This window comes from Streptomyces sp. NPDC004658, from assembly GCF_040609555.1.
Lineage (GTDB): Bacteria > Actinomycetota > Actinomycetes > Streptomycetales > Streptomycetaceae > Streptomyces.
Window position 1 is genome coordinate 1 of the sequence record NZ_JBEXKG010000049.1, and the last position, 50,410, is coordinate 50,410.

At 71.5% G+C, this 50,410-nt stretch carries 35 protein-coding genes; 16 read left to right on the forward strand and 19 right to left on the reverse strand.

The features are described from left to right. Positions 1 to 809, reverse strand: an 809-nt coding sequence (gene hemG / locus ABZV94_RS18915; protein WP_356341505.1) for a protoporphyrinogen oxidase, incomplete at its 3' end; no start/stop codon positions are given. A gap of 158 nt (positions 810 to 967) precedes the next feature. On the opposite strand from hemG, the gene ABZV94_RS18920 reads away from it, so the two are divergent. Next, complete coding sequence (locus ABZV94_RS18920; RefSeq protein WP_356341507.1) at positions 968 to 1,939, forward strand: DUF4349 domain-containing protein; 972 nt, start codon at positions 968 to 970, stop codon at positions 1,937 to 1,939. Positions 1,940 to 1,999: 60 nt separating this feature from the next. Beyond that, positions 2,000 to 3,400, forward strand: a complete 1,401-nt coding sequence (locus tag ABZV94_RS18925) for an FAD-dependent oxidoreductase (protein ID WP_356341508.1) — start codon at positions 2,000 to 2,002, stop codon at positions 3,398 to 3,400. A 71-nt stretch (positions 3,401 to 3,471) separates the two neighbouring features. Here ABZV94_RS18925 and ABZV94_RS18930 read toward each other — a convergent pair whose 3' ends face one another. Next, a complete protein-coding gene (locus ABZV94_RS18930) occupies positions 3,472 to 3,741 on the reverse strand; it encodes a hypothetical protein (protein WP_356341509.1) in 270 nt (89 codons plus the stop codon). A 92-nt stretch (positions 3,742 to 3,833) separates the two neighbouring features. Here ABZV94_RS18930 and ABZV94_RS18935 point away from each other — a divergent pair, with 92 nt between their 5' ends. Next, positions 3,834 to 4,658: a rhomboid family intramembrane serine protease gene (locus tag ABZV94_RS18935; protein ID WP_356341510.1), complete on the forward strand. Its 825-nt coding sequence runs from the start codon at positions 3,834 to 3,836 to the stop codon at positions 4,656 to 4,658. Between the two features lie 13 nt (positions 4,659 to 4,671). Here the strand turns inward: ABZV94_RS18935 and hemE are convergent, their stop codons facing one another. After that, entirely contained in the window at positions 4,672 to 5,730 is a 1,059-nt protein-coding gene (gene hemE / locus ABZV94_RS18940) for a uroporphyrinogen decarboxylase (RefSeq protein ID WP_356341512.1), read from the reverse strand. 125 nt (positions 5,731 to 5,855) lie between these two features. Here hemE and ABZV94_RS18945 point away from each other — a divergent pair, with 125 nt between their 5' ends. From ABZV94_RS18945 to ABZV94_RS18965, 5 genes are all read left to right on the forward strand, one after another. Next, the gene (locus ABZV94_RS18945) at positions 5,856 to 6,533 is read left to right on the forward strand and encodes a DUF3000 domain-containing protein (RefSeq protein ID WP_356341514.1); all 678 of its coding nucleotides are present in this window, start codon (positions 5,856 to 5,858) and stop codon (positions 6,531 to 6,533) included. 284 nt (positions 6,534 to 6,817) lie between these two features. Then, the gene (locus ABZV94_RS18950) at positions 6,818 to 7,477 is read left to right on the forward strand and encodes a response regulator transcription factor (RefSeq protein WP_014675646.1); all 660 of its coding nucleotides are present in this window, start codon (positions 6,818 to 6,820) and stop codon (positions 7,475 to 7,477) included. 146 nt (positions 7,478 to 7,623) lie between these two features. Continuing rightward, positions 7,624 to 8,913, forward strand: a complete 1,290-nt coding sequence (locus ABZV94_RS18955; protein ID WP_356341516.1) for a ribonuclease D — start codon at positions 7,624 to 7,626, stop codon at positions 8,911 to 8,913. Positions 8,914 to 9,412: 499 nt separating this feature from the next. After that, positions 9,413 to 10,630, forward strand: a complete 1,218-nt coding sequence (locus tag ABZV94_RS18960) for an acetyl-CoA C-acyltransferase (protein WP_356341517.1) — start codon at positions 9,413 to 9,415, stop codon at positions 10,628 to 10,630. Next, the gene (locus tag ABZV94_RS18965; RefSeq protein WP_356341518.1) at positions 10,627 to 12,756 is read left to right on the forward strand and encodes a 3-hydroxyacyl-CoA dehydrogenase NAD-binding domain-containing protein; all 2,130 of its coding nucleotides are present in this window, start codon (positions 10,627 to 10,629) and stop codon (positions 12,754 to 12,756) included. The genes ABZV94_RS18960 and ABZV94_RS18965 overlap by 4 nt, the downstream gene beginning before the upstream one ends. 80 nt (positions 12,757 to 12,836) lie before the next feature. Here the strand turns inward: ABZV94_RS18965 and ABZV94_RS18970 are convergent, their stop codons facing one another. Both ABZV94_RS18970 and ABZV94_RS18975 read right to left on the reverse strand, forming a co-directional pair. After that, the gene (locus ABZV94_RS18970) at positions 12,837 to 13,229 is read right to left on the reverse strand and encodes a hypothetical protein (RefSeq protein WP_356341547.1); all 393 of its coding nucleotides are present in this window, start codon (positions 13,227 to 13,229) and stop codon (positions 12,837 to 12,839) included. A gap of 10 nt (positions 13,230 to 13,239) precedes the next feature. Beyond that, a complete protein-coding gene (locus tag ABZV94_RS18975) occupies positions 13,240 to 14,256 on the reverse strand; it encodes a hypothetical protein (protein ID WP_356341519.1) in 1,017 nt (338 codons plus the stop codon). A 109-nt stretch (positions 14,257 to 14,365) separates the two neighbouring features. On the opposite strand from ABZV94_RS18975, the gene ABZV94_RS18980 reads away from it, so the two are divergent. Beyond that, positions 14,366 to 14,761 (forward strand): NTP pyrophosphohydrolase, encoded by a 396-nt coding sequence (locus tag ABZV94_RS18980; RefSeq protein ID WP_356341521.1) that lies wholly within the window; start codon positions 14,366 to 14,368, stop codon positions 14,759 to 14,761. Between the two features lie 110 nt (positions 14,762 to 14,871). On the opposite strand, the gene ABZV94_RS18985 is transcribed toward ABZV94_RS18980, so the two are convergent. The 10 genes from ABZV94_RS18985 to ngcE form a co-directional block, all read right to left on the reverse strand. Continuing rightward, the gene (locus ABZV94_RS18985) at positions 14,872 to 16,326 is read right to left on the reverse strand and encodes a glycosyltransferase family 39 protein (protein WP_356341522.1); all 1,455 of its coding nucleotides are present in this window, start codon (positions 16,324 to 16,326) and stop codon (positions 14,872 to 14,874) included. A 72-nt stretch (positions 16,327 to 16,398) separates the two neighbouring features. Then, positions 16,399 to 17,919 (reverse strand): amino acid permease, encoded by a 1,521-nt coding sequence (locus ABZV94_RS18990; RefSeq protein WP_356341524.1) that lies wholly within the window; start codon positions 17,917 to 17,919, stop codon positions 16,399 to 16,401. A gap of 138 nt (positions 17,920 to 18,057) precedes the next feature. Continuing rightward, on the reverse strand, positions 18,058 to 19,986 hold the full coding sequence (dxs, locus tag ABZV94_RS18995) for a 1-deoxy-D-xylulose-5-phosphate synthase (protein ID WP_356341525.1): 1,929 nt from the start codon (positions 19,984 to 19,986) through the stop codon (positions 18,058 to 18,060). A gap of 192 nt (positions 19,987 to 20,178) precedes the next feature. Further along, on the reverse strand, positions 20,179 to 21,459 hold the full coding sequence (locus tag ABZV94_RS19000; protein WP_356341526.1) for a sugar ABC transporter permease: 1,281 nt from the start codon (positions 21,457 to 21,459) through the stop codon (positions 20,179 to 20,181). Further along, entirely contained in the window at positions 21,456 to 22,247 is a 792-nt protein-coding gene (locus ABZV94_RS19005) for an ATP-binding cassette domain-containing protein (protein ID WP_171151880.1), read from the reverse strand. The genes ABZV94_RS19000 and ABZV94_RS19005 overlap by 4 nt, the downstream gene beginning before the upstream one ends. Before the next feature lie 198 nt (positions 22,248 to 22,445). Then, a complete protein-coding gene (locus tag ABZV94_RS19010) occupies positions 22,446 to 23,519 on the reverse strand; it encodes a sugar ABC transporter substrate-binding protein (RefSeq protein WP_356341528.1) in 1,074 nt (357 codons plus the stop codon). 169 nt (positions 23,520 to 23,688) lie between these two features. Further along, positions 23,689 to 24,888: an ROK family transcriptional regulator gene (locus ABZV94_RS19015; protein WP_356341530.1), complete on the reverse strand. Its 1,200-nt coding sequence runs from the start codon at positions 24,886 to 24,888 to the stop codon at positions 23,689 to 23,691. Between the two features lie 229 nt (positions 24,889 to 25,117). Then, on the reverse strand, positions 25,118 to 26,044 hold the full coding sequence (locus ABZV94_RS19020) for a carbohydrate ABC transporter permease (RefSeq protein ID WP_356341531.1): 927 nt from the start codon (positions 26,042 to 26,044) through the stop codon (positions 25,118 to 25,120). A 4-nt stretch (positions 26,045 to 26,048) separates the two neighbouring features. Further along, positions 26,049 to 26,975 carry a sugar ABC transporter permease gene (locus ABZV94_RS19025; RefSeq protein ID WP_356341533.1) on the reverse strand — a complete coding sequence of 309 codons (927 nt, stop codon included), beginning with the start codon at positions 26,973 to 26,975 and terminating at the stop codon, positions 26,049 to 26,051. 29 nt (positions 26,976 to 27,004) lie between these two features. Further along, on the reverse strand, positions 27,005 to 28,450 hold the full coding sequence (gene ngcE / locus ABZV94_RS19030) for an N-acetylglucosamine/diacetylchitobiose ABC transporter substrate-binding protein (protein ID WP_356341534.1): 1,446 nt from the start codon (positions 28,448 to 28,450) through the stop codon (positions 27,005 to 27,007). A gap of 342 nt (positions 28,451 to 28,792) precedes the next feature. On the opposite strand from ngcE, the gene ABZV94_RS19035 reads away from it, so the two are divergent. Beyond that, positions 28,793 to 32,596, forward strand: a complete 3,804-nt coding sequence (locus ABZV94_RS19035; protein ID WP_356341535.1) for a GH92 family glycosyl hydrolase — start codon at positions 28,793 to 28,795, stop codon at positions 32,594 to 32,596. Positions 32,597 to 32,668: 72 nt separating this feature from the next. On the opposite strand, the gene ABZV94_RS19040 is transcribed toward ABZV94_RS19035, so the two are convergent. Next, complete coding sequence (locus ABZV94_RS19040; RefSeq protein WP_356341536.1) at positions 32,669 to 35,938, reverse strand: GH92 family glycosyl hydrolase; 3,270 nt, start codon at positions 35,936 to 35,938, stop codon at positions 32,669 to 32,671. 615 nt (positions 35,939 to 36,553) lie between these two features. On the opposite strand from ABZV94_RS19040, the gene ABZV94_RS19045 reads away from it, so the two are divergent. The 5 genes from ABZV94_RS19045 to ABZV94_RS19065 all read left to right on the forward strand — a co-directional run bounded on the left by ABZV94_RS19045 (position 36,554) and on the right by ABZV94_RS19065 (position 43,151). Continuing rightward, complete coding sequence (locus ABZV94_RS19045) at positions 36,554 to 36,949, forward strand: hypothetical protein (protein WP_356341537.1); 396 nt, start codon at positions 36,554 to 36,556, stop codon at positions 36,947 to 36,949. A 108-nt stretch (positions 36,950 to 37,057) separates the two neighbouring features. Continuing rightward, positions 37,058 to 37,429, forward strand: coding sequence for a J domain-containing protein (locus ABZV94_RS19050; protein ID WP_356341538.1), 372 nt, complete (start codon positions 37,058 to 37,060; stop codon positions 37,427 to 37,429). Between the two features lie 35 nt (positions 37,430 to 37,464). Continuing rightward, positions 37,465 to 39,348 carry a molecular chaperone DnaK gene (gene dnaK / locus ABZV94_RS19055; protein WP_356341540.1) on the forward strand — a complete coding sequence of 628 codons (1,884 nt, stop codon included), beginning with the start codon at positions 37,465 to 37,467 and terminating at the stop codon, positions 39,346 to 39,348. 35 nt (positions 39,349 to 39,383) lie between these two features. Further along, positions 39,384 to 39,800 carry a nucleotide exchange factor GrpE gene (gene grpE / locus ABZV94_RS19060; protein WP_356341541.1) on the forward strand — a complete coding sequence of 139 codons (417 nt, stop codon included), beginning with the start codon at positions 39,384 to 39,386 and terminating at the stop codon, positions 39,798 to 39,800. Positions 39,801 to 40,403: 603 nt separating this feature from the next. Continuing rightward, a complete protein-coding gene (locus tag ABZV94_RS19065; RefSeq protein WP_356341542.1) occupies positions 40,404 to 43,151 on the forward strand; it encodes a SpoIIE family protein phosphatase in 2,748 nt (915 codons plus the stop codon). 128 nt (positions 43,152 to 43,279) lie between these two features. Here ABZV94_RS19065 and acnA read toward each other — a convergent pair whose 3' ends face one another. Beyond that, complete coding sequence (gene acnA, locus ABZV94_RS19070; RefSeq protein ID WP_356341544.1) at positions 43,280 to 45,997, reverse strand: aconitate hydratase AcnA; 2,718 nt, start codon at positions 45,995 to 45,997, stop codon at positions 43,280 to 43,282. Between the two features lie 1,296 nt (positions 45,998 to 47,293). On the opposite strand from acnA, the gene ABZV94_RS19075 reads away from it, so the two are divergent. Next, positions 47,294 to 48,823 (forward strand): UDP-N-acetylglucosamine 1-carboxyvinyltransferase, encoded by a 1,530-nt coding sequence (locus ABZV94_RS19075; protein WP_356341545.1) that lies wholly within the window; start codon positions 47,294 to 47,296, stop codon positions 48,821 to 48,823. A gap of 142 nt (positions 48,824 to 48,965) precedes the next feature. Here ABZV94_RS19075 and ABZV94_RS19080 read toward each other — a convergent pair whose 3' ends face one another. After that, entirely contained in the window at positions 48,966 to 49,907 is a 942-nt protein-coding gene (locus ABZV94_RS19080) for a carbohydrate kinase family protein (protein ID WP_356341549.1), read from the reverse strand. 95 nt (positions 49,908 to 50,002) lie between these two features. Continuing rightward, positions 50,003 to 50,410 (reverse strand): methionine adenosyltransferase domain-containing protein (locus ABZV94_RS19085; protein ID WP_356341546.1); only part of this gene is annotated, 408 nt, incomplete at its 5' end.

Sequence of the window (50,410 nt, forward strand, 5' to 3'; positions counted from 1 at the left end):
GCGGTGATCCGCCAGCCGCCGGCCGCCTCCCGACGCAGTGCGCGCGCGGGCGTGCCGGTCAGGATCTCGCCGCCCCGGGCGCGCACCGAGTCGGCGACGGCGAGCGGCAGCCGCCCGATCCCGCCGGCGATGCCCATGAAGACCGGCCCGGTCTGCCGCTGTGCGGCGGCCTTGGCCTGGATCTCGCGGACGCCCTCCGTGAGGGAGGCGTGGGTGCGGGCGGCCTGGAAGAGCTGGGGGACGGCGGAGCGCATGGAGATGCGGTAGGCGTCGCCCGCGTACACCCCGCCGAGCAGGGGTTCTACGAGCCGGTCGACGACCTCGCGGCCGAGCCGGGCCGCCACGTACTCCCCCACGGCCACGTCGTCGCCGATCTCGGTCGGGGGCAGGTCGGCGTCGCGCTCGATACGGGCCAGGCCCTCGTCGGAGAGGACGCCGGACAGGGCGGCGGCGGTGCCGGGCACGCCCATCACATGGCCCTTGGGCATGGGCCGCAGGGCGCCCCGGGTCCAGATCGAGGCGGTGGCGGTGGCGGGCGGCTGGAGCAGCTCGCCCAGCCCCGCCTCGCGCGCGAGGGTCACCGCTTCCGGGCGGCGGGCGAGCATGGACTCGGCACCCAGGTCGACCCGCACGCCGGCGATCTCGCCGGGCAGCAGCTTGCCGCCGACCCGGTCCCCGGCCTCCAGCACGGTCACCCGCGCTCCGCGCCCCAGCAGCCGGTGCGCGGCGGCCAGCCCGGCGATGCCGGCCCCGATGACGACGACGTGTCCCGGGCCCACGCCCGGCGCGCTGTTACCCGTGGTGCTCATGCCCCCACTCTCTCAGACCCCGCCGGCACTCCCGCCGGGAGGCGGTGGCCGGGACGAGTCCGGACCGTGACCGCATCGGAACCGCCGCCGCCGAACGTTCCCGGCCGGCCCGCCGTCGAAGGACCGTCACAGCCCACAGCCCTCGGGGGGTACCGCTCATGCGCACACCACACACCGCACGCCGCCGGGTCCTGGCCGGGGTCCTGCTCGCCGCCTCCCTCGCGCTCGCCGGGTGTGGCGGCGCCGACGACATGGGGGGCTCCTCGAAGGCCGCCTCGGACAGCCGGGCCGAGGCGGCCGGCGCCCCCGGCGGCACGGCGGAGAACGGCAAGGCCGGCGACGGCACGGCCGCGCGCGGGACGCCGAAGCTCACCCCGGACGCGATCATCCGCACCGCGTCCCTCACCGTCGAGGTCAAGGACGTGCCGAGGGCCCTGGCGGCGGCCCGGACGACCGTGGAGGACGCGGGCGGTTACGTGGGCGCCGAGACGACGAGCCGGGACACCGACGGGCACGAGCGGACCCGGGTCGTGCTGCGCGTGCCCTCCGAGAAGTACGACGAGGTCCTCACCGGCCTCCAGGGCGCGGGCCGGGTGGTCGACCGCACGGCCAAGGCGGTCGACGTCACCGACCAGGTCGTGGACGTCGACAGCCGGGTGGCGTCGCAGCGGGCCAGCGTGGCCAGGATCCGCGCGCTGATGGGCCGGGCGACCAAGCTGAGCGATGTCGTCGCCCTGGAGGGCGAGCTGAGCAGCCGTCAGGCCGATCTGGAGGCGCTGCTGGCCCGGCAGGCCTCGCTGAAGGACCGGACGAGCCTGGCCACCGTCACCCTGTCGCTGTCCGAGACCCCGGTGCGGAAGGCGGACGGCTCACCGGGCTTCACGGACGCGCTGGCGGGCGGCTGGCACGCGTGCGTCGACGTGCTGCGCTGGATCGCGCTGGCGCTCGGCGCGGCCCTGCCGTTCGTGGCCCTCGCCGCGCTGCCGGCGCTGCTGTGGCTGCGGGTCGTACGGCCCCGGCTGCCGCGCCGCGCGGAGCCCGCGCCCGCGACGACCGCGCCCGGCCCGCTGCCCTCGGCCCGCCCCTCCCCGGACGCGGCCGAGGCGGCCGGGCAGGGCGACCGGGACTGAGCCGGACGGGGTCGGGAGGGCGGCCGGGACGGAAGCGACCGCGCCCCGTAGCGTGTTCCCATGAGCATGAGCGGCGGGCGGGGCAGTGGCGGCAGGGAACGGCTGGTCGTGATCGGCGGCGATGCCGCGGGCATGTCCGCGGCGTCGCAGGCGCGGCGGCTGAAGGGCCCCGGGGAGCTGGAGATCGTGGCCTTCGAGCGCGGCCACTTCACCTCCTTCTCCGCGTGCGGCATCCCGTACTGGGTGGGCGGCGAGGTCCCCGAGCGGGACCGGCTCATCGCCCGGACGCCCGAGGAGCACCGGGCGCGCGGGATCGATCTGCGCCTGCGCACCGAGGTCACGGAGATCGACGTGCCGGGACAGCGGGTACGCGCGCGTGACGTCGATTCCGGCGCGGAGTCCTGGACGCCGTACGACCGGCTCGTCATCGCCACCGGAGCCCGCCCCGTCCGCCCTGACCTGCCCGGCGTGGACGCTCCCGGTGTGCACGGCGTGCAGACCCTGGACGACGGCCAGGCGCTGCTGGACACGCTGGCCCGCACGCCCGGCCGCAGGGCGGTGGTCGTCGGGGCCGGCTACATCGGTGTCGAGATGGCCGAGGCCCTGATCAACCGGGGCTTCGAGGTGACGGTCGTCAACCGCGGCAGGGAACCGATGTCGACGCTCGACCCGGACATGGGCCGGATGGTGCACCGGGCCATGCAGGGCCTCGGCATCACCATGGTGAACAACGCGGAGGTCACCAAGATCCTCACCGGGGAGGACGGCCGGGCGCGCGCGGTGGCCACCGAGCACGCCGAGTACCCGGCCGATCTGGTGATCCTGGGGATCGGCGTCCGCCCGGAGACCGCCCTCGCCCGGGCGGCCGGCCTCCCGACCGGCGCCCACGGCGGCCTGCTCACCGACCTCGCGATGCGGGTGCGCGGGCACGAGAACATCTGGGCGGGCGGTGACTGCGTGGAGGTGCTGAACCTGGTCTCCGGGCAGGAGCAGTACGTCCCGCTCGGCACCCACGCCAACAAGCACGGCCAGGTCATCGGCACCAACGCCGGCGGCGGCTACGCCACGTTCCCCGGTGTCGTCGGGACGGCGGTCAGCAAGGTCTGCGACCTGGAGATCGCTCGGACCGGCCTGCGGGAGAAGGACGCCCGCCGGGTGGGCCTGCGCTTCGAGACGGTCACCATCGAGTCGACCAGCCGCGCCGGCTACTACCCCGGTGCCGCCCCCATGACGGTGAAGATGCTCGCCGAGTCCCGCACGGGCCGGTTGCTGGGCGTGCAGATCGTCGGCAGGGAGGGGGCGGCGAAGCGGGTCGACATCGCGGCGGTGGCGCTGACCGCGCAGATGACGGTGGAACAGATGACGGCCCTGGACCTGGGCTACGCCCCGCCGTTCTCACCGGTGTGGGACCCGGTCCTGGTGGCGGCGAGAAAGGCCGTCGCGAAGGTGCGGGCGAGCTGACCGGCCCGAGGGGCGCGGGGAACCGGGCCGTCCCGACGGCGCCGCACCCGCGCCGCACCCCCGCGGCGCGCCTACGCCGTGCCGCTGATCCGCGGCAGGGCCGAGACCGCCGCCGGCTGCTCCCCGGAGGGCTTGGCGTGCGACGCCGGCGGCCGGGTGGACCGCAGCCGGTAGCTCACCGCCTCGTCCAGCGTCACGGGCCGCTGCATCTGCGAGGCGAGCCGGCCCGCCTCCTGGCCGAGCCGTGCGACGTCCTCCCAGGGGAGCCGTACGACCAGAGAGATCTCCGCCTCCCCGTCGGGCAGAGCGTGCATCGCCGAAACCTGCGGAGCGTTCGTCATCGCCTGTTCCTCACGTCGGTTGAGGAGGGATACGCACGCGCACCCGGCCGTGTTCACCGATTCGTACGCCCGATCGCGGGCACTACTCCTGTGTGGTCATCCCCGTCCATGACGTGAACCCGGTACGCCGCACCCCCTGGGTGACGTACGCCCTCATCGCCGCCAATGTGCTGGTGTTCGTCACGACGCCCGGCATAGCCGGTTCCGTGGCCGGCAGCAGCGAACTGGCGCAGCTGTGCCACCTCCAGGCCTTCATGGACCAGTACGCGGCGGTCCCCCGTGAGCTGATCCACCATCAGATGCCCCGGCTGGTCCCGACCGGGGCCGTCGGCGTGGGCCCGGGCGGCCCCGGCTGCGTCGTCGGGCCGCCCGCCTACGACAAGTCCCCGCCGCTGTCGGTCTTCACGGCGATGTTCCTGCACGGCGGCTGGCTGCACCTGCTGGGCAACATGCTCTTCCTGCTGATCTTCGGCAACAACGTCGAGGACCGGATGGGCCACATCCGCTACTTCCTCTTCTACGTCGTGTGCGGCTACGCGGCCGGCTACGGCTTCGCGCTGCTCAACGACACCTCCTCCGACCCCCTGATCGGCGCGTCCGGCGCGATCGCCGGCGTGCTCGGCGCCTATCTGGTGCTGTACCCGAGGGCCAGGGTGTGGGTCCTGGTGCCGTTCCTGGTCTTCCTGCCGCTCAGGCTGCCCGCCTGGCTGGTGCTGGGCTTCTGGTTCGGGCTCCAGGCGGTGTACTCGTCCGGGCACGGGGTGTCCGGCGCCGGGACGGTGGCGTACGCGGCGCACGTGGTCGGCTTCGTGGCGGGCATGCTGCTGGCCTGGCCGCTCAAGCCCGGCACGCCGTCCCCGCCGGAGCCGCCCGGCCTGCTGTTCGGCAGGCGGGCGCGGCCCCACTACACCTGGTGAGCCGGCCGGCGGCTCAGCGCGCGGTGGCGGTGTGGACGTACTCCACGAGCCGGGTCAGCGCGTCCGGGTCGGTGTTCGGCATGACGCCGTGGCCGAGGTTGAAGACGTGGCCCTCCAGGCCGGCGGCGGCGTCGAGGACCTCGCGGGCCTTGGCCGCGACGGTGTCCTTGTCGGTGAACAGCACGGTCGGGTCCAGGTTGCCCTGGAGCGCCTTGCCGGGGCCGACGCGGCGGGCGGCCTCGTCCAGCGGGACGCGCCAGTCGACGCCGACGACGTCCGCGCCGGCCTCGCCCATCAGCTTCAGCAGCTCACCGGTGCCGACGCCGAAGTGGATGCGCGGCACGCCGTACCCGGCGACCGCGTCGAAGACCTTCGCGGAGGCCGGCATGACCGACGTCCGGTAGTCGGCGGGGGCGAGGGCGCCGGCCCAGGAGTCGAAGAGCTGGACGGCGCTCGCGCCCGCCTCGATCTGGACCTTCAGGAAGGCGGCCGTGATGTCGGCGAGCCGGTCCAGCAGGTCGGCCCACAGCCCGGGGTCGCCGTACATCATCGCCTTGGCGTTCTCGTACGTGCGCGAGGGGCCGCCCTCGACCAGGTAGCTCGCGAGGGTGAAAGGCGCGCCCGCGAATCCGATCAGCGGGGTGGCGCCCAGCTCGCGGGTGAGCATGCCGATGGCCTCGGTGACGTAGGGGACGTCCTCCGGGGTGAGGTCGCGCAGCCGGGCCAGGTCGGCGCGGGTGCGGATCGGCTGTGCGACGACCGGGCCGACGCCCGGCTTGATGTCGAGGTCGAGGCCGATGGCCTTGAGCGGGACGACGATGTCGCTGAAGAAGATCGCCGCGTCCACGTCGTGCCGGCGCACGGGCTGGAGCGTGATCTCGGTGACCAGCTCGGGCCGCATGCAGGACTCCAGCATGGGAACACCCTCGCGCACCTTGCGGTACTCCGGCAGGGAGCGGCCGGCCTGGCGCATGAACCACACCGGGGTGTGCGGCACGGGTTCGCGCCTGCACGCCTTGAGGAAGGCGCTGTCGTACGTCGCTGTCGGCTGCGGGGTGTCATTGGCGGTCACGAGGCAAGTTTCGCATGCCGTCGGACAGCCGCCCGGCCGGTGCCCCGCCTGCCGGGCGCAGCCGCGTGGGCCGCAGGGGGTGTCTTGCCCTGCACGACGCCCCGGTTCCCCTTACTCTTCCCCGCATGGCTGCGGCTCACGGACGAATGTCGGACAGCGCTGACGGAACGGGCGACGTGAAGGACACCGAGGAGGCGGACGGGCACCCCGGTGCCTCGGGTCCGCCGGCTTTCCGCACCGCGGTCGAGGCCCTGCGCGGCAGCCGGCTGCGGCCGCAGGTCGAGGTGGAGCCGACGCCCGCCCCGCAGCGGCTCGCCCCCTACGCGTACGCGCTGGAGGCGGTGGTGGTCGACGGCGAGCAGGAGCTGGCCGACGGGCGGCTGGTGCTGCTGCACGACCCGGCCGGGCACGACGCCTGGCGGGGCACGTTCCGGCTGGTGACGCTGGTGCGCGCGGAGCTGGAGCCGGAGATGGCGGCCGATCCGCTGCTGCCGGAGGTGTGCTGGTCGTGGCTGACCGGGGCGCTGGCGGCGCGCGGACTGGGCTACGGCGAGCCGAGCGGCACGATCACCCGTGCCAGCTCGCACTACTTCGGCGGGCTGGCCGAGCGGCCGGCCGCCTCTCAGATCGAGATCCGTGCCTCCTGGACGCCCCGCGAGGGCCTGGGCGGTGTGCCGGACACCGCCGCCCACCTGTCCTCCTGGTGCGATCTGCTGGCGCAGGTCGCGGGCCTGCCGCCGGCCGGGCCGGGCGACGCGTCGGTGGTGACCCTGCCGCAGCGCAGGGGGCCGCAGTCCAGGTGACCGCGCCCGGCTGACGCGGTCACGCCGGTCGCCGCATGACCCCTCGTTGACCGTCTCTTTGTCGATACGGCCATTTTCCGTACTCGAATCGTCTCCGCTCGAACCGACTTGATCTTCGGATGATCGATCGCGTGTCCGAATTGCACAGATTGTTACTCACTAGATCGTGATCATTCTCTAAAGGCGGACGAGTTTGCTGCCGAAGACGACTGTGACCTTGAAAGCACGGTTCGTCCCGGCTTCATCCCCACAAGCCGGCCCCGTCCCCCCACCCAGGAGGCCTGGTGTCCGTTCTCCTCGAGCAACCCGCAAGCCTGGTCGCCTACCGCCCGAACAAGCCGACCGCCATGGTGGTCGTGGCCGACCCCCGCGTCCGCTCCACCGTCACCCGCCACCTGTGGGCGCTCGGCGTGCGCGATGTCATCGAGGCCTCGTCCATCGCGGAGGCTCGTCCCCGCATCGGCAACCCCCGCGACATCTGCGTCGCCGACGTCCACCTTCCCGACGGCTCCGGCCTGACCCTGCTGTCCGAGACCCGCGCCGCGGGCTGGCCCAACGGACTCGCGCTCTCCGCCGCCGACGACATCGGCGCGGTCCGCAACGCGCTGGCCGGCGGGGTCAAGGGCTACGTCGTCACCGGCACGCGCACCAACATCGGGCTCCCCGCCCGGCCCGGCGCCGCTCCCCTCGGCGCCGCCGCCCGTATGCACCGCCGCCCCCCGGGCGCCCCGAGCCACCCGGGCGGCTACCGGGAGCTGTCCGGACGCGAGGTCGAGGTGCTCCGGCTGGTCGCGGAGGGCCAGTCGAACAAGGCGATCGGCGTCTCCATGGGCCTGTCCGCCCTCACCGTGAAGAGCCACCTGGCCCGCATCGCGCGCAAGCTGGGGACGGGCGACCGGGCCGGCATGGTGGCCGTGGCCCTGCGCACCGGAATCATCCACTGAGCCCGCCGGACGCCCCCTTCGGCGGATCCGGCATTCACTCATGTGAACCAGCCCTTGCCCCGAGCTGACTGGTTTACGCCCCTCTCGCGCCCGTCGACGGAACGTTCCGTCGACGGGCGCGGTCCACACACGGATACCCTTGACAGGTGACCGACGCCCAAGACACCGCAGCAGACAGTTCCCTGCGCTCCACCGGAGGCACCCCTCCGGACGACGCAGGTTCTTCTGTGATGGGGGCGCCGACTCCTTTGCTCGAACCGCGCGAGGGCATTCCGCCCGTGATCGCCGACGAGGCGGCCCTCGACCGGGTGATCGCCGCCTTCGCCGCCGGCACCGGCCCGGTCGCCGTGGACGCCGAGCGCGCCTCCGGCTACCGCTACGGGCAGCGCGCCTACCTGGTGCAGCTGCGCCGGCAGGGCGCCGGGACCGCGCTGATCGACCCCGTCGCCTGCCCCGACCTGTCCGGCCTCGGCGAGGCCCTGTCCGGCGTCGAGTGGGTGCTGCACGCGGCCACGCAGGACCTGCCCTGCCTGCGCGAGATAGGCATGGTCCCGACCAGCCTGTTCGACACCGAGCTGGCCGGCCGGCTCGCGGGCTTCCCCCGGGTCGGTCTCGGCGCCATGGTGGAGGGCGTCCTCGGCTACGTCCTGGAGAAGGGCCACTCCGCCGTCGACTGGTCGACCCGCCCGCTGCCCGAGCCGTGGCTGCGGTACGCGGCGCTCGACGTCGAACTGCTCGTCGACCTGCGGGACGCCCTGGAGAAGGAGCTGGACCGGCAGGGCAAGCTGGAGTGGGCACTCCAGGAGTTCGACGCGATCGCGTCCGCGCCGCCGGCCGAGCCCAGGAAGGACCCCTGGCGCCGCACCTCCGGGATGCACAAGGTGCGCCGGCGCCGGCAGCTCGCGGTCGTGCGCGAGCTGTGGCAGACGCGGGACCGGATCGCGCAGCGCCGGGACGTGTCACCGGGGAAGGTGCTGAGCGACACGGCCATCGTCGAGGCGGCGCTGGCGCTGCCGGGCAACGTACACGTCCTCGCCGGGCTGAACGGGTTCGGGCACCGGATGGGGCGGCGGCAGCTGGAGCAGTGGCAGGCCGCCGTGGACCGGGCCAAGGCCCTTCCCGACAGTGCGCTGCCGCAGCCGGGGCAGCCGGTGACGGGGCCTCCGCCGCCGCGCGCCTGGGCCGACAAGGATCCGGCCGCCGCGGCCCGGCTGTCCGCCGCCCGGGCCGGGGTGACCGCGCTGGCCGAGCGGCTGAACATGCCGCAGGAGAACGTGATCTCTCCGGACACGGTGCGGCGGATCTGCTGGGAGCCGCCGGCGTCTCCCGACGAGGAGTCCGTGGGCGCCGCGCTGGCCGGGTACGGCGCGCGCCCCTGGCAGATCGAGCTGGTCACGCCGGTGCTGGTGGACGCGCTGTCGGCCAAGGGTGCGTGAGACGTCGCCCCGGCGCCCGGTCACCAGGACCGTGCCCGCGGAGATGATCTCCCCGTCGGCGTCCCCGGGACCGCGGAAGCGGGAAAGGGACGTCGAGATCACGCCAAGATCCTGAGGTCCGGCGGCGGGGCGGGCCCATCCACGGCTCGCTCCCGGCCGACCCGCGCGCCGGCGGCCCCCGGGCGCCGGCCGGGGCGTGGCAGGCGGCGACCGGTTTGCCCTTCGGACGCGGAGGCGCGGGCTACGGGGTAGCGCGCCCTGGCTGCGCCGCCCGACTCGCATCCGGCACCCACGCACGCTCGACGTGCCCGGGCGGTGAAGCCGCGCATCGGCACACCCCCGCGCACCCCTTCGCGGACGCTTCGGCGCCGGTGTCTCGTGTGACCTTCGCCGCTCGCGCCTCCGGGACTGTGCAGCTACGTTACTCATAAGTAGCATGGGTCTGAGCGCGCGCTCAGCGCAACGCAGCAGTGCCATCCCGCACAGGAGGAGAGCCATCGTGCCTCGTACCGTCAGGGACGTCGTCTTCGTCGACGGCGTCCGTACCCCGTTCGGCAAGGCGGGCCCGAAGGGCATCTACCACGAGACCCGCGCCGACGACCTCGTCGTGAAGGCGATCCGGGAGCTGCTGCGCCGCAACCCCGGTCTGGACCCGAAGAAGATCGACGAGGTCGCCATCGCGGCGACCACCCAGATCGGCGACCAGGGGCTGACCCTGGGCCGTACCGCCGGCATCCTCGCGGGTCTGCCGCAGTCCGTGCCCGGTTACTCCATCGACCGCATGTGCGCCGGCGCCCTGACCGCGGTGACGACGACCGCCGGTTCGATCGCCTTCGGCGCCTACGACGCCGTCATCGCCGGTGGCGTCGAGCACATGGGCCGCCACCCCATGGGCGAGGGCGTCGACCCGAACCCGCGGTTCGTGAGCGAGAAGCTGGTGGACGAGTCGGCCCTGTTCATGGGCATGACCGCGGAGAACCTGCACGACCGCTACCCGCAGATCACCAAGCTGCGCGCCGACGAGTACGCGGTGCGCTCGCAGGAGAAGGCCGCCAAGGCGTACGCCAACGGCAAGATCCAGCAGGACCTGGTGCCGATCTCGGTGCGCCGGACCAACCCCGAGGGCGGCGAGACGGGCTGGGGCCTGGTCACCGCCGACGAGCCGATGCGCCCGGGGACCACCCTGGAGAGCCTGGCGAACCTCAAGACGCCGTTCCGCGTGCACGGCCGGGTCACCGCCGGCAACGCGGCCGGTCTGAACGACGGCGCCACCGCGTCGATCATCGCGAGCGAGGACTTCGCCCGCGAGAACGGCCTGCCGGTCAAGATGCGCCTGGTGTCGTACGCCTTCGCGGGCGTCGAGCCGGAGGTCATGGGCTACGGCCCGATCCCGGCCACGGAGAAGGCCCTCGCCAAGGCGGGCCTGTCCATCTCCGACATCGGCCTGTTCGAGATCAACGAGGCCTTCGCCGTGCAGGTGCTGGCCTTCCTCGACCACTACGGCATCGCGGACGACGACGAGCGCGTCAACCAGTACGGCGGCGCCATCGCCTTCGGCCACCCGCTGGCCTCCTCCGGCGTCCGTCTGATGACGCAGCTGGCCCGCCAGTTCGAGGAGCAGCCGCAGGTCCGCTACGGCCTGACCACCATGTGCGTCGGCTTCGGCATGGGCGCGACGGTCATCTGGGAGAACCCGCACTTCGAGGGGGACAAGTGAGCACCACCGCCGAGCTTCTGAAGCAGGCCTCGGACCTGTTCCCCGACGAGGTCGTCACCAGTGCGCACGTACGCCACTTCGATCTCCCCTTCGGCGCGGGCCGCTTCGCGCTGATCACGCTGGACAACGGCCTGGACCACACCAAGCCGACCACCTTCGGCCCCGCCTCGCTCGCGAACCTCAACACCGCGATCGACCAGGTCGAGAAGGAGGCGGCCGAGGGCGGGATCGTCGGTGTCGGCATCACCGGCAAGCCGTTCATCTTCGCCGTCGGCGCCGACCTCAAGGGCGTCGAGCTGCTCAAGGAGCACGAGCACGCGCTCGCCATCGGCAAGGGCGGCCACGAGGTCTTCAAGCGCCTGTCCAAGCTGGCCGTTCCCACCTTCGCCTACTACAACGGCGCGGCGATGGGCGGCGGTGTCGAGGTCGGTCTGCACTGCACCTACCGCACCGTCTCCAAGGCGATCCCGGCGTTCTCGCTGCCCGAGGTCTTCCTCGGCCTGGTCCCCGGCTGGGGCGGCTGCACGCTGCTGCCGAACCTGATCGGCGCCGAGAAGGCCGTCTCGGTCATCATCGAGAACTCGCTCAACCAGAACAAGCAGCTCAAGGGCCGGCAGGTCTTCGACCTCGGGATCGCCGACGCGCTCTTCGAGGGCGCCGACTTCCTGGAGCAGTCGCTGATCTGGACGGCGCAGGTCCTCAAGGGCGACGTCACGGTCGAGCGCCCGGTGATCGACCGCGGCGAGGCCTGGGACCAGGCCGTCGCCAAGGGCCGGTTCATCGCGGACTCCAAGGTGCACGGCGCGGCCCCGGCCGCCTACCGCGCCCTCGACATCATCGCCGCCGCGAAGAACGAGGACCTCCAGCAGGGCTTCGACGCCGAGGACCAGGCCCTCGCCGACCTGATCATGGGCGGTGAACTGCGCGCCGGCATCTACGCCTTCAACCTGGTGCAGAAGCGCGGCAAGCGTCCCGCCGGCGCCCCGGACAAGAACCTGGCGCGCCCGGTCACGAAGGTGGGCGTGGTCGGCGCGGGCCTCATGGCCTCGCAGCTGGCGCTCCTCTTCCTGCGCCGCCTGGAGGTGCCGGTCGTGCTGACCGACATCGACCAGGAGCGGGTCGACAAGGGGGTGGGCTACGTCCACGCCGAGATCGACAAGCTGCTCGGCAAGGGCCGGATCAACCAGGACAAGGCCAACCGCCTCAAGGCACTGGTGACCGGTGTCCTGGACAAGGCCGAGGGCTTCTCCGACGCGGACTTCGTCATCGAGGCCGTGTTCGAGGAGATCGGTGTCAAGCAGCAGGTGTTCGCGGAGGTCGAGGCGGTCGCCCCGGCGCACGCGATCCTCGCCACCAACACCTCGTCGCTGTCGGTGACGGAGATGGCCTCGAAGCTCAAGCACCCCGAGCGGGTCGTGGGCTTCCACTTCTTCAACCCGGTGGCCGTCCTCCCGCTGCTGGAGATCGTCCGCGGCGAGAAGACCGACGACGCGTCCCTCGCGACCGCGTTCGCCGTCGCCAAGAAGCTGAAGAAGACCGCGGTGCTGGTCAAGGACGCCCCGGCGTTCGTCGTGAACCGCATCCTGACCCGCTTCATGGGCGAGATCCAGAACGTCATCGACGAGGGCACCCCGGTCGAGGTCGCCGAGAAGGCCGTCGAGCCGCTCGGCCTGCCGATGTCCCCGCTGGTGCTGCTGGAGCTGGTCGGCCCCGCGATCGGTCTGCACGTCTCCGAGACGCTGCACGGCGCGTTCCCGGACCGCTTCACGGTCTCCCCGAACCTCAAGGCGGTCGTGGAGGCGGGCAAGCGCGGCTTCTACGTCTACGACAGCGGCAAGCCGGAGCTGGACCCGGAGGTCGCCGCGCTGCTCAAGCAGGGCGATGTCGTACTGACCGAGGAGCAGGTGCGGGCGCGGGTGCTGGACGCGGTGGCGCAGGAGATCGGGCTCATGCTCGACGAGGGCGTCGTCGCCGAGGCCCAGGACATCGACCTGTGCCTGATCACGGGCGCCGGCTGGCCCTTCCACCTGGGCGGCATCACGCCGTACCTGGACCGTGAGGGCGTCAGCGAGCGCGTCAACGGCAAGCGGTTCCTGGCTGCGGGCGTGGCGAGCGTCCCGGCGTGACGCCGAGCCGGTGAACGCCGGGTGCCCGCACTCCTTCTCGGGGGTGCGGGCACCCGGCGTCTTTGTGTGCCGGCCGGGGCTCAGGCCCCGGCGGCCCCGCCGTCCTCGACGTGGACGACGTGGAGATCCCTGCCGTCCCGGTCGCGGCGGGAACGCCCGAGGATGCCCACGGCCAGGTGCGAGGGGTCCTCGGAGTCCTGGAGGGCGACGAAGGTGACGACGTCCGGGTGGTGACCCGTCACCAGCCAGCCCTCGCCGTTCTCCAGTTCGAGCACGCGGAAGTCGCCCGCCGGACCACCGACGCTCACGGGCCCGTAGGCGCGCAGGATGTCGGTGGCCCGGTCGGCGAGCCCTTCCGCCGGCTCCTCCAGCACCACGCACGTGCCCTGCTCGAACAGAACCCAGGGCTTTCCGGATCCGGCGAGGAGACGCCGCCAGGCGTCGATGAGTGTCTCGGTGTCCACGACGGCCATCATGGCGCACTCAGACCTCCCGCCACGCCTCCAGGGCCAGACCCGGCTCGTCCTTGCGCCGGGTCAGCAGGAGCCGTCCGGTCGACGGGGACAACGTTGCCGCCACGACCCGGTCCTCCTCGTCCGTCGCGAGGGACACCAGGGCGTCCAGGGGGAGTTCGGGGCCCGACTCGGTCCACCAGGCGCCCGCCGACTCCAGCTCGGTGGGGTACGCGGCGAAGGCGACCCGGCGGCTCGCGGTCCGCTGGACCAGCAGGGTGCAGTCGTGGCCGTCCAGGTCGCAGCGGACCGCCGACACCGGGCCGGGGCCGGCCGCGGGCAGCAGGGTGACCGGCTTGCCGCCCGGGCGCCAGGCGCACAGGTCGCCGGAGGTGTCCGTGTAGAAGGCGGTCGTACGGTCCGGGGACGTGGCCAGGGCGCGCAGGGTGCCCGGCCGGACCGGTGCCTGAAGCGCCTCCTGGAGCACGGGCTGGGCGCCGGGCTCCTCCTGACGCCAGTACAGCAGGCCCTGCGGGACGGCCGCGTACAGCTCGACCCTGCCGGACTCCCCCGTGACCGCCGCGAGTCCGTCCTGGACCTCCTTGCCCTTCAGGTCCCGCCAGGGCTCCCAGCCGCCCTTCTCCTTCTGGGCGAGCAGGCTCACTCCGCCGCCCTTGTTGCGGACGAAGACATGGGCGCGGCCCTGCGCGTCCACCGCGACGGCGGGCGTGCCGGTGCGGTCGCCCTTCTTGTCCGGGTGGCCGATCGGGACCCAGTCCAGGGCCGCCAGGTGCGGGCGGAAGTGCGTGGAGTGCACCAGCCCGGACTCGCCCTTGACGGTGGGCCGCCAGGAGACCAGGTGGGCATAGCCGTCGGCGCCCTGGCCGACCGCCAGGACGGTGTGCAGTTTCTGTTCGCCGCTGACCTTGCGCGGGGCGGACCAGGGGCCGCGGGGGCCGCGCTCCGCCCGGCACAGGACGGCTTCGCCCGACAGCTGGTAGACACTGAGCCGGCCGTCTCGGCCGCGTAGGAGCCAGTCGCCGTTCACCGGTTCACTTTAAGCGGCGCGGGACCGGCCCCGGGGTCCGGCCCCCGGCCATGGACCGCAAGCCATGGGTCATGGGTCATAGGTTCTGGGTCATGGGACCCTGGGGTCCATGACCGACCCGCTGGACCCCGCCGCCCCTCCCCCCTCCCCTCTGCTCCTCGTGGTGGACGGCGCGAACGTCGTCGGTTCGCGGCCCGACGGCTGGTGGCGGGACCGCAAGGGGGCGGCGGAGCGGCTGCGGGACCGGCTGGCGCGCGAGGGCCTGCCGGGGCACCCGGGGCCGGTGGAGATCGTGCTGGTGGTGGAGGGCGCGGCCCGGGGCGTGGCGTCGGTGCCGGGTGTGCGGGTGGAGTCGGCGCCGGGCAGCGGCGACGACCGGATCGTGGAGCTGACCGCCGAGCACGCCGGCCGGGCCCGCCTGGTGGTGACCGCCGACCGCGAACTGCGCCGCCGCGTGACGGCCCTCGGCGCGGACGTGACCGGCCCCCGCACGGTCCTGGACTGAGCCGCGCGACCCGTTCCCGGCGCCGGGGAGGTCGGCGCCGGCCCGCCCGGAGCCGGTCCGGGCGCCCGCGCTGTCCCGCCGGTGTCCGGTCCGGGTGCCGGAGGCCACCGCTACCCCGGGGGCACCCGGGCGTACAGCACGGCGCCGTCCACCCTGGCGACCTCCGTGTAACCCGCCGTCAGCAGGCGGTGGAGGGTGGGGAGGCGGGCGGGGGCGTACGGCTTGCCGCGGGAGTCGTCGACGACCAGGGCGGGGGCGTGCGCGGTCATCTCGCGCCGGAAGACCGGCCAGGCGCCGGCGACGGCGTACTTCTCGCCGACCTGGGGGCCGTCCCGGCCGCCGCTGTAGTTGGTGAGCAGGCCCGCGGTGAGGTAGCGGGTGGCGGGGGTGCGGCCGGACAGCCAGTACGTCTCCGGGTGTATCCCCCAGACGAGGACCCGGTCGGCGGGTGCCGTGCGGTGCGCGAGGGCCGCCGCCAGCCGTTCGGCGTGCGTGAGTTCGGGGCGCGGGGCGAACAGGCCCCAGCCGACGAAGAGGGCGCAGCAGCAGGCCGAGGTGAGCACGGCGGCCGTGTGCCCGTCCCGGGGCAGGACGTGCAGCGCGGCGGTGGCCAGCAGGGCGAGCGGCGGGGTCAGCTGCAGGTAGTAGTGGCCGAAGAAGTGGCAGCCGAGGGCCACGGCGACCGCCGAGGAGGCCAGCCACAGCCACAGCCACGCCTCGGCCGCTCCGGCGCGGACGCACCGCAGGGCCCGCACGGCCGGCGGGAGCAGGCCCGCCGACGCCACCGCCAGGATCGCGGCGTTGGTCAGCGCGCGGGCCAGGACGTGGAGTTCGGAGCCGGTGACGGAGGCGTAGGCGGCGGAGCCGGTCACCGTCCAGAACAGGAAGCCCGCCGGGTCCGTGGCCAGGGCCGTGGCGAGCACGGGTGCGGCGCATCCGGCCGCGAGCCGCGGCAGGCCCGCGCGGGTGCCGCCCCGCTGGTGCAGCAGCCAGGCCACCGGCAGCAGCACCGCGCCGCCGGTCTGCTTGGTGAGGAACGCGGCGGCGACGGCGGCCCCGGCGGCGCCCCAGCGCCCGCGGTCGGCGCACCACAGGGCGGCGGCCGTCCAGGGCAGCATGAACACCTCGAAGGTGGCGGCCTGCGCGTCCTCGGGGTTGAGTCCGACGGAGACCAGCAGGTACAGCACCCCGGCGGTGCGGCCGGCGCGCTCGCCCCAGTGGCGGCGGGCCAGGGAGGCCAGCAGCGCGGCGGTGAGGAGCTGGGCGAGGACGGCGAGCACCCGCAGCGGGGTCAGGGAGCCGGAGCCGCAGAGCGCGAAGGCGGCCTGGTAGAGCCAGGGCAGCAGGGGCGGCTTGCGGTCCACGACGGTGTCGTACAGCTCTCCGCCCTGGGCGAGCAGTCGTGCCTGTACGGCGAGGAAGCCCTCGTCCGGGTTCCACAGCGGCCGGCGGAAGGAGGGGATCCGGGTGACGCAGGCCAGGACGGCCAGGAGGGGCAGCAGCCGCGCCCAGTACGCCGTCCGGGTGACCGTGGTCCGTGCGGGGGCGAGGGGGGCGGCGAGCATGGTCCGCACGCTATCCGGCCCCGCCGTCCCAGCCGAAGCGGGACATACGGGGCCGGGGCGCGAGTGTGCGGGCTACTCGGTCGCCTTGGGCGGGCGCACGGCCTCGCCGGCCGCGGTCTCCTCGCGCCGGCCGAGGCGGCTGTGCGAGCGGCCGTAGAGGAAGTAGACGAAGAAGCCGATGACCATCCAGATGGCGAACCGGATCCAGGTCTCGGCGGGCAGGTTGAGCATCAGCCACAGCGAGGCGCACACGGACAGGATCGGGACGACCGGGACCCACGGGGTGCGGAAGGCGCGGTGCAGGTCCGGGCGGGACTTGCGCAGGATGATGACGCTGAGCGCGACGACGACGAACGCGAACAGGGTGCCGATGTTCACCAGTTCGGCGAGTTCGCTGAGGCTGGTGAAGCCCGCGACGACCGCGATGACGCCGCCGAGCAGGATGGTGGACCGGTACGGGGTGCGGAACCGCGGGTGGGTGTGCGAGAAGAAGCGGGGCAGCAGCCCGTCGCGGCTCATGGCGAAGAAGACCCGGGACTGGCCGAGCAGCAGGATCATGCACACCGTGGTCAGTCCGACGGCGGCGCCGAAGCTGATCAGGCCCGCGAACCAGGGATGCCCGGTGGCCTTGAACGCGTCGGCGAGGGGCGCCTTGACGGACAGCGCGCTGTACTTCTGCATGCCGGTGACGACGATCGACACGGCGACGTAGAGGGCGGTGCAGATGATCAGGGAGCCGAGGATGCCGCGCGGGACGTCGCGCTGCGGGTTGCGGGTCTCCTCGGCGGCGGTGGCGACGACGTCGAAGCCGATGAACGCGAAGAACACCACGGAGGCCGCGGTGAAGATGCCCATGACGCCGAAGTGCGAGGGCGCCCAGCCGAACATGAGCTGGATGAGGGGGGCCTTGAGGTTCCCGGCCGCCTCGGCGGACTGCGCCTTCGGGACGAAGGGGTCGTAGTTGCCGCCCTTCACGAAGAAGGCACCCGCGATGATCACGACGAGGACGACGGCCACCTTGATCGCGACGACCACGGAGGTGACCCGCGCGGACAGCTTCATCCCGATGACGAGGATGGCGGTGAGCAGCAGCACGAGGGCCGCGGCGAGGATGTCGAAGCCGAAGCCGGTGGCGCCGTCCCGGCCGGAGAGGGCTGCGGGCAGGTGCCAGCCCACGTTGTCGAGCAGCGAGGCTATGTAACCGGACCAGCCGACCGCGACCACCGCCGTGCCGAGCGCCAGTTCGAGGACGAGGTCCCAGCCGATGATCCAGGCGGGGAGTTCGCCGAGCGAGGCGTAGGAGAAGGTGTAGGCGGAGCCCGCCACGGGGACGGTGGAGGCGAACTCGGCGTAGCAGAGGGCGGCGAGCGCGCAGACGACACCGGCCACGACGAAGGACAGGGACACGGCGGGGCCGGCGGTGTTCTTCGCCGCCGTGCCGGTGAGGACGAAGATGCCGGTGCCGATGATGACGCCGACGCCGAACACGGTCAGGTCAAGGGCGGTCAGCGACTTCTTGAGCGAGTGTTCGGGTTCCTCGGTGTCCTGGATGGACTGCTCGACGTTCTTCGTCCGGAACAGCGCGTTGCTCACGTACCTACCTCCCACGCTTGTCGTCCTCGACATGATCGAGAGGGCCGGGATGCGTGTTCCCCGGCACAGGCAGGTTCACGCAAACGGGCCGGTTCCGCCACCGGGAGAAGCGGCGGAACCGGCCCGTGGGGGCGTTTTCTAGTCGCGCGCGGGCTCTACGGAGTCCACGGCACCGGCCGTACGGTCGAACCGCCCGTCCAGCCGGGAGACGAGCCCGGTGACCTGGCGGGCGATGTCGGGCGCGGTCAGCCCGATCTCGGCCATGACCTCGGCGCGGGAGGCGTGGTCGAGGAAGCGCGGCGGGATGCCGAAGTCGCGCAGCGGCACGTCCACGCCCGCGTCCCTGAGGGCCTGGGCGACGGCGGAGCCGACACCGCCGACGCGGCTGTTGTCCTCGACGGTGACGACGACCCGGTGCCGCTCGGCCAGCGGGGCCATGGCCTCGTCGACGGGCTTGACCCAGCGGGGGTCGACCACGGTGGTGGAGATGCCCTGCCTGTCCAGCAGCCCGGCGATCTCCAGGCACATCGGGGCCAGGGCGCCGACGGAGACCAGCAGCACGTCCGGCCGGTCGGTGCCGGGCTCCCGGAGCACGTCCATGCCCCCGATCCGCCCCACGGCGGGTACGGCGGGGCCGACGGCGCCCTTGGAGAAGCGGACCACGGTCGGCGCGTCCTCGACGGCGACGGCCTCGCGCAGCTGGGCCCGCACCTGGTCGGCGTCGCGCGGCGCGGCGAGCCGCAGTCCGGGGACGACCTGGAGGATCGACATGTCCCACATGCCGTTGTGGGAGGCGCCGTCGGTACCGGTGATGCCGGCCCGGTCGAGCACGAAGGTGACACCGCACTTGTGCAGGGCCACGTCCATGAGGACCTGGTCGAAGGCGCGGTTGAGGAAGGTGGCGTACACGGCGAAGACCGGGTGGAGCCCGGCGTACGCGAGGCCGGCGGCGGAGACGGCGCCGTGCTGCTCGGCGATCCCGACGTCGTACACCCGCTCGGGGAACCGCTTGGCGAACTTGTCGAGCCCCACGGGCTGGAGCATGGCCGCCGTGATGGCGACGACGTCCTCGCGCTCCTCGCCGAGCCGGACCATCTCCTCGCCGAAGACCGACGTCCAGTCGGCGCCGGAGGAGGCGATGGGCAGCCCGGTGTCGGGGTGGATCTTGCCGACGGCGTGGAACCGGTCGGCCTCGTCCTGGAGGGCGGGCTGGTAGCCCCGGCCCTTCTCGGTCAGGCAGTGCACGATCACCGGCCCGCCGAACCGCTTGGCCCGGGCCAGCGCCGACTCCAGCGCCTCGATGTCGTGGCCGTCGATCGGGCCGACGTACTTCAGCCCGAGGTCCTCGAACATGCCCTGCGGGGCGATGAAGTCCTTCAGCCCCTTCTTGGCGCCGTGCAGGGTCTCGTACAGCGGCTTGCCGACGACCGGGGTGCGGTCGAGGAGGTCCTTCGTCCGCGCCAGGAAGCGCTCGTAGCCGTCGGTGGTGCGCAGGGTCGCCAGATGGTTGGCGAGGCCGCCGATGGTGGGGGCGTAGGAGCGCTCGTTGTCGTTGACGACGATGACCAGCGGCCGGTCCTTGGCCTCGGCGATGTTGTTGAGCGCCTCCCAGGCCATCCCGCCTGTCAGGGCCCCGTCACCGATGACGGCGACGACATGGCTGTCCCGCCGGCGCAGCTGGTTGGCCTTGGCGATGCCGTCGGCCCAGCCGAGCACGGTGGAGGCGTGGCTGTTCTCGATGACGTCGTGCTCGGACTCGGCCTGCGAGGGGTAGCCCGACAGACCGCCCTTCATCTTCAGCTTCGAGAAGTCCTGCCGGCCGGTGAGCAGCTTGTGCACGTAGGACTGGTGGCCGGTGTCCCACAGCACCTTGTCCTTCGGGGACTCGAACACCCGGTGCAGGGCGATGGTCAGCTCCACCACACCGAGGTTGGGGCCCAGGTGCCCGCCGGTCTTGGAGACCTCCTGGACGAGGAAGGTCCGGATCTCCTCCGCCAGCTGGTCCAGCTCCTCCAGGCTGAGCCGGTCCAGATCGCGCGGTCCCCTGATGCGGGTCAGCAGCGGCACCCGTGCCTCCTTGCAGTAGAGCTGATCGAGCTGTTGCCGGGCTTGGACGAGTCTAATGTTCCGTCCGCACGCCCGACGGCCGGGCCGGGGGGCGTGACTCACGCGAACGGCTGTACCCCTGCGGCGGCCCGGACACGCCCTTGCCCGGCACCGTCGGACGGTGCCGGGCAAGGGCGTGGTGCGTCGGCGCGCTCAGGCGCGGCCGGCCGACTTCTGGGTCTTGCGGGTGATCGAGTCGATGACGACCGTGGCGAGGAGCACGCCACCGGTGATCATGTACTGGATCGGGGTGGCGATGCCCTGGAGGGCGAGGCCGTACTGGATCGACGTGATCACGAGGACACCGAGCAGCGCGTTCCAGGTGCGGCCCCGGCCACCGAAGAGGCTGGTGCCGCCGATGACGGCCGCGGCGATGACGTTCATCAGCAGGTCGCCGGAGCCGGCGCTCTGGTTGGCGGCAGCGATCTTGGAGGCCCAGAACAGACCGCCGACCGAGGCGAAGAAGCCCGCGATGGCGAAGACCGAGACGCGCACCAGGGTGACGTTGATACCGGCGCGGCGGGACGCCTCCACGCTGCCGCCGAGCGCGAAGACCTTGCGGCCGTACGCGGTGCGGCGCAGCACGAAGTCGCTGCCGACCAGGACGACCACGAACAGCAGCACCGCGAGCGGCAGGCCCTTGTACTGGTTGAACATGACCGCGACGCCGAACGCGGCGACCGCGAGCAGCGCGGTGCGCAGCACGATGTCGCTGAGCGGGCGGGACGGGATGCCCGCGAGCGCGCGGCGGCGGTTGCCGAGGAAGGCCGACAGGAAGTATCCGGCGACCGCGACGAAGGCCAGGAGGTAGGCGGCGGCCACGTCCGAGAAGTAGTACGTGGTGAGCTTGCCGACCACACCGTCGCCGTCGATGTTGATCGTGCCGTTCGAGCCCAGGATCTGGAGCATGAAGCCGTTCCAGAACAGCAGGCCGGCCAGGGTCACCGCGAACGCGGGCGCGCCGATCCGGGCGAAGAAGAAGCCGTGCACGGCACCGATGACCGCGCCGGCCGCGAGGGCGGCGAGGACGGCGAGCCACTCGTTGACGCCGTGGGTGACGCTCATCACGGCGGTGATCGCCGAGGAGACACCGGAGACGGAGCCGACGGACAGGTCGATCTCGCCGAGCAGCAGCACGAAGATGATGCCGACCGACATCATGCCGGTGGCCACCATGGCGACGAAGATGTTGTTGAGGTTCTCCGCGCCGAGGAAGGCGGAGTTCAGGCTCTGGAAGATCGCGCAGATGGCGATGAGGCCGATCACGACCGGCAGGGCGCCGAGGTCGCCGGCACGCATCTTGCGCTTGAACTCGGTGACGTAGCCCGCGAAGCCCTGTTCGCGCACGAGCAGGCGGGGGTCGACGGCGGGGGCGGCGTCGGCGGCGACGGCCGGCGTGTCGACGGGCTCGGCCTGGGTCTTGTCGATGCTCACTTCTGAGCCTCCGCGGTGGTGCGCGCCGCACGACGGGTCACGGCGTTGTCCGTGGCGCCGGTGATGGCGGAGATGATCTCTTCCTGCGAGGTGGTCTTGACCTCGAACACGCCGTTGTTGCGACCGAGCCGCAGGACGGCGACCTTGTCGGCGACGGCCTTCACGTCGGCCATGTTGTGGCTGATGAGGATGACCGCGAGGCCCCGCTCGCGCAGCCGCTCGACGAGGTCGAGGACCTGGGCGGTCTGCTCGACGCCGAGGGCGGCGGTCGGCTCGTCGAGGATGACCAGCTTGGGCTCGCCGAGCATGGAGCGGGCGATGGCCACGACCTGGCGCTGACCGCCGGAGAGCGACGCGATCGGGATGCGCACGCTGGGGATGCGGATGGAGAGCGTCTGGAGCAGCTCGCGCGAGCGGCGCTCCATCTCGACCTCGTCCAGGACACCGCGGCGCTTGATCTCACGGCCGAGGAACAGGTTGCCGACGACGTCGATGTTGTCGCACAGGGCGAGGTCCTGGTAGACCGTCGCGATGCCCAGGTTCTGGGCGTCGTGCGGCCGGTTGACCGTGACGGGGCGGCCCTCCCACTCGATGACACCGTCATCGATGGGATGCACACCCGCGATCGTCTTGACGAGGGTGGACTTGCCGGCGCCGTTGTCGCCGACGAGGGCAACCACCTCTCCGGCGTGGACCTCAAGCTCTACGTCGGTGAGCGCCTGAACGGCACCGAATCGCTTGGAGACCCCGCGCAACGCCAGCACGGGCGTAGCGGACACGTGAACCATCTCCTTCGCCGCCCGAGCTGACCCCGGCGGGAGGTTGAACATGAAGAGTGAGGGGCGTTCCGTCCGGCGCCCCGCCGTTGTGCTGCGGGGCTGTCGGCGGCGGGGCGCCGGACGTGCCGGCACGGGGCGCGCGGACAGTGGGCGCGCGCCTCCCGTGCAGGCCGGTGGGACCGCCGCCGAGGCGGCCCCCTGGGGGTGTTACTTCAGGCCGATCTTGTCGCAGGCGGCCTTGTACTTGGCCGTGCAGATCTCGTTGACCGTGTAGTAACCCTGCTTGATGACCGTGTCCTTGATGTTGTCCTTCGTCAGCGAGACTACCGGGACGATGACGGCCGGGATGCCCTTCTCGGTGCCGCTGTCGACGGTGCTGGCACCGAGCGAGCTGTCGACCTTGCCGGTCTTGGCGATCGAGACGGCCATCTTGGCGACGGTCTCGGCCTCCTGCGGGTAGGACTTGAAGACACTCATGTACTGCTCGCCCGCCACGATGCGCTGCACGCCCGCGAGCTCGGCGTCCTGGCCGGTGACCGGGGGAAGCTTCTTGATGCCCGCGCCCTTGAGCGCGGTGATGATGCCGCCCGCCATGCCGTCGTTGGCGGAGTAGACGCCGACGATCTTGTCCTTGCCGAGGGCGGAGATGGCGCCCTCCATGTTGGCGTTGGCGTTCTCCGGCTTCCACTCCTTGGTGTCGTACTCCTTGCCGATGTTCACCTTGCCGTCGAGGACGTCGTGCGCGCCCTTCTTGAACTGCGCGGCGTTCGGGTCGGTCACGGAGCCGTTCATCATGACGACCTTGCCGGACTTGGCCTTGCTGCCCAGGGCCTTCAGCAGGGCCTCACCCTGCGTCTTGCCGACCTCGACGTTGTCGAACGAGGTGTAGGCGGAGATGGGGCCCTCGGCGAGGCGGTCGTAGGCGACGACCGGGATGCCCGCGTCCTTGGCCTTCTTGACGCCCTGGGCGACCGCCTTGTAGTCGACCGCGTCGAGGATCAGCACGTCGACCTTCTTGGTGATCATCGTGTCGATCTGCTGCGACTGGAGCGTCGCGTCCTGCTTGGCGTTGAGGTAGTCGACCTTGCCCTTGCCGTTGGTCAGATCCTTGATCTGCTTCTCGATGATGGGCTTGTCGAACTTCTCGTAGCGGGCGGTCTGGTTCTCCGGCAGGAGCAGACCGACGGTGATGTCGTCACCCTTGTGGGTGGTCGTCTTCCCGCTGTCACCGTTGCCGCCGGACTCCTTCGCGCTGCCGCAGGCGGCGAGCGAGACGGTCATTGCGGTGGCACAGAAAGCAAAGGCAGCACGACGCATGCGCTTGTTCACTCTTCAAACCTCCCTGACGAGGCCGCGTCGTTGCGGCCGAGGTGGCTGGAAGTCAACTCGGCCACACGTGCGACGTCAAGAAGTAAATCCTTAACGAGATGGCAACGGTGCCATCCGTTCTCTAAGTGAAGACAGGAGCCGCCACGGGCAGTGCACCCTCCAAAAGGGTCGAATCGCCCATCTCGCTGAGGGCGAGGGCGAGCGCTCCGAGCACCTCCGCGCGGCCACCAAGTGCCCCCGGGAGAACGGACAGTTGGCGCGCCGCGCTGGGAATGGCGTAGCGGCCGACGGACTCCCTGATCGGCCCGAGCACCAGCTCACCGGCCTCGGCGAGATCACCACCGAGGACCACCCGGCTCGGGTTCAGCAGATTGCAGAGATTGGCCACTCCACTGCCGATGTGGCGGCCGACGTCGGCGATCACCCGACGACAGCCCGGGTCTCCGTCCCTGGCCAGCCGTACGACGCCCTCCATCGTCAGGCTGGAGCCGTGGCTGGGCTGGAGCAGCGGGAGCACATAGCGCGCCGCCGCGAACGTCTCCAGGCAGCCGCGGTTCCCGCAGCGGCAGACCGGGCCGGATTCATCGAGTGTAATATGCCCGATTTCTCCCGCTGTGCCGCCAGGCCCGCGATAGATCTTCCCGTCGATCACCAGACCGGCGCCGACACCGCTCGCGACCTTGATGTACGCCAGGTCCCGGACGCCCTTCCCGCTGCCCCAGACCAGCTCGCCCAGTGCGCCGAGGTTGGCGTCGTTGTCCACGTGCACCGGCACGCCGAGCCGTTCGCGCAGCTCCTCCGCGGGCTTGGTGCCGCCCCAGCCGGGCAGGATCGCGGTCGAGCCCAGCGTGCCCGACTCGACGTCGATCGGGCCCGGCACACCGAGCCCCACGCCGGCCACCTTGGCCCGGTCCACGCCCGTCGCCGCGATCAGCCGGTTGACCAGCTGTTCGGCCCGGTCGAAGCCCTGGTCGGCGGAGGCGTCCACGTCGAGCGGCTCGGCCTCCTCGGCCAGCACCTGGTGGGCGAGGTTCCCGACCGCGACCCGCAGATGGGTGTGCCCGAAGTCGACCCCGATGACGATGCCGGCGTCCCCGCTCAGGCTGACGCTGCGGGCCCGCCGCCCGCCTGCCGACGTGGGCGTGACCTCGACGGTTCCGCCGTCCTTCAGCTCCCGCACGATGTTGGAGACGGTCGCGGCGGACAGCCCGGTCGTCCGCGCGATCTCCGCCTGCGTGAGGGACCCGGCCAGGCGTACGGCCCGGACCACCCGCTCCAGGTTGGCTCGGTGCAGTGACGACTGCGACCCTGGAGTCTCCACGACGACCTCCTGAGCGCGGGGCCGCTTCGGCGAGGCCCCGTGTATGTCCAACTAGTGAACTCTAAGCTGAGCCGTTCGGGGCGACTCCCGTCAAGAGGTTGAACCGTTTCCGGATACATGGACACACCGACACGCCGACACACCGACACGCCGACGCACACCTCCCCCGGGGAGGGGACGGTGTGCGTCCTGGAACGACCGCGGGGCGTGACCGCGCCGGGTCGAGCCCTTATTTGAGCGCCCCCGCGGTCAGCCCCTGCACCACCTGGCGCTGGAAGACAATGTACGCCGCGAGCACCGGCAGCATCGCCATGACCAGGCCCGCGAAGAGCCCCGACCAGTCTCCTTTGTAACCCTGGCTGGCCGCCAGCTGGACCAGTCCCTGGGTGAGGACCTTCTTGTCGGGGTCGGTGTTGAGCACCGTGGGCAGCATGTACTGGTTCCACTGGCCCAGGAAGTTGAAGATGCCGACGCTGATCAGACCCGGCTTCGCCATGGGCAGCATGATCTGGAAGAACGTACGCGAGTGCGAGGCGCCGTCGACGAAGGCCGCCTCCGCCACCGAGGTGGGCAGGGTGCGGAAGAACGCCGTGAGGAAGAAGACCGTGAACGGCAGCGAGTAGGCGATGTAGACCAGGATGAGGCCGTGGATCGTGTTCAGCAGCCCCATGTTGTTGACCACGTAGAACAGCGGGACCAGCGCGAGCATGATCGGGAAGCTCATGCCGCCGACGAACAGGTAGTAGACGAAGCGGTTGCCCGGGAAGTCGAAGCGGGCCAGCACGTACGCCGCCATGGAGCCGAGCACCAGGGTGCCGATCAGTGAGCCGCCGACCACCAGGACGGTGTTCAGGAAGTAGTCGCTCATGTTGGCGTCGGTCCACGCCCGCGCCCAGTTGTCGAAGTGCAGCCTGTCGGGCAGGGACCAGGGCGAACCGAAGATGGAGCTGTCGTCCTTGAAGGACGTCATCACGGCCCACACCAGCGGCAGGACCACCATGATCGCCCAGATGACCAGGATGCCGTGGGAGAAGACGTTGAGGACGTTGCCCTCCCTCTTCCGCCCGGGGGACGGCACGGCCGGCGGCACGTCCACCTTGGTCACGCCGGCGCCGGACTCGGCCGGCAGCGGTGCGGGGGTCTCGGTCGTCTTCATCGCTTCAGTACTCCAGCCGCTCGCGACGGCCCAGCCTCATCACGATCGCCGCGAACGCGAGCGTGACGACGAGCAGGGCGACGCCGATGGTGGTGGCGTAGGCGGCCTGACCGTCCCGGAACGCCTTCTGGTACACGTACAGGACCATCACCGTGGTCGAGTAGTCGGGACCGCCCGGTCCGGTCGTCATGATCTGTACGACCGCGAACGACTCGGCGCCGAGGGCGAGGATGCCCATGTACACCCAGCCGGACTGCACGGTGTCCCACAGCAGCGGCAGGGTGACGCGGAAGAAGGTGGTGAAGCGGCTGGCGCCGTCCAGCAGCGCCGCCTCGTACAGCTCGGCCGGGATCGAGGCCATGCCCGCGGAGAACAGCACCACGAAGAAGCCGACCGTGGACCACACGAGCACCGCCATCACGCACCACAGGGCGAGGCTCGGATCGCCCAGCCACAGCGGCTGCACGCCGTCGAGGCCGATGCCGCGCAGGAGCGAGTTGATCGCGCCGCTGTCCGGGTTGTAGGCGAAGGCGAACAGCAGCGCGACAATCGCGATCGACAGCACCTGCGGGAAGAAGTAGACGATCTTGTAGAAGGACGAGCCCCGGACCCCGGAGATCACGGGGCCGCCCCTTCTGCGTCGTCCGCCCACGTTGATCATGAAAGCGAGGAACAGCGCGAGACCGATCGTCACCACCGGCACCACCAGAGCGAACAGCAGACTGTGCTGGAGCGACTTCCAGAAGATGTCGTCGTCGAGCATCCTCTTGTAGTTGTCGAAGCCGACCATTTTGAATTCGGGGCTGAGGCCCGTCCAGTCCGTGAACGAGTAGTAGATGGACTGGATGAACGGCCACACCACGAAGAGCGCGTACAGTCCGAGGGGCAGTGCCAGAAACCCCACGATGAACCGGTACTTGCCGTGCTGCATCGCCACTCCGGTGCTGTCAGGGTGCTGGATTACTGGTGCTTGTAGTGCTTGATCGAGGTGTCCTTGGCCGCCTCGTCGGCAAAGCCCTGGATCTTCTTGACGGCCTCGGCCGGGGTGAGCCGTCCGGCCATCATCTCGCCGAGACCGGCCACACCGATCTTCTCCTTCTGCAACTGCACGTACCAGTCCTGCAGACGCGGATTCACCACGTTGGACCCGGCCTTGTCCAGCGCCGCCACGCCCGACTTCAGACCCGGCGTGAGGCTGATGCCGCTGGTGCCTCCGTTGTACGCGGTCAGCGACTTCACCTTGGCGGTGAAGTTCTTCGAGGACGCCTCGGAGAGCATGATGCGCAGCTGCTCCATGCCGCCCTCGGCGTTCTTCGCCTTGGCCGGCACGATGAAGGGCTCACCGCCGGAGGCCCAGATGGTGCCGAACGGCAGCTTGTCGGAGGAGTCGATGCCGGTGGGCGCGGACACCGCGAGGTCGAAGTCGGCCGGGATGACGTTGGCCGACTCGTTCTCCACCCAGGAGCCGTTCGGGATGAACAGCGCCTCGCCCTTGGCCCAGGCGGTCTGGGACTGGATGTGGTCCAGGCCCGGCGTGCCCTTCAGGATGTAGCCCTTCTTGTACAGCTCGTAGTAGGCCTCGAAGCAGGCCTTGACCGCCGGGTGCTTCCAGGCGTTCGGCTCCAGGTTGTCGATGGCGTCGAGGACCTCCCGGCCGCCCACCTTGCCGATCATCGGGTAGAGCGAGAAGGGGATGTAGTACGGGTACTTGCCCGCGTACGTCCAGCCCGCCATGCCCTTCTTCTTGGCCTTCGCGCAGACCGCCAGCATCTCGTCCCAGGTCTGCGGGTACTCCGCGTCCAGCGAGTCGAGGGCCTTCTGCGAGTACCAGACGCCGTAGACCGTGTAGGCGTAGTACAGGATCCAGACCGGCTTGCCGTCGAACTGGCCCATCTCCACGATGCCGGGGCGCAGCGTGTCGCGGACCTTCTTCGCCGGGTCGTCGTACGACGGCGCGTCCAGCAGCGGGGTGAGGTCCGCCAGCTGGTTCTTGCCGACGAGCACACCCATGTCCATCTGCTCGGCCCCGGAGTTGTCGATGAGGTCCGGCGGGTTGCCCTGGTTGAAACGGGGCTGCAGGGTGGACTGGATCTTCTGGGTGGCGGCGAACTTCACCTTGGCCTTGGGGAAGTCCTTCTCGTAGACCTTCACCGCGTCCTCGGCGTACTCCTTGCCGAAGCCGCCGTCGAAGAGGACGAACTCCATGCCCGCGGTGTCATTGACGCCGAGGGGGTTCTTCGCGGTCTTCTTGCCCGCTTTCGCCTTGTCCTGTCCGTCACCGCCGCCGCTGGCGCAGGCGGACAGCAGGCCCATTCCCGGGGCCGCGACCAGGCCGAGCGCCGCGGACCGCTTGATCAGATCACGACGTCCTACACCTTCGGCACCGTGGGGCGCAGTGGATCCCATGCTCAAGTCCTCGCCTTCTCCAGGACTCAGGCGGTGAACCGGATCCTCCCCGGCACCGCTGTCGGGTAGTGCTGGGTCGTGCTGGAAACGCCGACAGGTATAGTCCACTTCCCGCCAACTGAGCAAGATCGAATGCAGGGTTCGCGTTGGGTCTTTTCCGAGTTGAGACCTCGCGGAAATATGAAGGCCCGCGGAACGGCCCGCCGGAAAAAGTCGCGACATAACTCCCTGAATGCCACGTCCAACACCCTTGACATCACGGGCCACTTGGCCACCTACTGGTTCCTGCGCCCCGTAGCTGACAACGTTGTCCGGAGGGGGCGCAGGAGGGGAAATCGGTAGATGCAGCGGAGAACGCGGCACAGATGGGCTCCGGCGGCCGTCCTCACGGCCGCCTTTGTCATGGCCGTCGGCGCGCAGGGCGCGGCGGTCGCCCTGCCCCCCAAGGCTCCGGCGGCCGACCGGGAGTTCGCATCCTCGTTCGAGGCGGACGACCCGGCGCCGGACTGGCTGAACACCGTCGACACCGGGCCGGACGGCACCAAGCGCGCCTCGGGCGTCGACGGCGGCTACAGCACGGGCATCCCGGGCAATGTCACCGACCATGTCACCGAGGTCAGGGCCAGCGGTGAGAACGCGGGCGCGGGGGAGGTCAAGGAGAACCTCGTCGACGGCGAGCCCGGCACCAAGTGGCTGACCTTCGAGCCCACCGGCTGGGTGGAGTTCGATCTGGACAAACCCGTCAAGATAACGACGTACGCGCTCACCTCGGCCAATGACTTCGGCGAGCGCGACCCCGAGGACTGGACCCTGAAGGGCTCCACCGACGGCAAGGACTGGAAGACGGTCGACACCCGCTCGGGCGAGAACTTCGCCGAGCGGTTCCAGACGAAGTCGTACGACCTCGCCGAGCCGGCCGAGTACCAGCACTTCCGGCTGGAGGTGACGAGGAACGCCGGCGCCCCGGACATCGTGCAGCTCGCCGACGTGCAGTTCTCCACCGGCAGCGGCGGCGGCCCGGTGCCGCAGGACATGCTGACCCTGGTCGACAAGGGCCCGAGCGGCTCCCCGACCGCCAAGGCGCGGGCCGGGTTCACCGGGAAGCGGGCCCTGCGCTACGCCGGCCGGCACACGGCGGCCGGCCGGGCCTACTCGTACAACAAGGTCTTCGACGTGAACGTCAAGGTCGGCGGCGACACCCAGCTGTCGTACCGCATCTTCCCGTCGATGGCCGACGGTGACCGCGACTACGACGCCACGAACGTCTCCGTCGACCTGGCCTTCACCGACGGCACCTACCTGAGCGGCCTGGGCGCGCTGGACAGCCACGGCTTCCCGCTCACCCCGCGCGGGCAGGGCGCGTCGAAGGCCCTGTACGTCAACCAGTGGAACAACGTGGTCGCGCGGATCGGCTCGGTCGCGGCCGGCAAGACCGTCGACCGGATCCTGGTGGCGTACGACTCCCCCGACGGCCCGGCGAAGTTCCGCGGCTGGCTGGACGACGTGGCCCTGAAGCCGGTGGCGCCCGAGAAGCCGAAGGCGCATCTGTCGGACTACGCGCTGACCACCCGCGGCACCAACTCCAGCGGCAGCTTCTCGCGCGGCAACGACTTCCCGGCGACGGCCCTGCCGCACGGTTTCAACTTCTGGACCCCGGTGACCAACGCGTCCTCGCTGAGCTGGCTGTACGAGTACGCCCGCGCCAACAACGCGGACAACCTGCCGACGATCCAGGCGTTCAGCGCCAGTCACGAGCCGAGCCCCTGGATGGGCGACCGGCAGACCTTCCAGCTGATGCCGTCGGCCGCGTCCGGCACCCCGGACACCGGTCGCGAGGCGCGGGAGCTGCCCTTCCGGCACGAGAACGAGACCGCGCGGCCGTACTACTACGGCGTCCGGTTCGAGAACGGCCTCAAGGCCGAGATGGCCCCGACCGACCACGCCGCCGCCCTCCGCTTCACCTACCCCGGTGACGACGCGAGCGTGGTGTTCGACAACGTCACCGAGCAGGCCGGTCTGACGCTCGACAAGGAGCACGGGACCGTCACCGGCTACTCCGACGTGAAGTCGGGCCTGTCGACGGGCGCGACCCGGCTGTTCGTGTACGGCGAGTTCGACAAGCCGGTCACCGACGGCGGCTCCAGCGGCGTGAAGGGCTTCCTGCGCTTCGACGCGGGCGCCGACCGCACCGTCACCCTGCGCCTGGCGACCTCGCTCATCAGCGTCGACCAGGCGAAGGACAACCTCCGCCAGGAGATCCCCGACGGCACCTCCTTCGACACGGTCAGGGACCACGCCCAGCGGGTCTGGGACAAGCTGCTCGGCAAGGTCGAGGTGGAGGGCGCGACCCCGGACCAGCTGACCACGCTGTACTCCGGCCTGTACCGGCTGTACCTGTACCCCAACTCCGGCTTCGAGCGGGTCGACGGCGAGGACCGGTACGCCTCGCCGTTCTCCCCGATGCCGGGCCCGGACACCCCGACGCACACCGGCGCGAAGATCGTGGACGGCAAGGTGTACGTCAACAACGGCTTCTGGGACACCTACCGGACCACCTGGCCGGCGTACTCGTTCCTGACGCCGTCCCAGGCGGGCGAGATGGTCGACGGGTTCGTGCAGCAGTACAAGGACGGCGGCTGGACCTCCCGCTGGTCCTCCCCCGGCTACGCCGACCTGATGACCGGCACCTCCTCGGACGTGGCGTTCGCCGACGCCTACGTCAAGGGCGTGAAGTTCGACGCGAAGGCGGCGTACGACGCGGCCGTGAAGAACGCGACCGTGGTACCGCCGATGTCCGGCGTGGGCCGCAAGGGCATGTCCACCTCGCCCTTCCTCGGCTACACGTCCACCGACACGCACGAGGGCCTGTCGTGGGCGATGGAGGGTTACGTCAACGACTACGGCATCGCGAAGATGGGCGAGGCGCTCTACAAGCAGACCGGCGAGAAGCGCTACCGGGAGGAGTCGGAGTACTTCCTCAACCGGGCCCGGGACTACGTGAACCTCTTCGACGCCAAGGCGGGCTTCTTCCAGGGCCGCGACGACAAGGGCGACTGGCGCGTGGACTCGGCGAAGTACGACCCGCGCGTGTGGGGCTACGACTACACGGAGACCAACGGCTGGGGCTACGCCTTCACCGCCCCGCAGGACAGCCGGGGCCTGGCCAACCTGTACGGCGGCCGGCAGGGCCTCGCCGACAAGCTCGACGAGTACTTCGCCACCCCGGAGACGGCCTCCCCGGACTTCGTCGGCTCCTACGGCGGTGTCATCCACGAGATGACCGAGGCGCGGGACGTCCGGATGGGCATGTACGGCCACTCCAACCAGGTCGCGCACCACGTCATCTACATGTACGACGCGGCCGGCCAGCCGTGGAAGGCGCAGGCGTACGTCCGTGAGGCGCTCTCCCGGCTCTACACCGGCAGCGAGATCGGGCAGGGCTACCACGGCGACGAGGACAACGGCGAGCAGTCGGCCTGGTACCTCTTCTCCGCGCTCGGCTTCTACCCGCTGGTGATGGGCAGCGGCGAGTACTCCATCGGCTCCCCGCTGTTCAAGAAGGTCACCGTGCACCTGGAGAACGGCCGGGACCTGGTGGTGCGGGCGCCGGGGAACAGCGCGAAGAACGTCTACGTCCAGGGCGTCATGTTCGACGGCCGCCCCTGGAAGTCGACGTCGCTGCCGCACTCGCTGCTGTCCAAGGGCGGGGTGCTGGACTTCTTCATGGGCTCCAAGCCGTCGGCGTGGGGCACCGGGAAGGACGCGGCGCCGGTCTCGGTCACCCAGGACGACAAGGTGCCGACGCCCCGCGCGGACGTGCTGAAGGGTGACGGCGCGCTCTTCGACAACACCTCGGCGACGAGCGCCATGGTCACCTCGGCGGACCTGCCGGCCGAGGGTGCCGTGCGGCCGGTCCAGTACACGCTGACCTCGGGCGCCGACCGTACGAAGGCACCGACCGGCTGGACCCTGGAGGGCTCCACCGACGGCACCACCTGGCGGACCCTGGACCACCGGTCCGGGGAGACGTTCACCTGGGACCGCCAGACCCGCGCCTTCACCATCGCCGCGCCGGGCACCTACACGAAGTACCGCCTGGTCCTGGACGGCGAGTCGACCCTGGCGGAGGTGGAACTGCTGGGCTGACCTGGGACACCGGAAAGGGGGCGGGCCCGGATGGGTCCGCCCCCGTGCCGTGTCCGCGACCGGCCGGTGCGCTCAGCCCGTCGCGAGGGTGAAGACGTGCAGGTCCGTGTTGCGCGGGAGCGTCACGGACTCGATCCGCTTGCCCGCCGGGGCCTGGTACGGCTTGGTGGCGAAGACGTACGTCGCCACCGGGTCCTTGTCCGCGCCGGCGACGTTGCGGTACGCGGTCTTGGCGACGACCTCGTTGCCGTACTGGACGGAGCCGCCACCGCCGCCCACGGTCCAGTCGGTGAAGGACAGGTCGACGGTGTCGGTGGTGCCGTCGGTGTAGGTGACGGTCGCCTTGGTCTGCTGGTTGCCGTTGACGGCACTGCCGATGAAGGACAACGCGCCTGCCGGGGAGGGCAGTTGGATGGTCTGGCCGGACGCCGAGGCGTTGTCGGGGCGCCCGGCGGGCGAGGCGGGCCAGGTGAAGGCGAGACCGCCGGCCGTGGCCTGCTTGCCGGGGGTGAGGCCGGCCGCCGCGAGGGCCTGGCGGGAGTAGCTCCAGCCGCCGCCGTCGTAGTCGGCCTCGTCGTGGTCGCCGTCGTCGTCGGAGACTCCGGTGTTGTTGTAGGCGGCGAGCAGGGTGCCGGGGGCGGCCACGGTGAGGGCCACCGGCTGCTCGTAGGAGGACTCCCCCGAGGTCACCGTGACCTGGACGTCGGCGAAGCCCTGCGCGGCGTCCCGGGCGGCCGTGAGGGTGATCTCCTGGGTGCCGTCGGTGACCGTGCCCTCGGCGGGCGTGGCCGTCACCCCGGCCGGGGTCCGCACCCGGAAGCGCACCTCGGGTCCGGTGCCGCCGGTCAGCGACAGCGCGCGGATGCCGATCTTCGTGCTGTCACCGGGGGCGAGGGTGGCCGTGGTGGGCCCGACGCCGATCTGGTACGGCTGCTCGCCCTCCCGGAAGGACGGCGGCGGGCTGCCCGCGCCCCAGTCCCGGTCCGGGGTGGCGGACAGGGTGTAGTCGAGCCGGCCGCCGTCGCGGACGAACGACGCGGGCAGCCACGGCCGGTCGCTGCTGCGGCCGTTCACCTTCAGGGACCGGACGTAGGGCGCGTCGGCCGCCGCTCCGGTGGCGCGCACGGAGATGTCGTTGCCGTGCGGCCGGTCGATCTCGATCCGCTCGAACAGCGGTGAGGCGAGGACCAGTTCGGCCCGGGACGGCACCTGCGGGTACATGCCGAGGGCGGAGAAGACGTACCAGGCGGACATCGCGCCGAGGTCGTCGTTGCCCGGGATGCCGCCGGGCTCGGTGGACCACAGCTGCCGCATCGCCGCGCGGACGGTCTCCTGCGTCTTGTAGGGGGCGCCGGCGTAGTCGTACAGGTAGGGGACGTTGATCGACGGCTCGTTGTCCAGTTCGGACTTGGTGCCGCCGTTGCCGGTGAAGGCCCAGCCGCCGTCGGCGTCGTGGAAGAAGTCGTCCAGCCGGGCGAGCGCCCGGTCCCGGCCGCCCAGCGCGGCGAACAGGCCCGCCGGGTCGTGCGGCACCATCCAGGTGTACTGGGCGGCCGTGCCCTCGACGAAGCCGTTGCCGGTGTCCGGGGTGAAGCCGGTGACCCAGCTGCCGTCGGCCTTGCGGTTGGCGATGTAGCCGCCGTCCGGCGCGGCGGCGATGTTGAAGCTGTTCTGCCACCACTGGGCGCGGTGGGCGAACGTCTCCGCCGTGCCCTTCTCCCCGGCGGCGCGGGCGAGCTGGGAGATCGCGAAGTCCGCGGTGGACATCTCCAGGGTCTCGGCGGCGCCGCCCCAGGCGTTGGAGACGGACGGCATGTAGTGCAGCTTGAGGTACTTGTCGAGGGAGGGGCGCTGGCCCGCGGACAGCACGGGCTTGCCGGCCGGGGACAGGTCCTGCGGTGTGGGCACGGTCGCCGCCCGCACGAGGGACTTCAGGGCGCCCTTGAGGTCGAAGTCCGTGCCGCCGAAGGCGCGGATCCCGGCCAGCGCGGTCGGCGAGGGGTCGCCGTTCATGACGTGGGTGCCGCTCGCGCCGTGCAGCCAGCGGTCCCAGACGCCGTTGTTCTGCCGGGCCAGCTCGTACAGGGACTGCGCGATGTCCGAGCCCGTGCGCGGGTCGAGCAGCGTCAGCAGCTGCACCTGGTCGCGGTAGACGTCCCAGCCGGAGAAGGTGCCGTACTGGGCGTGCCGGCGGCGGTCGACCGTGTGCACGCGGCCGTCGGCGCCCCGGTACCTGCCGTCGGCGTCGCTGATGACGTTCGGATGCAGCAGCGCGTGGTAGAGCGCGGTGTAGAAGGTGGTGCGCTCGGCGTCCGAGCCGCCGCCGACCCGGACGGCTCCGAGCCGCTCCCGCCAGGCCCGCCGGGCCGCCTCCCGGACCGCGTCGAAGGACCGCCCCGGCGGATTCTCGGCGGCCAGGTTGGCCTCGGCCGCCTCCCGGCTGACGTAGGAGATGCCGACCTTGACGTTGACCGGGCCGTCGCCGGGCGCGAACTCGACGTATCCGCCGGCACCCTTCCCGGCGACCGGCCGCCCGCCGTGCGAGAAGCCGCCGGTGCCGCCGGACGCCTCGCGGGATCCGGGGTCCAGCCGGTCGTCGTGCCAGGTGCCGGTGGCCTGGAAGGCGCGGTCGAAGCGGGCGGTGAAGTAGAGGGTGTAGTAGGAGCGTTGGCCTTCGGGGTCGAGGTAGCCGCAGAAGTTGCCGGAGGTGACCGAGCCGGAGATGGTCCGGGTGTCCGGGTCGATCGTGACCGTCGAGTCCTCCGAGCCGACCTCGGAGTTGGCGGTGCGCACGAGAAGGGAGGCGGGCTTGCCGGCCGGGTAGGTGAAGCGGGCGGAGCCGGTGCGCGCGGTGGCGGTGAGGTCGGCGGTGACGCCGGAGGCCAGGCCGACCTTGTAGTGGCCGGGCTCGGCGGTCTCGTCGGCGTGGCGGAAGTCGGAGGCGTAGACGGCGTCCTTGGTGTCGCTCGCCGGGGAGGTGGTGACCTCGCCGGCGTACGGGAGGAACGGGATGTCCCCGCTGCCGCCGGCGCAGCCGGTGCCGGACATGTGGGTGAGGCTGAAGCCGCGGACGCGGGTGGCGTCGTACTGGTATCCGCCGGGCGCGGCGGTTCGCGTGGCGTCGCCGCGGGTGTTCTCCGGGCTCCACGAGAGCATGCCGAACGGCACGACGGCGCCGGGGAAGACGTCGCCGCCGTTCCTGGTGCCGATCAGCGGGTCGACGTACGGGGTGGGGTCCTTGACGAGGCCGGGGGGAGCGGCGGTCGCCGCCAGGGCGGGAGTTGCGGTGCCGGCGGTCGCGAGGAGCGCGGCCAGCAGCAGGGACGTGGGTCTGAAACGCATGACGCGGCCCTTCCTCCTAACGGACGGGTCGCGCACCACAGGTCGCACAAGCCGCAGGGACAGTAGCGTGCGCCACCGGTACCACGGAAGACCGCGTGCGCGCCGGAGGCGCACGCCCTCGTCACCCGGCCGGACCAGCCAAGTGGGTTGACATCGTTGTCGGTTGAGGCGGTAGAGTCATGTGCACGACGACTGACAACGATGTCGCTCGCCATCTCGCCGCACAAGCCACGCGGTTCAGGCCACCCCCCTCCGGGCAGGCAGCCCACCCCCCTCGCCTGCCCGGCTCGCGGACCCGGTGCGTATGCCACCGGGTCCGCCCAGAGCGCTGCCCCTCCGGGGGGTTGTGTCACCGCCTCGGCGAGGCGGCGGTCGCCGGCGGTCCGCCAGGTCGCGGCGGCTCGGCCCAGGCAGTGCGCGCGGCCGCGTTCCCGGAACCGCTCGCCGATGTCGACCAGCGTGATCTCCAGGTGCCGGCCCCGGTGTGGCTCCTCGTCGGCGAAGGCCGCGCATACCCGAAGCGGTCCACGCCCAAGTTCCCCACGCCTCGGCCGGTGGCCCTCAGCGGGGAACCCGGTGGAGAGAGGAATCGGAGTCCCGCTGTCGGGAGGTCCCGTGGCACGGCTGCTGGTCGACGGCGACGACCTCGTGGTGCGGCTGTCCTGGAGCGAGCGGCTCCGGGTGCGCCGGCGGGAGGTCCGGCTGCCGGACGCGCCGATCAGGGACGCGCGGATCGAGCCCGACTGGTGGCGCGCGCTGCGCGGAGTGCCACGGCGTGGCCGGCGGCGGCCCGCGCGCCCGCTGGGCGAGTGGGCCCATCCGGGCGGAGCGGACTTCGTCGCGCTGCGCAGTGGGTACCCGTCCGTCGTGGTCGACCTGTGGCCCACCCCCGCCACCGCACCCCTCGCACGGGTCGCGGTCTCGGTGCCGCCCGGGGAGGCCGAGGAGCTGCTCGGGGCGCTGCTGCGGCGGAGGGTGCCGGAGCGGCCGGAGCGGGCCGTGGAGACGTGACGCGGGCCCATGCGGGACACCGGTCCACACTTGACACGAGTCCACTCAAGTTTTATTCCGATTGATAGGCAATTCGGTTCGAACGCGCAGCTCGCGGTGGGTGAGGAGGTGACCCGCACGGTGGAGCCGGACCTGTACGCGGTGCTCGGTGTGGCGCCCTCCGCCACGGCCGAGGTGATCACCTCCGCCTTCCGCCGCCTGGCGTGGGAACTGCGGCCGGACACGCGGGTGGACGCGGTCACCGCGGCCCGGTTCGACGAGGTGCGCGCGGCGTACGAGACCCTCCGGGACCCGGTGCGGCGCGCGGCCTACGACCGGTCGCACGACCGGCCGTCCCGGCCCAGGCACCGCGCCCCGTCCGGCGCCGCCGCTGCGAGCCCGCTGTCGCGCCTCCGGTACCTCTTCGTGCCGGGCGGCACGGCTCCCGAGCCGCCGCTGCGCGCGGGACCGGTGCACTGGGAACCCGGTGAGCGGCCGTAGGGCACACGGGCCGACGAGGAAGAGGGAGCACGCAGATGGCGCGTCCGGTCGGAATCGATCTCGGTACGACGAACTCGGTGGTCTCCGTCCTGGAGGGCGGCGAGCCCACCGTCATCACCAACACGGAGGGCGCACGGACCACTCCGTCGGTCGTCGCGTTCGCCAAGAACGGCGAGGTGCTGGTCGGCGAGGTCGCCAAGCGGCAGGCCGTGACGAACGTGGAGCGCACCGCGCGCTCGGTCAAGCGGCACATGGGGGACCACGCCTGGCGGTTCCCCGACCAGGGAGACATCGACGGCAGGCGGTACACCGCTCAGGAGATCTCCGCGCGCGTGCTGCAGAAGCTGAAGCGGGACGCGGAGGCCTACCTCGGCGAGGACGTCACCGACGCGGTGATCACCGTGCCCGCGTACTTCGACGACGCCCAGCGTCAGGCCACCAAGGAGGCCGGTGAGATCGCGGGCCTGAACGTCCTGCGGATCATCAACGAGCCGACGGCGGCGGCGCTGGCGTACGGGCTGGACAAGGGCGACGAGCAGACGGTCCTCGTCTTCGACCTGGGCGGCGGCACCTTCGACGTGTCGCTGCTGGAGATGGGCGAGGGCGTCATCGAGGTGAAGGCCACCAACGGCGACACGCACCTGGGCGGCGACGACTGGGACCAGCGGATCGTGGACCACCTGGTCACGCAGTTCAAGAACAACTACGGCGTCGACCTGGCCAAGGACAAGATGGCCGTGCAGCGGCTGCGGGAGGCGGCGGAGCGGGCGAAGATCGAGCTGTCGTCGTCCAGCGAGACCTCGATCAACCTCCCGTACATCACCGCGTCCGCGGAGGGTCCGCTGCACCTGGACGAGAAGCTCACCCGCGCCCAGTTCCAGCAGCTGACGTCCGATCTGCTGGAGCGGTGCAAGGCGCCGTTCCACAACGCGATCAAGGACGCCGGGATCAAGGTGTCCGACATCGACCACGTGGTCCTGGTGGGCGGCTCGACACGGATGCCGGCCGTGACGGAGCTGGTGAAGGAGCTGACCGGCAAGGAGCCGCACAAGGGCGTGAACCCGGACGAGGTGGTGGCCGTCGGCGCCTCCCTCCAGGCCGGTGTGCTCAAGGGCGAGGTCAAGGACGTCCTGCTGCTCGACGTCACCCCGCTGTCCCTCGGCATCGAGACCAAGGGCGGCATCATGACCAAGCTCATCGAGCGGAACACGACGATCCCGACCCGGCGTTCCGAGATCTTCACGACGGCCGAGGACAACCAGCCCTCGGTGACCGTGCAGGTCTACCAGGGCGAGCGGGAGATCGCCGCGTACAACAAGAAGCTCGGCATGTTCGAGCTGACCGGCATCGCGCCCGCTCCGCGCGGGGTGCCGCAGATCGAGGTGGCGTTCGACATCGACGCCAACGGCATCATGCACGTCTCGGCGAAGGACCTCGGCACCGGCAAGGAGCAGAAGATGACGGTGACCGGCGGTTCGGCGCTGCCCCGCGACGACATCGACCGGATGGTCCGGGAGGCGGAGCAGCACGCGGAGGAGGACCGCCAGCGGCGGGAGGCCGCGGAGACGCGGAACCAGGCCGAGCAGCTCGTCTACTCCACCGAGAAGCTGATCAAGGACAACGGCGACAAGATCCCGGCGGACGCCAGGTCCGAGACGGAGACGGCGCTGGCCGAGCTGAAGGAGAAGCTGAAGTCGGGGGACACGGCGGCGATCCGGCAGGCCCTGGACCGTGCCGCACAGGCCGCGCAGAAGATCGGTACGGCGCTGTACGAGCGGTCGCGGAGCGAGCAGGCCGGGCAGCCCGGCCAGTCCGGTCCGTCCGGCCAGTCCGGGGCCGGCGGTACGACGGGTTCCGGCGGGGACGACGAGGTGGTGGACGCCGAGATCGTCGACGACGACAAGCCGGAGGCGGGCTGACGATGGACGGGGCGCGGACGCGAAGCTCGGACGAGGTGGAGCGCCTGCTGCAGGAGCGCACCGCCGATCTCCAGCGGGTGAAGGCGGAGTACGACAACTATCGCAAGCGGGTGCGGCGGGACCGCATGGCCGTGCGGGAGATCGCCGTCGCCAACGTGCTGACGGCCCTCCTGCCGGTGGTGGACGCCGTGGACCGGGCGTGCGCGCACGAGCCGCTGACCCCCGGCCTGAAGGACATCGCCGACACCCTGCGGACCCAGCTGGGCTCGCTGGGGCTGGAGGCCTTCGGGGAGGAGGGCGAGCCGTTCGACCCGGCGTGCCACGAGGCGATCGTGCACCACACGGCGCCGGGCGCGCAGCGGCTGGTCTGCGCGGAGATCCTGCGCCCCGGCTACCGCATCGGCGACCGCCTCCTGCGCCCCGCCCACGTGACGGTGACCGGGCCGCCGTGACAGGGGCGGGCGACCGGACGCGGGCGGGCAGAGCCGGGGGCGGGCGACCGGACGGGGGGCGTCATCCGGGGTGGGCTGCGCGGACGCGGGGCGTCACCCGGGGGGGCGGCCCGGACGCGGGGCGTCACCCGGGGTGGGCGGCAGGAGGCGGGGTGGGCGAGCCGACTGGCCGGTGACGGGCGGGGCGGGCCTCCGTGCGCGGGCCGGGTGACGGGCAGGGCGGCCCCCGTGCGCGCACCGAGTGACGGGCAGGGCGGCCCCCGTGCGCGCACCGAGTGACGGGCAGGGCGGCCCCTCCGCGCGCGCACCGGGTGACGAGCGGGGCGGATCCTCCGTGCGCGCACCGGGACGAACCAGCGGTGGCGGGGGTGCACGGCCCCGGCTCGGCCGATGCGCGGCTCAGCCGCCGCATCCGCCCGCACACAGACCCGGCCCCGACCAGGCCGACGGCCGCGTGCGCGCGATGCCGGAGCTTCCCGGGCCACAAACCCGCCGTAGCCATCGCCCCCCGAGCCGGGGGCGGTCGGCAGGTCGCAGAGGGTTCTTGTCCATCCCGTGGACGAACCGTAGCCACCCGGCGGAACGCGATGCTACAAATACCGCATGTCGGACGCATCCGGCCGATTCAGGCGCCTCTCCTGGCGCCCTCTGATCGGTAAGAGCCCCCGCAGCGTCGCCGGGCAGGTCTTCCTGCTCCAGGTGGCGCTGGTGGTGCTGCTCGTGCTGTGCGCCGTCGTCGCCCTCGTCCTGCAGTCGAAGCGGGACACCACCACGGAGGCCAAGCGCCGGTCCATAGCCGTCGCGCAGACCTTCGCCCACGCGCCGGGCCTGCTGCGCGCCCTGGACAGCCCCGACCCGTCCCGTGTCCTGCAGCCGCTGACCGAGGCCGGACGCAGGTCGGCGGGCGTGGACTTCATCGTCGTCATGGACACCCGGGGCATCCGCTACACCCATCCCATACCCGAGCGGATCGGCGAGCGGTTCGTGGGCACCATAGGGCCGTCGCTGGCCGGGAAGGTGTACACCGAGAGCGTCCACGGCCCGCTGGGCCACGAGGTGCAGGCCACCGTGCCGGTGGACGACAGCCACGGCAGGGTGGTCGCTCTCGTCTCCGCCGGGCTGAAGGTCAAGCACGTCACCAGCGAACTGGACCACCAGCTGCCGATCATCCTCGGCGCCGGAGCGGGCGCGCTCGTGCTCTCGACCGGCGGCACCGCCCTCGTGAGCCGCAGGCTGCGGCGGCAGACCCACGGCCTGGGACCGGACGAGATGACCCGCATGTACGAGCACCACGACGCGGTCCTGCACTCGGTGCGCGAAGGCGTCCTCATCGTCGGTGCCGACGGCCGGCTGCTGCTCGCCAACGACGAGGCCCGGCGCCTGCTGGAGCTGCCCCCCGACGCCGAGGGCCGCACGGTGCGGGAGCTGCCGGATCTCGACCCGGCGACGGAGGAACTGCTCACGTCCGGGCGCGAGGCCAGCGACGAGGTGCACTTCGCCAAGGGGCGCCTGCTGGCGGTCAACCAGCGGCCCACCGAGTGCGCGGGCGGCCCCCGGGGCACCGTCGTCACGCTCCGCGACTCCACCGAGCTCCAGGCGGTGTCCGGCCGGGCCGAGGCCGCCCGCGAGCGGCTGGAGCTGCTGTACGACGCGGGGCTGTGCATCGGCAGCACCCTGGACGTGGTCCGCACCGCCGACGAGCTGGCGCGGGTCGCCGTCCCCCGGTTCGCCGACTTCGTCACCGTCGACCTGGCCGACGCCGTCCTGCACGGGGAGGAACCGGCGCCGACGGCGCGGGACATCCGCCGGGTCGCCGTGAACGGCATCCAGGACGACCACCCCCTGTACGAACTGGGCCGGCTGATCGACTTCCTGCCCTCCACCCCGCAGGCGCGCGGGTACGACGCCGGACGCTCCGAGCTGGTGACCGACCTGTCGAAGGCCGAGGGCTGGAAGGCGCAGGACCCGGAGCGGACCCGGCAGATCCTGGACTACGGCATCCACTCGCTCATCGCCGCTCCGATCCGCGCGCGCGGTGTCGTCCTGGGCATGGCCAACTTCTGGCGGGCCAAGCGGGAGCCCTTCGACGAGGAGGAGCTGACCCTGGCGGACGAGCTGGTGGCCCGTGCCGCGGTCAGCATCGACAACGCCCGCCGGTACACCCGCGAGCACGCTCTCGCGGTCACCCTCCAGCGCAGTCTGCTGCCCCGGGCCCTGCCCGAGCAGAGCGCCCTCGACGCCGGCTACCGCTATCTGCCGGCGCAGTCCGGGGTGAGCGGCGACTGGTTCGACGTGATCCCGCTGCCGGGCAGCCGGGTGGCGCTGGCCGTCGGTGACGTGGTGGGGCACGGTCTGCACGCCGCAGCGACGATGGGCCGGCTGCGGACCGCGGTGCACAACTTCTCCACGCTCGACCTGCCGCCCGACGAACTGCTCCAGCACCTGGACGACCTGGTCGGCCGCCTCGACCAGGACGAGCCGTGCCCGGAGACGCCCGGCGAGATCGTCGGCGCCACCTGCCTGTACGCCATCTACGACCCGGTGACGCGCCGCTGCGTGATGGCCCGGGCCGGGCATCTCGCGCCCGCGCTGGTCAGCCCCGACGGGGACGTCACCTTCCCGGACGTGCCGGCCGGGCCGCCGCTGGGCCTGGGCGGCCTGCCGTTCCAGACGGCCGAGCTGGAGCTGGCGGAGGGCAGCCAGCTCGTCCTGTACACCGACGGTCTGATCGAGGACCGCAGGCGCGACCTGGACGAGGGCATGGAGCTGCTGCGCCGGGCCCTGGCGGGGCACCCCGGCCGGTCGCCGGAGGAGAGCTGCCAGGCGGTGCTGGAGCAGTTGCTGCCCGAGCGTCCCGGGGACGACGTCGCCCTGCTCGTCGCGCGCACCCGGGCCCTGCCGGCCGACCGGGTCGCCGACTGGGACGTGCCGCGCGACCCGGCCGCCGTGTCGGGGATGCGCGGGGCGGTCTCGGCCAAGCTGGCCGAGTGGGGGCTGTCCGAGCTGGCCTTCGGGACGGAGCTGGTGCTGAGTGAGCTGATCACCAACGCCATCCGCTACGGCTCCGACCCGATCCATGTGCGGCTCATCCATGACGGCACGCTGACCTGCGAGGTGGCCGACGGCAGCAGCACCTCACCGCATCTGCGGTACGCGGCGACGACCGACGAGGGCGGCCGGGGCCTCTTCCTGGTCTCGCAGCTCGCCGAACGCTGGGGCACCCGCTACACGCCCCAGGGCAAGGTGATCTGGGCGGAGCTGACGGCGCCGGACCTGAAGCGGTTCTTCGGGGACTTCACGGCCCTGGAGGATCTCGGGGACCTGGAGGATCTCGGGGCCCTCGGGGACTGACCGGTGCGGGCGGAGCCGGGCCCGGGCGGGCGGCACGGGGGCTGACGGCCCGCGGTGCGGACGCGGTACGGCGAAGGGCCGTACCCCCGGCACCGGGGATACGGCCCTGATCGGCTGAGCCGTACCGCTTACTTGCGGATCAGGCTGCGCAGCACGTACTGCATGATGCCGCCGTTGCGGTAGTAGTCGGCCTCACCGGGGGTGTCGATGCGGACGACCGCGTCGAACTCGACACCGGTGTCGGTGGTGACCTTGACCGTGCGCGGCGTGCGGCCCTCGTTGAGCTCGGTGACGCCGGAGATGGAGAAGGTCTCCTCACCGGTCAGGCCGAGGGACTGGGCCGAGGCGCCCTCCGGGAACTGGAGCGGGAGCACGCCCATGCCGATGAGGTTCGAGCGGTGGATGCGCTCGTACGACTCGGCGATGACGGCCTTGACGCCGAGCAGCGCGGTGCCCTTGGCCGCCCAGTCGCGGGACGAGCCGGAGCCGTACTCCTTGCCGGCCAGGACGACCAGCGGGATGCCCTGCTCGATGTAGTTGCGGGAGGCGTCGTAGATGAAGGAGACCGGGCCGCCCTCCTGCGTGAAGTCACGCGTGTAGCCGCCCTCGGTGCCCGGCGCGATCTGGTTGCGCAGGCGGATGTTGGCGAACGTACCGCGGATCATGACCTCGTGGTTGCCGCGGCGGGAGCCGTAGCTGTTGAAGTCGCGGCGCTCGACGCCGTGCTCCGTGAGGTACTTGCCGGCCGGGGTGTCGGCCTTGATGGCGCCGGCCGGGGAGATGTGGTCGGTGGTGACCGAGTCGCCCAGCTTGGCGAGGACGCGGGCGCCGGAGATGTCCTCGACCGGGGCCGGCTCCATGCCCATGCCCTCGAAGTACGGGGGCTTGCGGACGTAGGTGGACTCCGGGTCCCACTCGAAGGTGTTGCCCGTCGGGACCGGCAGCGACTGCCACTGGGCGTCGCCGGCGAAGACGTCCTCGTAGGACTTGGCGAACATGTCCTCGCCGATGGCGTTGGCGACGACGTCGTTGACCTCGGCCTCGGTCGGCCAGATGTCCTTCAGGTAGACCGGGTTGCCGTCCTGGTCGGTGCCGAGGGCGTCGCGGGTGATGTCCACCTTCATGGAGCCCGCGATGGCGTAGGCGACGACCAGCGGCGGGGACGCCAGGTAGTTCATCTTGACGTCGGGGTTGATGCGGCCCTCGAAGTTCCGGTTGCCGGAGAGGACCGAGGTGACGGCGAGGTCGTGGTCGTTGACGGCCTTGGAGACCTCCTCCGGCAGCGGGCCGGAGTTGCCGATGCAGGTGGTGCAGCCGTAGCCGACGAGGTTGAAGCCCAGCTTGTCCAGGTACGGGGTGAGGCCGGCCTTCTCGAAGTAGTCGGTGACGACCTTCGAGCCCGGGGCGAGGGTGGACTTGACCCACGGCTTGCGGGTGAGGCCCTTCTCGACGGCCTTCTTGGCGACCAGGGCGGCGCCGATCATGACGTACGGGTTGGAGGTGTTGGTGCAGGAGGTGATGGCCGCGACCGTCACCGCACCGTGGTCCAGCTCGTAGGTGGTGCCGTCGGGGGCGGTCACCGGGACCGGGTTGCTCGGGAAGCCGTTCGGGGCGACGGCCGGGGCGTCGGAGGCCGGGAAGGACTCCTTGCCCGCCTCGTCGATGTCGTCGACGTAGTTGCGGACGTCCAGCTTGAACTGCTCGGCGGCGTTCGCGAGGACGATGCGGTCCTGCGGGCGCTTCGGGCCGGCGATGGACGGGACGACGGTGGAGAGGTCCAGCTCCAGCTTCTCCGAGAAGTCGGGCTCGGCGGCCGGGTCCAGCCAGAGGCCCTGCTCCTTGGCGTAGGCCTCCACCAGGGCGACCTGCTGCGCGGAGCGGCCGGTCAGGCGCAGGTAGTTCAGGGTCTCGTCGTCGATCGGGAAGATCGCGGCGGTGGAGCCGAACTCCGGCGACATGTTGCCGATGGTGGCGCGGTTGGCGAGCGAGGTGGCGGCCACGCCCTCGCCGTAGAACTCGACGAACTTGCCGACGACGCCGTGCTTGCGCAGCATCTCGGTGATGGTGAGCACGAGGTCGGTGGCGGTGGTGCCGGGCTGGAGCTCACCGGTGAGCTTGAAGCCGACGACGCGCGGGATCAGCATGGAGACCGGCTGGCCGAGCATGGCGGCCTCGGCCTCGATGCCGCCGACGCCCCAGCCGAGGACGCCGAGGCCGTTGACCATGGTGGTGTGCGAGTCGGTGCCGACCAGGGTGTCCGGGTAGGCCTTGCCGTCACGCACCATGACCACGCGGGCGAGGTGCTCGATGTTCACCTGGTGGACGATGCCGGTGCCCGGCGGTACGACCTTGAACTCGTCGAAGGCGGTCTGGCCCCAGCGCAGGAACTGGTAGCGCTCCTTGTTGCGGCCGTACTCCAGCTCGACGTTCTGCTTGAAGGCGTCGTTCGTGCCGAACTTGTCGGCGATGACGGAGTGGTCGATGACCAGCTCGGCCGGCGCCAGCGGGTTGATCTTGGCCGGGTCGCCGCCCAGCTCCTTGACGGCCTCACGCATCGTGGCGAGGTCCACGACACAGGGCACGCCGGTGAAGTCCTGCATGATCACGCGGGCCGGCGTGAACTGGATCTCCTGGGAGGGCTGGGCCTGGGAGTCCCAGGTGCCGAGGGCGCGGATGTGGTCGGCGGTGATGTTCGCGCCGTCCTCCGTGCGGAGCAGGTTCTCCAGCAGGACCTTGAGGCTGTACGGCAGGCGGGCCGAGCCCTCCACCTTGTCCAGCCGGAAGATCTCGTACGACTCGTCGCCCACCTGCAGCGTGCTGCGGGCGTCGAAGCTGTTCGCCGACACGACAGTCTCCTTCATTGATGTGCGCGTACCACCGTCAATCGTGCCGCCACGCCGGCTTGGCCGAACCAGTAAGGTCAGGCTAAGTTAGGCATGCCTTACTGGAGTGGCGGCTACGGTGCGCCTCGGCAGATATCTCGATGTCGAGATAACTCTAGTACATGGGCGCGGCCCGGTCATGCCCGACCCGGCCAGGGGTGCCGCCGGAGGGCGCCGTCCGGCGAGACCGGCGACCGGCCCGGAGGGGCGCCGTCCGTCGACCCCGGCCCGGAGAGGTACCGTCCGGGCGTTTATCCAGCCGGAGGCGCACCGTCTGGCGACCTCGGCCCCGGGGGCGTACACGGCGGCCCTAGACGTGCCGCCGGTGGCTATCCACCCGGAGACGCGCCCGTCCGGCGATCCCGCCCAGAGGCGTGCTGGTCCGACGGCAATCGCCCCAGAGGCGCACCGTCCGGCGACCACGGTCCTCCCCAAGGCGTTCCGCGCGGCGGCCTTCGGCACGGAGGCGTACCGCCCGGCGATTGTCCGCCCGGAGACGCACCGTCCGGCGACCACGGTCCTCCCGAAGGCGTTCCGCGCGGCGCTTCGGCACCGAGGCGTACCGCCCGGCGGCTGTCCGCCCGGAGGCACACCGTCCGGCGACCACGGCCCTCCCGAAGCGTTCCGCGCGGCGACCTTCGACACGGAGGCGTACCGCCCGGCGATTGTCCGCCCGGAGACGCACCGTCCGGCGACCACGGTCCTCCCGAAGGCGTTCCGCGTGGCGGCCTTCGGCACGGAGGCGTACCGCCCGGCGGCTGTCCGCCCGGAGGCACACCGTCCGGCGATCCCGCCCCACAGGCGTACTGCCCGGCGGTTATCGACCCGGAGACGTGCCGCCCGGCGGTTCTCGACCCGGCGGCGCACGCGTCCGGTGCCCTCCCGGCCGCGCGGCAGCCTTCGAGGCGGAGGCGTATCGCCCGGCGGTTACCCACCCGGGGGCACGCCCGTCCGGCGACCCCGCTCCGGGGGCCTGCGACCTAGCCCGCACCGCGCACCCACCCCTCCCCCCACGGCGCCACGCCTGGCGGCGCCGAACGCCCCCTCCCCCGCGAGGCCGCGCCCAGTGATTCGCCATGTCCGGCGATCCGCGCCGCGCGCCACTCATGCTGTCCGACGCTGTACGACATCGATGGATTTGCCCTGCCTTTTCACTACACACCGTGCCTTCGGGCAGCCGATCCTGACAGCCCGTCACCGGCGTCACCCGAATGGACCCCCTGACGGGCGCCATCTCATATCTGAGATAGCCTCAACCTCATGTCAGACGACTACCTCGTACGCATCGGCAAGCTCATTCGTGACGCCCGGCAACACCGGGGCTGGACACAGACGCAGCTCGCGGAGGCGCTCGGAACCAGCCAGAGCGCCGTCAATCGCATCGAGCGCGGCAACCAGAACATCAGCCTTGAGATGATCGCCCGAATCGGTGAAGCCCTGGACAGCGAGATCGTGTCGCTGGGCTACGCGGGTCCGATGCATCTGCGCGTGGTCGGCGGCCGCCGTCTGTCCGGCGCCATCGACGTCAAGACCAGCAAGAACGCGTGCGTGGCCCTGCTGTGCGCCTCGCTGCTGAACAAGGGACGCACGGTGCTGCGCCGGGTGGCGCGGATCGAGGAGGTGTACCGCCTGCTGGAGGTGCTCAACTCCATCGGCGTGCGCACCCGCTGGATCAACGACGGCGTCGACCTCGAACTCGTCCCGCCCGCCGAGCTGGACATGGACGCGATCGACGCGGAGGCCGCCGTCCGCACCCGCTCGATCATCATGTTCCTGGGCCCCCTGCTGCACCGCATGGACGGCTTCAAGCTGCCGTACGCCGGCGGCTGCGACCTGGGCACGCGGACCATCGAGCCGCACATGATCGCACTGCGCCGGTTCGGCCTGGACATCGCGGCCACCGAGGGCCAGTACCACGCCCGGGTGGACCGCTCCGTCCGCCCCGACCGCCCGATCGTGCTGACCGAGCGCGGCGACACGGTGACGGAGAACGCGCTGCTGGCCGCCGCCCGGCACGACGGCGTCACGGTCATCCGCAACGCCTCCTCCAACTACATGGTCCAGGACCTGTGTTTCTTCCTGGAGGCGCTGGGCGTCAAGATGGAGGGCGTCGGCACCACCACGCTCACCGTGCACGGTGTGCCGAACATCGACGTGGACGTCGACTACTCCCCCTCCGAGGACCCGGTCGAGGCGATGAGCCTGCTGGCCGCCGCCGTGGTCACCGAGTCGGAGCTGACGGTGCGCCGGGTGCCCATCGAGTTCCTGGAGATCGAGCTGGCGGTCCTGGAGGAGATGGGCCTCGACCACGACCGGTCGCCGGAGTACTTCGCGGACAACGGCCGCACCCGCCTGGTCGACCTCACGGTGCACCCCTCCAAGCTGGAGGCGCCGATCGACAAGATCCACCCGATGCCGTTCCCCGGCCTGAACATCGACAACGTCCCGTTCTTCGCGGCCATCGCCGCGTCGGCGCAGGGTCAGACCCTCATCCACGACTGGGTCTACGACAACCGGGCGATCTACCTGACCGACCTCAACCGCCTGGGCGGACGGCTCCAGTTGCTGGACCCGCACCGGGTCCTGGTCGAGGGCCCGACCCGCTGGCGCGCCGCCGAGATGATGTGCCCGCCGGCCCTGCGTCCCGCGGTGGTCGTCCTGCTGGCGATGATGGCGGCCGAGGGCACGTCGGTGCTGCGCAACGTGTACGTCATCAACCGCGGTTACGAGGACCTGGCCGAGCGCCTCAACTCGATCGGCGCGCAGATCGAGATCTTCCGGGACATCTGACAAGCCGTAGCGCGAATTCCCTCCTGCCCCGCGCGATGCGGGTCAGGAGGGAACTCGTGGGCGCCGCCGGGACTTTTCCGAGCCCGGAGCGAGTCACGGAAAGAGCGTCCCGCCCGGGGGTTTGTGCACGCGCCTCGTGGGGTCAGGAAGCCCCGACCAGATGTGCGGCTATCTCGCCGGCCGCCGTGCCGCCGTAGGCGTCCCCGATCGAGGCGAGCAGGGCTGCGGGGGACACGTCGTACTCCTGGGTGCCGATCGAGCCCAGGACGACGGTCGCCAGGGCACAGCCGAGTTGGCAGGCGCGTGCGTACGGCAGCCCCCACGACCACGCGGCGAGGAACCCGGCGCGGAAGGCGTCCCCGACGCCGGTGGGGTCGGCGACGTTCGCGGCCGGGACGGCGGGCACGTCCAGCCGGGTGCCGTCGGACGTGCGCAGGAGCACCCCGTCGGCCCCCCGGGTGACGATCCAGGCTCCCACCCGGGCGAGGACCTCCTCCTGCGACCAGCCGGTCCGTTCCAGGAGCAGGGCGCTCTCGTACTCGTTGGTGAAGAGCAGGAACGCGCCGTCCACCAGGGAGCGGGTCTGCCGTGGGGTGAGGCGTGCCAGCTGCTGGGAGGGGTCGGCGGCGACCGGGATGCCGAGGCGGTGGGCGGCGGCGGTGTGCCGGGTCATCGCGTCCGGGTCGTCCGCGCCGACGAGGACCAGGTCGAGGCCGTCCACGCGCGCGTGCGTCTCGGTGAGGTCGATCAGGGACGCCTCGGTCATGGCGCCCGCGTAGAAGGTGGCGATCTGGTTCTGGTCGAGGTCCGTGGTGCACACGAACCGCGCCGTGTGGAGCGACTCGCTGACGCGGACGGAGTCCGTGTCGACGCCGGCCTTCCGCAAACGGCTGCCGTACTCCGCGAAATCGGTGCCCGCCGCGCCGACCAGGACCGGGCGCAGGCCGAGCCGGCCGAGGCCGAAGGCGATGTTGGCCGCGACGCCGCCCTCGCGCACGTCCAGCCGGTCGGCGAGGAAGGACAGCGAGACCCGGTCGAGCCGTTCGCTCAGCAACTGCTCCTCGAAGCGGCCCGGGAAGACCATCAGGTGATCGGTGGCGATGGATCCGGCGACGGCTGTCCGGGCCGGGCGCCCGGGTGAGCGGGTGCGGGAGGACGGGCGGTGGCCTGCCGCCACGCTCACAGCCCGGCCACCTTGCGCAGGGCGTCCACGCGGTCGGTGCGTTCCCAGGTGAAGTCGGGCAGCTCGCGGCCGAAGTGGCCGTACGCCGCCGTCTGGGCGTAGATCGGGCGCAGCAGGTCCAGGTCGCGGATGATCGCCGCCGGACGCAGGTCGAAGACCTCGTCGATCGCCTTCTCGATCTTCTCCGGCTCGATCTTGTGCGTACCGAAGGTCTCCACGAACAGGCCCACCGGCTCGGCCTTGCCGATCGCGTAGGCGACCTGGACCTCGCAGCGGGCCGCCAGACCCGCCGCCACCACGTTCTTCGCGACCCAGCGCATCGCGTACGCCGCCGAGCGGTCCACCTTGGACGGGTCCTTGCCGGAGAACGCACCACCACCGTGACGGGCCATACCGCCGTAGGT

What these genes read in the sequence shown, in the direction of transcription:
- ABZV94_RS19005 (WP_171151880.1), bottom strand. Translation starts at nt 22,247, where the DNA reads ATGGTTCACGTGTCCGCTACGCCCGTGCTGGCGTTGCGCGGGGTCTCC.
- ABZV94_RS19035 (WP_356341535.1), top strand. Translation starts at nt 28,793, where the DNA reads ATGCAGCGGAGAACGCGGCACAGATGGGCTCCGGCGGCCGTCCTCACG.
- ABZV94_RS19065 (WP_356341542.1), top strand. Translation starts at nt 40,404, where the DNA reads ATGTCGGACGCATCCGGCCGATTCAGGCGCCTCTCCTGGCGCCCTCTG.
- ABZV94_RS19040 (WP_356341536.1), bottom strand. Translation starts at nt 35,938, where the DNA reads ATGCGTTTCAGACCCACGTCCCTGCTGCTGGCCGCGCTCCTCGCGACC.
- ABZV94_RS19025 (WP_356341533.1), bottom strand. Translation starts at nt 26,975, where the DNA reads ATGCAGCACGGCAAGTACCGGTTCATCGTGGGGTTTCTGGCACTGCCC.
- ABZV94_RS18980 (WP_356341521.1), top strand. Translation starts at nt 14,366, where the DNA reads ATGACCGACCCGCTGGACCCCGCCGCCCCTCCCCCCTCCCCTCTGCTC.
- dnaK (WP_356341540.1), top strand. Translation starts at nt 37,465, where the DNA reads ATGGCGCGTCCGGTCGGAATCGATCTCGGTACGACGAACTCGGTGGTC.
- ABZV94_RS18925 (WP_356341508.1), top strand. Translation starts at nt 2,000, where the DNA reads ATGAGCATGAGCGGCGGGCGGGGCAGTGGCGGCAGGGAACGGCTGGTC.
- ngcE (WP_356341534.1), bottom strand. Translation starts at nt 28,450, where the DNA reads ATGGGATCCACTGCGCCCCACGGTGCCGAAGGTGTAGGACGTCGTGAT.
- ABZV94_RS19075 (WP_356341545.1), top strand. Translation starts at nt 47,294, where the DNA reads ATGTCAGACGACTACCTCGTACGCATCGGCAAGCTCATTCGTGACGCC.
- ABZV94_RS18930 (WP_356341509.1), bottom strand. Translation starts at nt 3,741, where the DNA reads ATGACGAACGCTCCGCAGGTTTCGGCGATGCACGCTCTGCCCGACGGG.
- ABZV94_RS18970 (WP_356341547.1), bottom strand. Translation starts at nt 13,229, where the DNA reads ATGGCCGTCGTGGACACCGAGACACTCATCGACGCCTGGCGGCGTCTC.
- ABZV94_RS18945 (WP_356341514.1), top strand. Translation starts at nt 5,856, where the DNA reads ATGGCTGCGGCTCACGGACGAATGTCGGACAGCGCTGACGGAACGGGC.
- ABZV94_RS19010 (WP_356341528.1), bottom strand. Translation starts at nt 23,519, where the DNA reads ATGACCGTCTCGCTCGCCGCCTGCGGCAGCGCGAAGGAGTCCGGCGGC.
- ABZV94_RS19020 (WP_356341531.1), bottom strand. Translation starts at nt 26,044, where the DNA reads ATGAAGACGACCGAGACCCCCGCACCGCTGCCGGCCGAGTCCGGCGCC.
- ABZV94_RS19080 (WP_356341549.1), bottom strand. Translation starts at nt 49,907, where the DNA reads ATGGTCTTCCCGGGCCGCTTCGAGGAGCAGTTGCTGAGCGAACGGCTC.
- ABZV94_RS18985 (WP_356341522.1), bottom strand. Translation starts at nt 16,326, where the DNA reads ATGCTCGCCGCCCCCCTCGCCCCCGCACGGACCACGGTCACCCGGACG.
- ABZV94_RS18920 (WP_356341507.1), top strand. Translation starts at nt 968, where the DNA reads ATGCGCACACCACACACCGCACGCCGCCGGGTCCTGGCCGGGGTCCTG.